At 60.1% G+C, this 57671-nt stretch carries 48 protein-coding genes and 1 pseudogene (1 of these 49 running past the window's edge); 22 read left to right on the plus strand and 27 right to left on the minus strand.

What is annotated here, in order from left to right:
* Positions 1–110 precede the first annotated feature (110 nt).
* From WM94_RS30545 to WM94_RS24125, 3 genes are all read right to left on the minus strand, one after another.
* Positions 111–248 carry a hypothetical protein gene (locus WM94_RS30545; protein ID WP_177342429.1) on the minus strand — a complete coding sequence of 46 codons (138 nt, stop codon included), beginning with the start codon at positions 246–248 and terminating at the stop codon, positions 111–113.
* Positions 249–310: 62 nt separating this feature from the next.
* Entirely contained in the window at positions 311–541 is a 231-nt protein-coding gene (locus WM94_RS24120) for a hypothetical protein (RefSeq protein ID WP_061552277.1), read from the minus strand.
* A 218-nt stretch (positions 542–759) separates the two neighbouring features.
* Positions 760–1128 (minus strand): histone-like nucleoid-structuring protein, MvaT/MvaU family, encoded by a 369-nt coding sequence (locus WM94_RS24125; RefSeq protein WP_061552278.1) that lies wholly within the window; start codon positions 1126–1128, stop codon positions 760–762.
* 704 nt (positions 1129–1832) lie between these two features.
* Here WM94_RS24125 and WM94_RS24130 point away from each other — a divergent pair.
* The 3 genes from WM94_RS24130 (at position 1833) to WM94_RS30285 (ending at position 4025) form a co-directional block, all read left to right on the plus strand.
* On the plus strand, positions 1833–2504 hold the full coding sequence (locus tag WM94_RS24130) for a hypothetical protein (RefSeq protein WP_156486002.1): 672 nt from the start codon (positions 1833–1835) through the stop codon (positions 2502–2504).
* Positions 2505–2638: 134 nt separating this feature from the next.
* Positions 2639–3205: a hypothetical protein gene (locus tag WM94_RS30280; RefSeq protein WP_156486003.1), complete on the plus strand. Its 567-nt coding sequence runs from the start codon at positions 2639–2641 to the stop codon at positions 3203–3205.
* A gap of 85 nt (positions 3206–3290) precedes the next feature.
* Complete coding sequence (locus tag WM94_RS30285) at positions 3291–4025, plus strand: hypothetical protein (protein WP_156486004.1); 735 nt, start codon at positions 3291–3293, stop codon at positions 4023–4025.
* A gap of 29 nt (positions 4026–4054) precedes the next feature.
* On the opposite strand, the pseudogene WM94_RS24135 reads toward WM94_RS30285, so the two are convergent.
* A pseudogene (locus WM94_RS24135) lies at positions 4055–4303 on the minus strand (DUF4113 domain-containing protein); the annotation flags it as partial.
* A gap of 134 nt (positions 4304–4437) precedes the next feature.
* Here WM94_RS24135 and WM94_RS24140 point away from each other — a divergent pair.
* Positions 4438–5676, plus strand: a complete 1239-nt coding sequence (locus tag WM94_RS24140; RefSeq protein ID WP_061552281.1) for an SH3 domain-containing protein — start codon at positions 4438–4440, stop codon at positions 5674–5676.
* Positions 5677–5784: 108 nt separating this feature from the next.
* Here WM94_RS24140 and WM94_RS24145 read toward each other — a convergent pair whose 3' ends face one another.
* From WM94_RS24145 to WM94_RS24155, 3 genes are all read right to left on the minus strand, one after another.
* Positions 5785–7449, minus strand: coding sequence for a UvrD-helicase domain-containing protein (locus tag WM94_RS24145; protein WP_061552282.1), 1665 nt, complete (start codon positions 7447–7449; stop codon positions 5785–5787).
* Entirely contained in the window at positions 7446–9362 is a 1917-nt protein-coding gene (locus WM94_RS24150) for an ATP-dependent endonuclease (RefSeq protein WP_061552283.1), read from the minus strand. The genes WM94_RS24145 and WM94_RS24150 overlap by 4 nt, the downstream gene beginning before the upstream one ends.
* Before the next feature lie 187 nt (positions 9363–9549).
* The gene (locus tag WM94_RS24155) at positions 9550–10848 is read right to left on the minus strand and encodes a ParA family protein (protein ID WP_082810637.1); all 1299 of its coding nucleotides are present in this window, start codon (positions 10846–10848) and stop codon (positions 9550–9552) included.
* Here WM94_RS24155 and WM94_RS30290 point away from each other — a divergent pair.
* Together WM94_RS30290 and WM94_RS24160 are read left to right on the plus strand one after the other, a co-directional pair.
* Positions 10832–11542 carry a hypothetical protein gene (locus WM94_RS30290; RefSeq protein ID WP_156486005.1) on the plus strand — a complete coding sequence of 237 codons (711 nt, stop codon included), beginning with the start codon at positions 10832–10834 and terminating at the stop codon, positions 11540–11542. The genes WM94_RS24155 and WM94_RS30290 overlap by 17 nt on opposite strands.
* 317 nt (positions 11543–11859) lie before the next feature.
* Entirely contained in the window at positions 11860–12639 is a 780-nt protein-coding gene (locus tag WM94_RS24160; RefSeq protein WP_061552285.1) for an MltR family transcriptional regulator, read from the plus strand.
* Positions 12640–12920: 281 nt separating this feature from the next.
* Here the strand turns inward: WM94_RS24160 and WM94_RS24165 are convergent, their stop codons facing one another.
* From WM94_RS24165 to WM94_RS24180, 4 genes are all read right to left on the minus strand, one after another.
* A complete protein-coding gene (locus WM94_RS24165; protein WP_061552286.1) occupies positions 12921–13502 on the minus strand; it encodes a hypothetical protein in 582 nt (193 codons plus the stop codon).
* Positions 13503–13601: 99 nt separating this feature from the next.
* On the minus strand, positions 13602–13976 hold the full coding sequence (locus WM94_RS24170; RefSeq protein WP_061552287.1) for a hypothetical protein: 375 nt from the start codon (positions 13974–13976) through the stop codon (positions 13602–13604).
* A gap of 1 nt (position 13977) precedes the next feature.
* A complete protein-coding gene (locus WM94_RS24175) occupies positions 13978–14448 on the minus strand; it encodes a hypothetical protein (RefSeq protein ID WP_061552288.1) in 471 nt (156 codons plus the stop codon).
* 42 nt (positions 14449–14490) lie between these two features.
* Positions 14491–14886, minus strand: coding sequence for a hypothetical protein (locus tag WM94_RS24180; RefSeq protein WP_061552289.1), 396 nt, complete (start codon positions 14884–14886; stop codon positions 14491–14493).
* A 128-nt stretch (positions 14887–15014) separates the two neighbouring features.
* Between WM94_RS24180 and WM94_RS24185 the strand changes: the two genes are divergently transcribed.
* Complete coding sequence (locus WM94_RS24185; protein WP_061552400.1) at positions 15015–15482, plus strand: helix-turn-helix domain-containing protein; 468 nt, start codon at positions 15015–15017, stop codon at positions 15480–15482.
* 128 nt (positions 15483–15610) lie between these two features.
* On the opposite strand, the gene WM94_RS30550 is transcribed toward WM94_RS24185, so the two are convergent.
* Entirely contained in the window at positions 15611–15805 is a 195-nt protein-coding gene (locus WM94_RS30550; protein ID WP_177342430.1) for a hypothetical protein, read from the minus strand.
* Positions 15806–15812: 7 nt separating this feature from the next.
* Between WM94_RS30550 and WM94_RS24195 the strand changes: the two genes are divergently transcribed.
* The 4 genes from WM94_RS24195 to dacB all read left to right on the plus strand — a co-directional run bounded on the left by WM94_RS24195 (position 15813) and on the right by dacB (position 22128).
* The gene (locus tag WM94_RS24195; protein WP_061552290.1) at positions 15813–16457 is read left to right on the plus strand and encodes a response regulator transcription factor; all 645 of its coding nucleotides are present in this window, start codon (positions 15813–15815) and stop codon (positions 16455–16457) included.
* Positions 16458–16465: 8 nt separating this feature from the next.
* Positions 16466–20098, plus strand: coding sequence for an ATP-binding protein (locus WM94_RS24200; RefSeq protein ID WP_061552291.1), 3633 nt, complete (start codon positions 16466–16468; stop codon positions 20096–20098).
* Positions 20099–20139: 41 nt separating this feature from the next.
* Complete coding sequence (locus tag WM94_RS24205) at positions 20140–20484, plus strand: YggL family protein (protein WP_061552292.1); 345 nt, start codon at positions 20140–20142, stop codon at positions 20482–20484.
* 186 nt (positions 20485–20670) lie between these two features.
* Complete coding sequence (dacB, locus tag WM94_RS24210) at positions 20671–22128, plus strand: D-alanyl-D-alanine carboxypeptidase/D-alanyl-D-alanine-endopeptidase (RefSeq protein ID WP_013971678.1); 1458 nt, start codon at positions 20671–20673, stop codon at positions 22126–22128.
* A 130-nt stretch (positions 22129–22258) separates the two neighbouring features.
* Here the strand turns inward: dacB and WM94_RS24215 are convergent, their stop codons facing one another.
* Both WM94_RS24215 and rlmKL read right to left on the minus strand, forming a co-directional pair.
* Positions 22259–24649 (minus strand): diguanylate cyclase, encoded by a 2391-nt coding sequence (locus tag WM94_RS24215; RefSeq protein ID WP_061552293.1) that lies wholly within the window; start codon positions 24647–24649, stop codon positions 22259–22261.
* Positions 24650–24743: 94 nt separating this feature from the next.
* Positions 24744–26936: a bifunctional 23S rRNA (guanine(2069)-N(7))-methyltransferase RlmK/23S rRNA (guanine(2445)-N(2))-methyltransferase RlmL gene (gene rlmKL, locus WM94_RS24220; RefSeq protein ID WP_061552294.1), complete on the minus strand. Its 2193-nt coding sequence runs from the start codon at positions 26934–26936 to the stop codon at positions 24744–24746.
* Between the two features lie 562 nt (positions 26937–27498).
* Between rlmKL and rmf the strand changes: the two genes are divergently transcribed.
* Positions 27499–27714 (plus strand): ribosome modulation factor, encoded by a 216-nt coding sequence (rmf, locus tag WM94_RS29765; RefSeq protein WP_003248687.1) that lies wholly within the window; start codon positions 27499–27501, stop codon positions 27712–27714.
* Between the two features lie 94 nt (positions 27715–27808).
* Here the strand turns inward: rmf and WM94_RS24225 are convergent, their stop codons facing one another.
* Positions 27809–28834, minus strand: coding sequence for a quinone-dependent dihydroorotate dehydrogenase (locus tag WM94_RS24225; RefSeq protein ID WP_061552295.1), 1026 nt, complete (start codon positions 28832–28834; stop codon positions 27809–27811).
* 144 nt (positions 28835–28978) lie between these two features.
* Between WM94_RS24225 and WM94_RS24230 the strand changes: the two genes are divergently transcribed.
* From WM94_RS24230 to cobA, 5 genes are all read left to right on the plus strand, one after another.
* A complete protein-coding gene (locus WM94_RS24230) occupies positions 28979–30193 on the plus strand; it encodes a CmpA/NrtA family ABC transporter substrate-binding protein (protein WP_039614903.1) in 1215 nt (404 codons plus the stop codon).
* A gap of 12 nt (positions 30194–30205) precedes the next feature.
* Entirely contained in the window at positions 30206–30781 is a 576-nt protein-coding gene (locus WM94_RS24235; protein WP_013971673.1) for an ANTAR domain-containing response regulator, read from the plus strand.
* A 309-nt stretch (positions 30782–31090) separates the two neighbouring features.
* Positions 31091–32302, plus strand: a complete 1212-nt coding sequence (locus tag WM94_RS24240) for a NarK/NasA family nitrate transporter (protein ID WP_061552296.1) — start codon at positions 31091–31093, stop codon at positions 32300–32302.
* Positions 32303–32311: 9 nt separating this feature from the next.
* Positions 32312–33982, plus strand: a complete 1671-nt coding sequence (locus WM94_RS24245; RefSeq protein WP_039614901.1) for a bifunctional protein-serine/threonine kinase/phosphatase — start codon at positions 32312–32314, stop codon at positions 33980–33982.
* A gap of 27 nt (positions 33983–34009) precedes the next feature.
* Entirely contained in the window at positions 34010–34750 is a 741-nt protein-coding gene (gene cobA / locus WM94_RS24250; protein WP_061552297.1) for a uroporphyrinogen-III C-methyltransferase, read from the plus strand.
* Between the two features lie 189 nt (positions 34751–34939).
* Here cobA and WM94_RS24255 read toward each other — a convergent pair whose 3' ends face one another.
* The 8 genes from WM94_RS24255 to ppsA all read right to left on the minus strand — a co-directional run bounded on the left by WM94_RS24255 (position 34940) and on the right by ppsA (position 43277).
* The gene (locus tag WM94_RS24255) at positions 34940–35977 is read right to left on the minus strand and encodes an OmpA family protein (protein WP_004376136.1); all 1038 of its coding nucleotides are present in this window, start codon (positions 35975–35977) and stop codon (positions 34940–34942) included.
* Between the two features lie 111 nt (positions 35978–36088).
* Positions 36089–36655 (minus strand): RNA polymerase sigma factor SigX, encoded by a 567-nt coding sequence (sigX, locus tag WM94_RS24260; RefSeq protein WP_003248665.1) that lies wholly within the window; start codon positions 36653–36655, stop codon positions 36089–36091.
* A gap of 112 nt (positions 36656–36767) precedes the next feature.
* Positions 36768–37592, minus strand: a complete 825-nt coding sequence (locus tag WM94_RS24265; protein ID WP_004376138.1) for a mechanosensitive ion channel domain-containing protein — start codon at positions 37590–37592, stop codon at positions 36768–36770.
* A 2-nt stretch (positions 37593–37594) separates the two neighbouring features.
* Positions 37595–37867 carry a hypothetical protein gene (locus tag WM94_RS24270; protein WP_004376140.1) on the minus strand — a complete coding sequence of 91 codons (273 nt, stop codon included), beginning with the start codon at positions 37865–37867 and terminating at the stop codon, positions 37595–37597.
* 205 nt (positions 37868–38072) lie between these two features.
* A complete protein-coding gene (locus WM94_RS24275) occupies positions 38073–39068 on the minus strand; it encodes a zinc transporter ZntB (RefSeq protein ID WP_013971669.1) in 996 nt (331 codons plus the stop codon).
* A 27-nt stretch (positions 39069–39095) separates the two neighbouring features.
* Entirely contained in the window at positions 39096–39587 is a 492-nt protein-coding gene (gene rraA / locus WM94_RS24280; protein WP_013971668.1) for a ribonuclease E activity regulator RraA, read from the minus strand.
* Between the two features lie 219 nt (positions 39588–39806).
* Positions 39807–40799 (minus strand): alpha/beta fold hydrolase, encoded by a 993-nt coding sequence (locus tag WM94_RS24285; protein ID WP_024086558.1) that lies wholly within the window; start codon positions 40797–40799, stop codon positions 39807–39809.
* A gap of 102 nt (positions 40800–40901) precedes the next feature.
* Entirely contained in the window at positions 40902–43277 is a 2376-nt protein-coding gene (gene ppsA, locus WM94_RS24290; RefSeq protein WP_015269493.1) for a phosphoenolpyruvate synthase, read from the minus strand.
* A 177-nt stretch (positions 43278–43454) separates the two neighbouring features.
* On the opposite strand from ppsA, the gene WM94_RS24295 reads away from it, so the two are divergent.
* Positions 43455–44273, plus strand: coding sequence for a pyruvate, water dikinase regulatory protein (locus tag WM94_RS24295; protein WP_009684026.1), 819 nt, complete (start codon positions 43455–43457; stop codon positions 44271–44273).
* Between the two features lie 130 nt (positions 44274–44403).
* Here the strand turns inward: WM94_RS24295 and WM94_RS24300 are convergent, their stop codons facing one another.
* Positions 44404–49269, minus strand: a complete 4866-nt coding sequence (locus tag WM94_RS24300) for an NAD-glutamate dehydrogenase (RefSeq protein WP_013971665.1) — start codon at positions 49267–49269, stop codon at positions 44404–44406.
* Positions 49270–49543: 274 nt separating this feature from the next.
* Here WM94_RS24300 and WM94_RS24305 point away from each other — a divergent pair, with 274 nt between their 5' ends.
* Positions 49544–49897 carry a hypothetical protein gene (locus WM94_RS24305; RefSeq protein WP_031324624.1) on the plus strand — a complete coding sequence of 118 codons (354 nt, stop codon included), beginning with the start codon at positions 49544–49546 and terminating at the stop codon, positions 49895–49897.
* Positions 49898–50056: 159 nt separating this feature from the next.
* On the opposite strand, the gene WM94_RS24310 is transcribed toward WM94_RS24305, so the two are convergent.
* On the minus strand, positions 50057–50962 hold the full coding sequence (locus tag WM94_RS24310; protein WP_061552298.1) for a LysR family transcriptional regulator: 906 nt from the start codon (positions 50960–50962) through the stop codon (positions 50057–50059).
* 124 nt (positions 50963–51086) lie between these two features.
* Between WM94_RS24310 and lysA the strand changes: the two genes are divergently transcribed.
* The 3 genes from lysA (at position 51087) to WM94_RS24325 (ending at position 53906) form a co-directional block, all read left to right on the plus strand.
* A complete protein-coding gene (lysA, locus tag WM94_RS24315; RefSeq protein ID WP_061552299.1) occupies positions 51087–52319 on the plus strand; it encodes a diaminopimelate decarboxylase in 1233 nt (410 codons plus the stop codon).
* A gap of 346 nt (positions 52320–52665) precedes the next feature.
* Positions 52666–53109 (plus strand): acetyltransferase, encoded by a 444-nt coding sequence (locus WM94_RS24320; RefSeq protein WP_061552300.1) that lies wholly within the window; start codon positions 52666–52668, stop codon positions 53107–53109.
* 59 nt (positions 53110–53168) lie between these two features.
* Positions 53169–53906 (plus strand): GntR family transcriptional regulator, encoded by a 738-nt coding sequence (locus WM94_RS24325; RefSeq protein WP_061552301.1) that lies wholly within the window; start codon positions 53169–53171, stop codon positions 53904–53906.
* A gap of 199 nt (positions 53907–54105) precedes the next feature.
* On the opposite strand, the gene WM94_RS24330 is transcribed toward WM94_RS24325, so the two are convergent.
* Both WM94_RS24330 and WM94_RS24335 read right to left on the minus strand, forming a co-directional pair.
* The gene (locus WM94_RS24330; RefSeq protein ID WP_061552302.1) at positions 54106–57186 is read right to left on the minus strand and encodes a MexW/MexI family multidrug efflux RND transporter permease subunit; all 3081 of its coding nucleotides are present in this window, start codon (positions 57184–57186) and stop codon (positions 54106–54108) included.
* Positions 57183–57671, minus strand: the end of a protein-coding gene (locus WM94_RS24335; protein ID WP_061552303.1) for an efflux RND transporter periplasmic adaptor subunit. It continues 609 nt past the right edge of the window; 489 of the gene's 1098 nt are visible here — the last part of the coding sequence; its start codon lies off the right edge, out of view; it ends in the stop codon at positions 57183–57185. Before WM94_RS24335 ends, WM94_RS24330 begins: the two co-directional genes overlap by 4 nt.

The raw sequence follows: 57671 nt of genomic DNA on the forward strand, positions 1-57671 counted from the left end.
GCAAGAACTCTGATTTCCACGGTTTGCTCCTGGGTCAACATCGACGGCCTCGAAAAGGCCGCCAAACTAGCCCAAGTGGATCAGTTTTACTTCGCTGGGGTGGGTCAGTTTTACACTGCTGCTAACAGCTCCAGCTCCGCTCCAATTACCCCTTCGGCCTGGGCTTGATGGTAGATCTTCAGAGCTTCCACAGCCTCGGCGTACAGAGGGTGGTCGGGCATGAGCACCTTGCTCAGATCTCTCTTCACGATACCTCCTTTTCGCCATAGCGATCCCACACGACGCGATGCCATGAAGGCTTGTGTTTAGCCTACCACTGCTGATCAGCCTGGACGGAGTGGGCGTACATCAATGCTTCGTCGGCGAGCTCCAGCATGTCAGCCAAGGTTCCTGAGTCTACGGTATGCGTATCACGTAGCGCATATGCGTGATGCAGAAGCTCCCTGTGATGTTTCTTAGGTGCGAGAAGCAGGGCCTCGGTGTCGTTGAGTAGCTGCCGCCACTCTTGGATCGACATTACGGGCAGATTGGTGCCTGTCATGGCGGCACTCCCTATTGCTGTATAGGCATACAGTATTCAGAAAATGTCTGGCTGCATAGGTACTGCGGACGAAATGCGCCTGCGATGAGACCAGATCAGTTGCTGGAACGAGGCAGGCCTTCGCTGGGGGTGATGAGTCGCTCAGGTGTATCACCTGACAGCATCACAATAGAAAAAGCCCCCGTGAGGGGGCTTTAGCAAACCATCGGTGGAGCGTGTTACTGGGCGAGCCAGCCTTCCACCACATCAGAGCCGTACTCGGCTTTCCACTCCTTAAGCAGCTTGTGATTGCCACCCTTGGTCTCGATGATTTCGCCGTTGTGTGGGTTCTTATATTGCTTAACCTGGCGCGCACGACGCGGGGCCTTTTCAGCTACTGCTGGGGCGGCGGCGCGACGGTTTGCTTGAGGATCCAGGATGTTGATAATGTCGCGCAGGCTGTAGCCGTACTCAGCTAGCAAGTCGCGCAGTTTGGTCTCAAATTCGATCTCTTTCTGTAGCTCTGAAGAGCCTTTCAACGCTTCCAGTTCAGCCAACTGGGCAGCCAACTTTTGTTCAAGTTGACGGAACTCGGCTAGGCGAGACATAGACCTTCCTCATGTTCAGACAGGATTAACAGTGCCGGTATGGTAAAGCATTCCGGGCTCCCTTGTCTCCTTTGATGCCTGCCACAAGCAGCCGCTCACCACCGTTAACCACAGTAACTCTCAGGCAAATTCTAGCACTGACCTGCACGTGACTCCGTGATAAATTACTTCAGCATTTGCGCTCGTATTTCTTGAAATCCTTCAACTACTTATTCACTCTACTGCAGACCATATGCTGCCCCCGTGATCACCATTGAGCTCACCCTCTTGGCTACTAGCAAATTCGACATCCAATCACATCACTTACAAATCAAGGCCGGCAAGCTGAAACGATCAAGCAATAGATTATGTCCAAGAAGTATTCCTACCCTCCAGATCAGCCGATAGCCGAATAAGAAATATACTTGCATAATGTCAAAAAATCCGCATCGGCAGGTTTTCAAAAAAGTAGACATTCAATGCACCCTGGCAATCACCAACAGTGGGAACACAAAAAAACAATATTTAATTATAACACTGCCACACCCAACATTCTAAACAGTATCGCGAATCCGAGATTGCCATAAATATTATTTAGAAACTCATAACGACAACCCAGCTAATAAAACTTTAACCCTTCTCGTCGACCTTGAAAAAAAAAGCAATTCCTGACAAACTGCCAGTAAAACACCGCAGCAAAGCCAAGACACGTCAACGGACACACCATGAGTAATTTTGTGTTTAAAGTAACCCCCCAGAACCCAGAATTGGGATCCGTTATCCCGTATACAATCAAGGCTAAATGCAGCTACCTACGCCGCCACTTCGATAGGATCGAAAAGGTATTTAAGGAAGAATCTGACGAGCTATGGGCTTATTGCCAAGCCGAACAAGAGCGAACAAAAGACCACGAAGACGATAGCGAGCATAATTATTCATTTTCGGATGACATGAGAGAAATTGAATTCACCTCCCTCAGGATGCACAGGTATTCGTCTCTCCTCACAAGTTACGCCTATCTCGAAAACAGCATGGATAAACTATGCAAAAAATATTTCGACTCCATGGATCTCCCGCTGAAACCGAGTGACCTTACAGGTGACGGCATAGTAAAATTCAAGCTCTACCTTGAAAAACTAGCAAAGATAGATTTCGCACCAGCCAACAAGCAGTGGTCACACCTTTCAAGCCTAAACCTAATTAGAAACTGCATCATCCATGCAGATGGCGATGCAAATCAAGTCAAACAGCCCAAAAGAATAATAACACTTGTTAACAGCACAAAAGACTTAAGCTTTATTGAAGAGCACCTAGTCATGATGGAAGCATCCTACGTCCATACAACCATCGACACCATTGAAAGCTTCCTGCACCACATATTCGAGGCTGGTCGCTGACCATAGCTTTTCTAAGCCCCAGAACCGCATCGCCTGGGGGCTACCATCAGTATAACCTTTGCTCGCCTTGATCCAGGCGAACAAAGGGAAACACTAATTGTGATCATCTCTAGACCAAGGAGGAAATTAATTTCATGGAACAGCTTACGGAACTATTTGAAGTTTTAGAAAGAAATATTACCTTATCATCTGCTGGGGCTGCGATGACGAGCGCTGCGGCAGCGATCTTGGCCTTGATCGTATCTGTTGCTGCTGTTGTAGTAGCCATCACATCAAGCCGACAGCAACGCACCCACAATATCTTAACAGTCAAACCAATCCCAGAAATAACACTAGCCAATTACGAGAATTTATTGCGAGTGAAGCTAAGAAATCATGGCTCCGGCCCGTTACTAATCGAAAAACTAACTGCAAACTTTCTAGACAAACAATACGATTCACTAATAGAGTGCATGCCTAAAAACAAAGATATTCAATGGGCAAATTTTGCAGGAAAAGTTAATGATCGAGCTTTGCTTCCTGGGGGTGAGATAGTCCTAATTGAGCTCAAACAAAATCCGAATGACACGAACTTTAATATTTCTCGAGACCTTGTTCGACATGCCTTATCATACTCTGACGTGATCATTAAATATACTGATATCTACAATACAAAATTCCCTATTTACAAAAAAACCCTAGAATGGTTTCAGCAAACCTAGAATAAATCAGTCGCGGAAAAATACCCTCGGCACGCCCGTGAGGCAAGCCCTCCTTTAGCGAAATCTCACATAGCGACACAAAAAGATGTTAAGTCTTAATGCATTAGCTTTTGCAATCGCCATTTACGCAACCATAACGTACATTTTCAAGCTTGCGGCATTCAGGAAATTAGGTTTAAAAACCAAAATTAACCTCGAACACTCAACACGGAGAAATCTATTTTTTATCATTAGTCCAGACCTATGGTGGGCAACTAAATTTAAAGACCGCATTTACTACGCCGCCCCGGACGCCAGCAAATCAAACCGCAGAAAATTCGTAATAGAGAACAACCATTTAAACTTGTGGGTTAGTTTTGCATTCTGTGCGCTAACGCTATCAACCGCTTATTTCCATCCTACCTCATATTGCCTAGAGCTAATGCTGAGCATCGCTGTGATACGTTTCATATCTAGATGCATTGAAATTCTCTATGCCTTTGTGAAGGATGCTTTTCAACCATCAAACGCTCCAACAGCAACAAACCTAGCAAGCAACGAACGAATAAAACTTGCTGCAAAAAGTTATGTTGAGACTTATTTCCTTTCAGCGCCACCATACCTAATTTTAACAACGCTCCTAGACCCTTTTGCAGCCATGAGCCTATCTCTCAATGTAGGAACGTTGACCAACGTAGGGCTTGCGTTTGCAGACCCTAGCAAGGCACTTGAAGCAAATATTGTATTTATACAAGTATTTACGACCTTAAGCCTTGTTGTATTTAGTTTTGCAATGTACTTAGCACGACCTCAAATAGATCAAAAACAGGACGACAACTGACTTTATGGCCCGAGGCACTGGCAATAGCTTCACTTACAGTAAACAGTCCAAAGTTCATCGATTTTGGTGGTGAAGCTTTGGCTCATCATTTCCCGCCGCATGCCCCATGAGGGATCAACAGGGACACTCGCTAATCGCATCGTCCCCCTACCCCATCGTCCATTCACTGCATCAAGCACGCCCATGAGCTTTTCACTAGCGACCGGCTGGGCAACAGCAAACAGATCACCTGTGATCTCGTTACGCTGGCTGAGGTCGAGGAGCAACACCTCCGCCTTCAGGGTCGCCGCACTGCAACATAAGCTACCTCTCAACACCTGCCCTCGGGTGGCTCCGCTTGGGCCTGCTGATCGCCCAAGCGAAAGCGGAACGGGTATGCTCTTGGTCTAGGCGGAGAACTTGGAGTGGGGCGGTGTCGAATCAAGACGATCAACTTCAGCAGGTAGCTGATTACATAGAAACCATCAGGCAGGCTGAAGCAAAGAGAACGCCTCAAGAGCTGGAAGCGCTCCAAAGGTTGGCAAATGAGACACTCTTTCCTCTGCCTCCTATTGACAGCTCATCCATCGAGGCCATCAAAGGCTTCCAGGCAAGCTATGCGGGCACCCAGACACTATTGGAAGAGGCCCGAGTGACTAGATCACTGCTTAATGACTCCTTCGGTGACTCGCTCAGGCGAATTCAGGAACTCACGGACAAGGCCATGGCACCTGCGGCTTTAGCAATGCGTGCGATGGACAGCCTCATTCCGAAAACAGGATATGAGGCGATGGCTCGGCTAGCTTCCAGCCAAATATTCCAGCCCCTTGCCGGCATTTCAGAATTGCGGCTCCCCAGCTTTGAGAGCGCGGCGACACGAGCCATGGAGAAAATCTCAGGCCAGATCCGAGCACTAGATGGGCTGAAGTCATTCCGCAGTATCTGGGCAGAAAATGAAGCCGCTCAAGCCCAATTGGCAAGCTTCGCACAGGTGCACAGCTTCACTGAAGGGTTAGCAAAGCTTCACGTTACGCCGAACTACAGTGAAATGATGAAGCAGGTAGCCGTCCTTGCAGAGTCTCCGTTATTCGAGGCACTCGAGCGCACGTCTGCAAGCAAGCTGGCCAAACTGATTGAAGAATATGAAATCGTCGATCAGACAGCTTTGGTTCGGGAGCCGGCAGCTCACTATGACGTCAAGCCCGTCCAGGAAGCTTCGCTACAGACAGAGATTATCGATGCACTTGAAGGCAGGGAGAATCGCAAGCCGCTCTCACCTGCCGCATTCCTTTTGCTCTGGTGCATTCTAACCTACCTCTCAGCCGCCATGGCACATGTAAGTCAGTGGAAGGATTTCCGGGAAGGTCTGTGTGAGCTGAATGACGTAGTGTTTCAATCGGAATCTCTCGCGCAGGCTCAGAAGTGGATTCGATCTTCGATGTGCCACATGCCGAAAAGCGCCAAAGCACGCGTGAGGCTCGTCGCGAGGGACAACGTGAACCTGCGCTACTCGCCAAGTATGAAGGCCGAGGTGATCATGCCTTTGAAGCAATATGCTGTGCTGGAGGTTGTAGACTCGAGTGACAAAACCTGGCTGGAGGTCATTTACAAGCACGAGGGCATTGAGATCCAGGGGTGGGTATCTAGGAGCATGGTGAAGACCATCCAGTAAGCTAAAAAAACGCCGCGACGAAATCGGCGTTTTTATTTGCTGGCCTAGGGCGATGCTGGAGAAGAGGTGTTGTTGATTCGCACCCAATGGACAGTCTGCGCTCGCGCATCACGTGGAGAGGAACGGGACGACGTACCCCATGAACTCGGCATGCTGACTACGTGGCTCACTCCACCTTGCTGGGTTAGTGGGCGGTGTAAAGCGCCTTTCGCAGTTCGTCAGCAGCAACCGATCCTTCGCTCGAGAAACCCCGACAAAGAACGAGCATCTCTCCTCGTAGGGTTTTCCCCAGAACGTCTGCGTTTCAATCGCTGGCATGATGACCGAGTGGAACTCCAACCCCTTGCTTTTGTGAACGGTAAGCAGCCTGATTGCCTGATCATTGGAGAACCGATCCAATGCACTCAAAAGATCGGAACCTTGCTCGTAGAGCATATTGAGCTGTTGGTGGGTCTGATCCACGACTTCTCCAAGCCTTGCTTTTGCTTCGTAGTCTGGCGACAGTGACGTCAACAAGGGCAACCCCACTTGCTCAAGGAATTCTTGGGCCATATCCCACCAGGAATCATACGGCTGAGCAGACCGAGCTACCGCCTTGACGCGCTTCCGATGAGCTCCGTAGATCAATTCAAAGATTGTCTGCACAGTTGATTCGTTGTCTTCTGAATCGACTACGGAGAACTGTTCCATCAATCGCATCCAACCCTTAGGCTCTCTCGGTCTGTAAAGGCAAGCGAGGTAGTCGATGATCAGTCGTGCTACAGGTTCATTGACCAGATCCTGAGATAGGTGCTCATTACGATATGGAATGCCAGCTGCATCTAAGCCTTCCATTATGAATGTCCCGTAGTCGCTAATTTGCCGGGAGAACAGGATGGCGATCTCATGTAGAGGGATCTGGTCAACCGTGACCCACTGTCGAATCGTATTCACGATGTAAGCAGCTTCTCGTTCAGAGTTATCAAAGTGGTAAGCAATGATCTCCCCTTCGTCGCCGGCGATAAGCTCCCCGGCCATGACGGCATCAGGATCGAGGGCTCGAATCACCTCGTTTTGCATACGTAGCAAGCGAGGCTTCGACCTGAAGTTTCTGAAGAGATGAAGGGGCTTCGCTCCAAAGTCATCGACAAATCGAGCAAAGATGCCGTCCATTGCCCCCGCCCATCCCATGATCTTTTGCTTCACATCACCCACAGCCGTCAGGCGTATAGGCTTACCCAGAAAAATTAGGTGCAGCAGCTCGTATTGCTCAGTGGTGCAATCCTGGAATTCATCTAGGAAGACATCGCTGTAGGTTTGGCAGAGAGCGTTGCGAGCCATCGCAGAAGAGGACAGTATCTTGATGGCCAGCGGAATTAATTGGTCGAACTTGATCTGCTTCCCACGAACGTATTGGGTACCAATCTTGTAGCCAGGCTCCAGGTAGTCCGCTCCCTCCAATACCGGTCTAAACCGGTCGACAATGCGCTTTGCAAAGCCATGGAAGGTGTGGCTATCGAAGCGTGATGCGAGCTCGAAACCACACCTCTTCTGGACACGCTGCTTCAGGTTCTTGCTCGCATCGACCTTGAATGAGATGGCCAGAATTCGCTTGGGGTATCGAGACTCGCCAGTTCTGAGCAAGAAGTCGGCACGCTGCGCTAACACCTCCGTCTTACCGGCTCCTGGCCCCGCCGTCAAAGACAGTGATTGCTCCAGCTCCTTGACCGCGAGCAACGCATTCTTCTCAAGTGTTAACCCGTCAGCGGGCAACCAAGCTTCCACGGCGGTCATTCCGGCAACCCTTCTAGGGCAGCAATCACTGCATCAGCAAGCCTGTTGAATGAGGCCGGTAGATTCTTTAGAAGGTCTTCGTCAGACAGCTCGGCGAGCGCTGCGATATGAGCTGCGGGCTTGCTACCGAGCTTGAACTTGGAATGATAAGAGGCGAATAGCTCTTGCTCCTCTTCAGAATACTGCTCTGGCTCATGCCTTTTTTTACCCAATACGGCCTTGAGGGTATCCTCATCCGGCGCCGCACGCTCTACTCCATAGGCGGTTGGATAGGCCTTGATCATTGAGAAGTCGAGATCCATCGGAGAAGAGAAAAACACTCCGCGATTTTCAAGCTCTGTCGAAAGCTTGAGATCGCCGAAGCGGGAGTTTTTTCTGATTGGCATGCCCACGGCATTCCACTTTTGTAACGGCCACTCGGGAGGTAGCTGCTGCGCCGGGCAGTAAAGCTTCAATTGCTTGTTAACGTAGTGAATCCGGCCCCAGCCCCCTTGATACCGGGCAATATCCAAATCTAGCAGTGTTAGATACGGAGTGCCCAAACCCTCAAGGAGTCGCCAGAAATGGTTAACATGGCGACCTCCGAGTGGCGCAATGGTGACCGCAGACTCGTCGACGGGCGCTCCCTTAGCTTTGAGGATTCGTGGAAGAACGATTTCCTCGCTGTCACCCTCCCCCAGCACCACTAAGCGAGAGAAATATATCTCTGGAAACGCCTGGACGGCTTCCCTGACAAACTTGCGGGCATCTCCATCATCCTCGGGCAACTGGATCGTCGACACCTTGGTGACACGATTTTCATTGAGCCGGAGGTACCGAATATGCTCCGGTTCTACACGCCGCAACATCGAGGGCGCGTGGGTGGCAATCAACGCTTGGGAGTCTGCTCCGCCAATCGAGCTGTTCAAAGCGTTGACTATCCTCCCCAGGTAGTGAGGAGAAAGGCTGTTCTCAGGCTCTTCGATTGCAATCAGGGTGAACGATGGTGGCTTGAGCCGCTGTACGTCGAATGCCTTCGACTCCCCTTTCAGCACTGCGCGACCTATTGCATGAGATGACAGAACCAAAGAGAGGTACAGCATCGATTTCTGCCCATCAGACAGTCGAGAGAAATCCACTAGATTCTCGTCGTGGCCAGGTGTGAATGACACCGACATATGACGGAGCAGAGACTCAATTTCCGACGTGATGAAAGTCAGCTTCGGGTCAGAGAAGAAGGTGCCACGGTGTAGCCCCTTCCACGTGGTGCTCAGGATTTCGCTGAATGCCTTGATGGATACGTTGGAGGATAGCGACTCGCTGATCTTATCAGTGAGTTCTTGAACAACTCCTCGATCCAACTCCCAATCCACCGCTCGGAGCAAACGGCCAAGCAACGCATTGGCCCCATAGGTTATGTGATCAGCCGGATCACGCCTTGCAGGTAGGTAATGCATCTGGATGGCATTGCGATGATGTCGGGTCACTGGTGTAGTGCCGAGCGCAACACCTTCATCGCTGGCATCCAATACGTATAAAAGCGACTCCTCGATATCGCCGGCAATCCCCATCGTGGCCTCCAGCCGATATCTGACACGAGGAATGCCATCTGGAAAGTCCATGCGCATGTGGGCGAAGTGAGGTGCTACGGTTGCGTTGTCTTCCTCTTCCAGCAGTTCAGGGAAGAGAAAGTCGGCTTCAAGCCAAAGAGAGCGCTCTTCAGGGGCCTCCACCTCATCGAAAGGAACGAAGAAATCGGAGCGTCGGATTCGACGAAGAGACGGGTCGAAGCAAAACATTCGGCATAAAGCCTGTAGGACGGCGGTCTTGCCAGCTCCATTCGGGCCGATCAGAAAGGTGGAATCCTCAAATGAAATCGAGGTTGGCTCCCCGAAGGATTGAAAATTACTCAGTCGAACACTGTGCAGTTTCATTACCTTTCTCCGTCCGTGATGTGCTGGCATTCACCAGTCAGGTTAGGTGGAGAATAAGCTGAAACGGGGCGATGATGGTAGAGGGCCATCACCGACATAGGTCTATATTGGAGCAGACCCGTTTAGTGCTTCCCTGCACAACACTCCAAGCTAACGTTATGGGGCTTTATCGTTTTAGCAGCATGAGTTAACCATACCCAGACAAGCAAGCAACACCTACGTATTCCTTTTTGGTGCAGTCGATCAGTTCGTCTGTCAATCGACGCACTTCATCACTAGCCAAAGAATTTGGAGCAAAATTAACTACAGAATCAAAATAGCAATATCCATCCCAAAAACCTCTAATGCTGTTGTATCTAGCGATTTCCATGGAGTGAGCCTTAGTCATGAACGTGCGCAGCATTGGCACCTTCAGCTTTCGTGCTTCGAGATAAACCTCGGACTGATGCTCATAGGACTCAATCACCTCCCTGCAAACCTGCTCTGCATTTCCTGCATCGGGTATATATTCCAGATATTCTGTACCATCCCCGCATGGAGCATGATTGGTGATCAGCGAATACAAGTGAGAAACCGGACGACCGCCATTCAGCGCCAAGATGTCCTCGCAATACTGCTCAGCACTCCAGATTGAAGACAGGCATCGATTATCCAAAACAAGAACTACTACATTAGAAAGCAAAAGTGTCCTGTAGAGATCTCTGTTCAAATCCAGCAAAATATAATCATACTCTTCGACCAACCTAGACAACGCATGGCACGCCGCCCTTTTCCGTTTTATTCGCTCGACTTGATAACCATAGCAAAAACGAATTTCGCTAGGCTCAATAATATTTGCCCCTGCTAAGTCTTCTGCAAGCTTTCGCTCTAAATCATGGAGCTCTGCGTGATAAAGGATCACATCAGACTCATCAAAATACATCACTGGGCTGTTTTGAATCTTCAGTCGGCGATGTTCTCGCATATCGTCACGCATGCTGCATCTATAGACCACATCCCCCGTGATGATAGCCACACGGTTTCCACGCCGTGCTAGCTCCGTGGCCACGTCGACTGTGATGGGGGACTTCCCTACTCCGCCTTTGTAGGCCGTAATGCTGATGATCTTGCATCCCACGGACAACAACCTACCGTCGTTTGAAGTCGGCGGATAAGGCACACCGTGGCGCTCACAAAAGACACGAAGGCTTCGCTCGGGGATCGTCCTGTGTGATTTGCAATCCGTCGAGGTCTCATAGCTACGCCAGGCCCTAGCCTTTACATCGATTGAAATTGCCGCCTGCTCACAGGTGAGCTTTAAGGATCGCCTAAGGCTTTTGAGGTCGCTGGGACTGATAAGGGACATAGGGGTTCGCCTCCGTAGATACCAGAAGAGTAGCGAGCACCTCTCGAAGGAGACAATGTGCACAGCGTGCCAACCCGTCCCTGCAGAGGAGGCCAATCCATGAAGAATGCCCCTAGGCGCGGCCATGCAAAGGCATTTCATGATTTCAATTGGCCATCATCATGATAAAATGCCATTCCAATTCTCTGCCCGGTGTATTACAGGTATGTTTGACCCAGATAAAATTGACCCAGACTACGTTTCATTCGTATCGGGTTCTTATACTTTCCGAAGTGAGCCATCTGCAGAAGATTATCTAGATTTCGCAAGAGAGGAACTCGTAAACGGCCACTCAGAACGAACTCTAATAAACGCACTTTCACATGCCAAGCGGGCCCTACACTTAAGAATGGAAGATGTATGCCAAGCGTTCGGCGGAACATCTCTTACCAAGAACAAGCCATTCCCGGTACTAGCAAATTATTTAAAACAATGCGGACTTCCGTCTCTCGGCGCCCTTGAAAAATTAAACAACGCAAGAAACACAGTCGAACACAAATATACTGTACCCGCACCCGAAATGGTTGAAATCTACATTGACGTAGCACATTTCTTCATTTTTGCTACGGACAGGTGGGCTGGCAGACGTCCTTGCGACATCGAAACCAGTGAGAAAGATGAAGTAAATGACAGGCACTTACGGATTGTTAGCTTCAACTGGGAACAAGGAAGCGTTAAACTTAAGATCCGTGACAAAAGTTGCAAAGCATACGAATTCCCACACAGCATCACATACACCAACAAAGACCCGGAATTTTATAAGTGGGTAGTCTTCGCCACGAAACACAGCACCTAATCTCCCTAAAAAAAAAATAATAGCGACTTAGATGCAGTGCACATTCTAGATACAGTGAGCCAGGACGACTACAGGGCACTCCCAAAGTTTAATCTTCGTCGTTCTGGCCACAGCGGGCCATGCTTTCAACCCAGTTCCAGTTTCATAAAAATCTAGTGACGCAGCCCCATTTATTTGCCACCCCCTGAACGTACCATATAACACCTATGGCCGGCTGATCGCCAATGAACCGACGCTCCGGGTCAAGCGACATGCCCGGCGCCCTTAGTTTTTAGCTTATTCAGTATAACTATCACAAAAATTTCAAGGATACACGCATGAAGAAGGAAGATATGGAATCATCCGAGCCGCAAGGCTTCATTAACTTCAATGAGATCGCCCGAACACTCAAAGATCTCGACGAAAGGGCTCTTGTATTAACCCTCGCGGCTTTCGCAGAAGACTCACTGGGCGACCTACTTACGGCCTTTATGATTCCCTCAGCCGCATCTCGTAGTCTCGTAACAGGATTCAACGCCCCACTTGGAAACTTTTCCTCTCGCATTAAAGCAGCATATGCTTTTGGCTTAATAAATAAAGGGCAATTTGACGACCTGCAGCACCTTCGAGAAGTTCGTAATAAATTCTCACACACCTGGAAACCTATATCTTTTACAGACCCATCGATAGAAGGACACATAAAGGCAATTCGCTACAGCAGAAGAACAAGCAACTTCCCAAAAACTCTTCAGCAAAAGCTTACAACTTCATTTCAAAACTTACTTATTGAGTTACAGGTTGGAGTTATTTCTTTTGGAAAGGATGGCAAGCAAGCCAAATGCTTAGCTACTCAGCTGATTTCTGGCTTTTCTGGCAACACCCCAATCGAACAACTGGAACGCGCCACTAAAGAAGCAGCCCAAGCTGAATCCAAACATGGAATTGCAGTAGGCGAAGAAAAACTTTACTACGACATGGTATTGAGAGAGCTACTCATTAGAGTTAAAAGATTCCTGGGCACCGATGACACCCAGATTAGTTCGGGGGTTGCAGACTTAATTGAACGTCTGACTAAAACGCTCGCTGACAGACCAGAACCGACCGAGATCTTCCGCTGATTAGCATATTTCACTATGACACGTTCCAATGCTATTGGCATGACCTGCAGCATCCAGTTTCTTCAAGTGTACGACCTTTAACATTGAATAACTTGGCCCTTCGCCCTGACGGTCTCAGTGCAGGATAAGCATGTAACCATCATTCAAGATGGCTCAGCTGTTCTAAGCAAGCGGAGCGCGCAGGCCACGATGGCCGGAGAGGTGAGGATGGAAGCCCGCAGGGACAAGCCCAGTTAAACTGGGCTTGGTTTACGACAGCCGTACCCGGAGGGTCACCCAAATCAGCGGTGCATTTTACTGAATCGTTCGACCAATCTGCCTGGGGTAATCGACTTCCAGGTATCGAGCACAGTAGTTTTGTAGAATAGGTTAATCCCCATCCCTACAAAGAATGCCGCGATCAGACACGCAACAATGAATGAGCAGCGCGTTACATCTCCAGCATACTCTGCAAAACCGTTGACAGAGCTGTAATGATAGCCATCGACAACCGAACCCAAGCCGAAGAAGAACGCAATCCAGAGCACGACAAAAGCGACAGCTGAAATCACCGCCCCATTGGCCCAGATACCCAATTGCGAAGTATATCGGAGGCTCGGCACTTCAATCATTTTACCTTCGGCAGATTTTACAGCATACACAACGCCCGTATTCTTAGTTTTAATCTTCGAGTTCTGCACCAGGGCGTAAAATTCGTAATGCTCGCCCTTGTCAAGCTCTTCAAAAATTCTTGTAGGCATTCGAAAATTTGGAATCAGAACATCATCTAGCTTCAGGATGACTTGAACATTATCAGAAAAGCTCTGAAACACCCGGATATCATCGAGACGGCCAGAGAACTTTAGATATTCAAACTTAATCACGCGTACAGCTCCTTGCTTGGATGCCTATCGCAGGCACAGTAAAGCCTGGGCATGATCAAACCACACCCATCGCTAAGGTATTAAAATCTGGGCTAGCAGCTATATGTTGGGATAGCGATTACCAACCAAACGCTGAAACTCCTTGAAGCTTTGGCGTCCTGTGCCGCGTCGGAATGTTGCGACCACATACTTTGAATTGATGGTAGTAATCACCCAGAACCGCCCCTCCTTCCTCGCTAGCAGGATGTCTGAGGTTTTGATCAAGTGGCCATCAGCATACCGACCATTCGGCTCTTTCTTGGTATGACCAAAAACGACCCCAACAGCACTTGAGCCATGTATCTGGACGCTCGTTAGGTAAGCAGTTATGTCGTCTTCGAATTCCTGACCAGAAGCCCGAGCAATCCGCAGCAAATCGAAATCCGACAAACGCTTTCCGTGAAACTCAATTTCCACTGCGTTGGTAGCTGACATGCTAAATTCCCCTCGACTTAGGGACTGGCTCATAGTTACAGGGACGGCTGCGGTACAACTCTTTTACGTCGGTAAGGGACTCGACGCTGACACCGGGCTCATGGCTATCAATGTAGACTTCGCCACCCTCCACCTTCAATATGCAAATTGCAACTTTTGCCTTGTTGTAACCAATGGACAGAGAAATCAGCCTCTGCATTTTCCAATCTGTGGCTTTGTTCATCCAGGATGGAGTGACGACCCTGACTTCCGCCACCTTTACTGACTCATCTTGGCCTCGTAGAGCCTCAACTAGCCGGGCTTCATCATTCAGCATTTCTTCACTGTTGACGAACCTACCCTCGACCATGCGCTTAACGGTTAAGTGATACCAGTGAGTTGATAGAGCGCGAGACACTCCATGCCAATGGGTCACCCCATCACCAAACATTCCAGGAACACCTGCGATATCACTTTGGTGGGTACGAAACATAAGAGTGCCTCAAGAGCCAGCATCACAGCGAAGCGTTGATATTTAGAAGATGGAGAAGATGGCCTGGATTGAAGAAGGCTTGCGATGTCCTGGCCCCTTCAACACATAGACAGTGTTCCGTGTGACGAACAAGTAGCCCTCTTCGAACCGAGTGCCTATAGAAGAACGTACCCAGTTGCCGGGCTCGAAGCGCCTCTGCTCGTCATGCAGCACCTTGTGAGCAAACAGAAACATCGGCTGGCATCCAGCTGCGGTTACTTTGGCCCGCTCGTCTTCCGTGACTATCGCATCGAGGATCACCCACTCTTCAACTACGCAGATAGGAAACCACTTGAACCGCTGTCGGGCCGCAGCAATGACATTTTCGAGAGACAGCTCGGAGCCAATCAGGGCAACCCCATCTTCGCCCAGCAGCCCATCTTCGAGCCCACTTACCATCAGCTGTTTCCCCGCCAATAATTACACATAAATTGAGGATCTAAGCCTTGACCGCCATAAATATAACTATAGCTCTTTGCGTGGCGGTAGGCAAACGCGGCATACCGTTCGCTTTTGGGGAGCTTACGATGTCGCTGCGTTATTCCTTTGCAGCATCCCTCCAGTTGCTACGCACTCGAAAAGGACTGCTCCAGGAGGACATCGCCAACGTCGGCGGTTCGGTCTCCCAGCCCTATGTGAGCAAGCTAGAACTCGGAAAGAGTGTGGTGAGCCTCGACACGAGCTATCAGCTAGCAGTCGCATTGAAGGTGGAACCGATCACCCTCCTAGCCCTAACGGTTGCCTCTCATGACAAAAAAACAGCTAGGGAAATGCTGCTGGCTGCGCTTGCGGAACTGGATGCATTGGAGCTGGCAGACGCGAGCCTTCCGTCGGAGCCAGCGGAATTAGCCCGCCATGGGGCAGATGGTGCCAGGAAGAAATGGGAGGCCGTTCAGGACTTGAAGAAGAGAGGCTTCACCCAAGCTCAGGCGAAGAAAGAGCTGGGCATTCCTGAGTCGACTTTGCGTCGGTTGTGGCACCAGCAATTCAAATGAGCAATCCGTTGTGAAAAGCTACCGAGGGGCATGACCGCAATGGTTGCAGGCTTATCACAGAGCTTGTGAGGTGTATCGCTCCCTAACCCTCTCTTCCTGACTCACTATCAGTTCAGGCTCACTCCCCATCACAATCCCACCGAATCTAAAGATTTCACGTCAAAGGCATCAAAGCCTTTTGGGCTTTGATCAAGGGCAAGGGCAAGGGCAAGGGCAAGGGCAAGGGCAAGGGCAATGGCAAGGGCAAGGGCAAGGGCAAGGGCAAGGGCAAGGGCAAGGGCAAGGGCAAGGGCAAGGGCAAGGGCAAGGGCAAGGGCAATCAAAGCCTAGATGTTTTTGACACTAAGCCCAGTGTGTCCACAAAATATTGGTATCGTCGACGACCATCCCGTCATCCGCCTGGCCGTTCGTATGTTGCTGGAAAACCAGAATTACAAGATTGTCGGCGAGTCGGACAACGGCGTGGACGCCATGCAGATGATTCGCGAAGCCGCTCCAGACCTGGTCATCCTCGACATCAGCATCCCCAAACTGGACGGGCTGGAGGTGCTTGCCCGGTTCCAGGCCATGGCCTTGCCCCTGAAGGTACTGGTACTGACCGCGCAATCTCCCGCATTGTTTGCCGTACGCTGCATGCACTCGGGTGCTGCAGGCTATGTGTGCAAGCAGGAGGACCTGAGCGAACTGCTCAGTGCAGTAAAGGCCGTGCTGGCTGGTTACAACTATTTCCCCAGCCAGGCAATCAAGCATAACCAGGCGGTAGATGCCGACCTGCAACTTTTCCGTCAGGTTAATGACCGCGAACTGATGGTGCTGCAACTATTCGCCCAGGGCCGCAGCAACAAGGAAATTGCCAAGGGCATGTTCCTCAGCAGCAAGACCGTCAGTACCTACAAGAAGCGCCTCATGCACAAACTTCAGGTCAATACGCTGGTCGATCTGATTGAAATGGCCAAACGCAACGCGCTGGTCTGAGGGTAGTCATGGCGCACAGTATCGCTCGCCTACTGCTCACCCTGCTCCTGTTCAGCGGCGTGGCACAGGCTACCCATCACGAGGCTTCATCCTATACCTTGCTGGCACGCTCATCGGCCAGGCCGGCATTACCAGCGCTCACGGACGAACAACGGCAATGGCTCGAAGGCCGTCAGGAACTGGTGCTGGGTACCTCGGCACCAGACTACCCGCCGTTCGACATCACCAGTGGGGGCCGCGACTACCAGGGCCTTACCGCCGAGTACGCAAGCCTGATCGGCAAGGCCCTGCAGTTGCCCGTGCGGGTGCTGCGCTTTTCCAGCCGGCAAGCGGCGGTCGAGGCGCTCCGGCAGGGCGATATCGACCTCCTTGGGAGCTCCAACGGCTACGAAGCGGCCAGCGATGGCCTGGCCCTGTCGTCCCCCTATGCCATCGACCAACCGGTGCTGGTAACGCGCGAGGACGAAAGCCGGGCGCTGGACACAGGCCTGGGCGGCATGCGCCTGGGCATGCTCTACCATTACCTGCCCCGGCAGGAGGTGAACAGCGCCTACCCCAAGGCCGAGCTTCTGGCCTTCGGCTCGTCCAGCCAGGCCCTGAGTGCCGTGGCGTTCGGCCAGGCCGACGTGTTCATCGGTGATACCATTTCCACCCACTACCAGCTCAATCGCGGCCACCTGCCGCGCCTGCGCATGGCCAGTTTCGGCAAGCACGAGGCCATCGGCTTCGGTTTTGCCCTGCGCCGCGAGGACCGGGTCCTGATGGATCTGGTGAACGCCACCCTGGACAGACAGACCTCGGCCATACGCGCCAGCATCTTCAAGCGCTGGAGCGCTGGTAGCGACCTGCTGCTGACCGACCGCAAGCTGCAACTGACCGACACCGAAGAACAATGGCTGAAAGACCACCCGGTGATGCGCGTTGCAATCGATGACACCGCTGCACCGGTCTCCTATTTCGACGGCTCGGGGCATTTTCGCGGCATCACCGCCGACCTGCTCGAGCTCCTTCGCCTGCGCACCGGCTTGCGTTTCGAAGTGCAGCGCGCCAGCGGCCTTGCCGACATGATTGCCCGCCTCAAGGATGGCCGCGCCGATGTCATTGCTGCACTGGCCAGCGGCGGGATGAACGAAGACGACCTGCAAATCAGCCAACCCTACCTGGAAAGCGCCTATGTGCTGGTCAGCCGCAAGGACAAACAACCCTTCACCTCGCTGGAACAGCTGCAGGGTCATCGCATCGCCATTACCCGCTACAGTGCCATGGACGCCATGCTGTCGCGGCACTATCCGCAAATCGGCTGGGTCGAGACCGAAAGCTCGTTCTATTCCATGGCGTTGCTCAACAGTGGTGCCGTCGATGCGGTGATCACCACCTTGATCGACGCCAACCACGCCCTGGCTGGCAATCCCGAACTGGTCATCCGGGCCACCGTCGGCAGCGAACCCGCCACCTTCGCCATGGCCACCAGCGCCCCGTCACAAGCGCTGGTGTCGATCCTCGACAAGGCGCTGCTGAGCATCTCGCCGGAAGAACTCGGGGTCATCAACAACCGTTGGCGCGGCTTCAGCCTGCACGAGGATGGCAACGACCACGGCTACCGCCGGCTGGCGATACAGGTGGTACTGGGCACCGCCGTGCTGTTGCTGCTGGCCTTGTTGTGGAATGCCCGCCTGCGCCTGCAGATTCGCCAGCGGCAACGCGCCGAACGGGCGCTGAACGACCAGTTGGCGTTCATGCGCGCCCTCCTCAACGGTACGCCCCACCCCATGTACGTGCGAGATCGCGAGGGCCGACTGCAAAGCTGCAACTACAGTTACCTGGAAGCCGTGCAGGCCCGCTCCGAGGAGGTCATCGGCAAAAACCTGGAGGGGAGCCTGTTCGCCGATTACGAGCAGACCCGGCAGATCCACGCCGATTATCTTAAGGTGATGGCCGAAGGCTCGCCGCTGATCATGGACCGGCCACTTCGGATCCAGGGCCGGGAGATGACCATCTACCACTGGATTCTGCCGTACCGCGACTCACTGGGTGAGGTGCAGGGCATCATCGGTGGCTGGATCGACATCAGCGAGCGCCGCCATCTGGTCATGGAGCTGCGCCAGGCCAAGCAGCAGGCCGATGATGCGAACCGCGCCAAAAGCACGTTCCTGGCCACCATCAGCCACGAAATCCGCACCCCGATGAATGCCGTCATCGGCATGCTTGAGCTGGCAGTCAAGCGCGCCGACCAAGGCCGTGTAGACCGCTGTGCGCTGGAGCTGGCCCACCATTCGGCCAAGGACCTGCTGGGCCTGATCGGCGATATCCTCGACATTGTGCGCATCGAGTCCGGGCATTTGTCCCTCGCCCCGGAGGCCGTCGACCTGGCGGCCCTGGTCGAGTCGGTGGGGCGCATTTTCGAGGGCCAGGCCCGGCAGAAAGGCCTGGCCCTGGAGGTGATCATCGCACCGGCCGCCCGCTGCCATGCCATGCTCGACCCCCTGCGTTTCAAGCAAGTACTGTCCAACCTGGTAAGCAACGCCATCAAGTTCACCGAGCATGGCCAGGTGCGCATATGCGTCGGCCTGGTGGACGACGGCAGCACTACCCCCGCAGTGCTGGAGCTGGAAGTGCGCGACAGTGGCATCGGTATCCACGCCGACGACCTGCAGCGCCTGTTCAACCCGTTCATCCAGGCCAACCCGCATAGCCAGAGCGCCCGTGCAGGTACCGGGCTGGGCCTGGCCATCTGTCGCAACCTGTGCGAGATGATGGGCGGCAGCCTGACCATAAAGAGCCTGGAGGATGTCGGCACCCAGGTGCGCCTGAAGATGCCGCTGCAGCGGGTTGACGCAGCAGCGCAGCCGGCCCCGCTGATCGAAAACCTCGACGTGCCCGACCCACGGCTGAGCGTGCTGGTGATCGACGACCACCCGGCCAACCTGCAACTGATGGCACAGCAGCTTGGCTACCTGGGGCTTGAGCACACCAGCGCCCAAGACGGTCGCGAAGGCCTGGCTACCTGGCGGGCGGGCGACTTCGATGTGCTGGTGCTCGACTGCAACATGCCGCACATGAACGGTTACCAGCTGGCCACTGCCGTACGTACCGAGGAACGCCATGGCAAGCGGCAGCGCTGCACCATTCTCGGCTACACCGCCAACGCACAACCGGAGGTACGCCGCAAGTGCCTGAGCGCCGGCATGGACGACTGCCTGCTCAAGCCCATCAGCCTGGGCACGCTCAGCCAGCGTCTTGCCAATATCCGCCCACGCTGCCAGCAGAAACCGCGCCGCAAGCTCTACCACCTGGACGGCCTGGCCACGGTGGTCGGGCATGACCCGAACGATCGCCAGCGTTTCCTGCAGGCGTTGCAGCAGAGCCTGCAGGCCGACCTGGCCACCTTGATGGCATTGCATCCGCAGCATGACAGCGATGCCATTGCCGAACAGGCGCACAAGGTGCTCAGTGCCGCGCGGATGCTGGAAGCCCCCGAGCTGATGAAAGCTTGCGAAGCCCTCGAGGCAAGCGGCTTGCCTACCACCCAGTTACGCCTGCGGCGCCAGGCACTGGCGCGGCATATGTGCCGGGTAGAACGTGCCCTGGCCAGGGAACTGGCCACAGGTACCTGCACACAGGCAGGCAGCCAGGCGTGTTAACTGGTAGACTGCGCGGCGTTATTACCTAAGAGGATTGTTTCATGGCCACAAACCGCTCCCGTCGTCTGCGCAAGAAGCTGTGTGTCGACGAGTTTCAGGAATTGGGCTTCGAGCTGAACCTGGAATTCAAGGAAGATCTGGATGACCAGGCAATCGATGCTTTCCTCGACGCGTTCCTGGCAGAAGCCATGGACGCCAATGGCCTGGACTATGTAGGCGGTGACGATTTCGGCCTGGTGTGCTCGATCAAACGCGGCTCGGTCAGCGAAGAACAGCGTGCAGCCGTTGAAGCCTGGCTCAAAGGCCGTAGCGAACTGACCAAGATCGAGGTCAGCCCGCTGCTGGACGCCTGGTACCCGGAAAAGCCGATCAACAAGGCCGAGTAATACCGGCCCGGCTCGATCGCTGAAAAGGCCACCCTCAGGGGTGGCCTTTTTTATTGGGGGTGCTTTTCCGTCGAACGTGGCGCATCGTCGCTGCGCTTGGGGCATAATGCGTATTCTTTCACCCTGGGGCCATCATTCCTTACAGCCCCAATGCCCTTTTCCCTCGCCGTAGGGTATTTATCGATCATGATCAAAACGCTTCGTCCCCTCGTTCTTGCCGGCCTGCTGTTGCCACTCGCCCTGCCCAGCCAGGCCGCCGCCGTCAACACCACGCTGCCTGCCAAGGTGCAGCAGGCCCTCAAGGCCAACAAGCTGCAGGATTCTGCCCTGTCGCTGGTGATGCTGCCGCTGGACGGCCCCGGCACACCGACCGTGTTCAATGCCGATGTCTCGGTCAACCCGGCCTCGACCATGAAACTGGTCACCACCTACGCCGCCCTCGAACTGCTCGGCCCGACCTTCCAGTGGAAAACCGAGTTCTACACCGACGGCACCCTGAGCAACGGTGTACTCAACGGTAACCTGTACCTCAAAGGTGGCGGCGACCCGAAACTGAACATGGAAAAGCTGTGGCTGCTGATGCGTGACCTGCGCGCCAATGGCGTGCGCACCATCACCGGCGACCTGGTGCTGGACCGCAGCCATTTCGTGCAGCCCAACCTGCCGCAGTTCAACGACGACGGCGGCGATGAGAACAAGCCGTTCCTGGTCAAGCCCGACTCGCTGCTGGTCAACCTCAAGGCCCTGCGTTTCGTGGCCCGCAACGATGGCGGCAAGGTAACCATCGCAGTCGAACCGCCGATTGCCAGCATCCGCATCGACAACCAGGTCAAGGCAGTAGCCTCCAGACAGTGCTCGGGTGACGTGCGCTACAACCCGGTGCAGCAGGCCGATGGCATCAGCGTAACGGTCAGTGGCCAGCTGGGTGACGGCTGCAACTCCCAGACCTATCTGTCGCTGCTCGACCACCAGACCTACGCCGCCGGTGCCGTGCGCGCGATCTGGAACGAGCTGGGTGGCAGCATCCAGGGTGGCGACCGCTTCGAGAACGTGCCCAAGGGCGCTCGCCTGCTGGCCCGAGCCTTCTCGCCAGACCTGGTGGAAGTGATCCGCGACATCAACAAGTACAGCAACAACACCATGGCCCAGCAGCTGTTCCTGAGCCTTGGCGCGCAGTTCCGCACCGATGCCGACGGTGACGACGCCCGCGCCGCCCAGCGTGTGGTGCGCCAGTGGCTGGCGAAGAAGGGCATTACCGCGCCGCACCTGGTAATGGAAAACGGTTCCGGCCTGTCGCGTGCCGAACGGGTCAGCACCCGGGAGATGGCCGCGATGCTGCAGGCTGCCTGGAAGAGCCCTTATGCTGCCGAGTTCATGAGCTCGATGCCGCTGGTGGGTATGGATGGCACCATGCGCAAGCGCCTGAAGCGTACCGCCATGACCGGCGAAGGGCACATCAAGACTGGCACGCTGAATACCGTGCGGGCAATTGCCGGCTTCAGCCGCGACAGCAACGGCCATACCTGGGCGGTGGCGGCGATCCTCAACGATCCGAAACCGTGGGGCGCCTCGCAGGTGCTCGACCAGGTGCTGCTGGACCTGTACCGCCAGCCGAAACTGGCCGGCAGTACTGCGGCCAACTGATCGTTAGCCGGTACCGGCCTCTTCGCGGCTAAAGCCGCTCCTACATGTACAGTGCAGGGTTCAAGACCTGTGATGTCTCTGTGGGAGCGGCTTTAGCCGCGAACGGGCCGGCATTGGCAACTGAAAGCTGTCAGGCCAACTCCCCCTCCACCCGGTCCCGCCCGGCCTGCTTGGCCGCATACACGCCTGCATCAGCCCGCAACAGCAAGGCATCGGCCCCTTCCCCCGGTCGCCAGCCCGCCACACCAAAACTCGCGGTCACCCTGCCCACGCCTTCCACCGGCACATTGCGCACCCCATGCCACAGCTCCAGCGCCAGCAGCCGCGCCTGCTCGGCATCGCTGCCCGGGCACAGCACCATGAATTCCTCGCCGCCCAACCGGCAGAAAACATCGGTACGGCGCAAACGCTGGCTGATACGCAGGCACAGGCTGCGCAGCACGCGATCGCCGACTGCGTGGCCAAAATGGTCGTTGATGCGCTTGAAGTGATCGATATCGAGCATGATGACCGCCAGTGCCTGGCCATCGCGCTGGGCCCGTTCCAGCTCGAGCTTGAGCCGCTCCTGGAAGTAACGGCGATTATGGATGCCGGTCAGCGAATCGGTCACCGACAGCGCACGCAACTCTTCCTCCACACCCTTGAGGTCGGAGATATCGGTCAGGTAGCCATGCCACAACGTGCAGCCCTGCTCGCCCACCTCCGGTGTCGCCTCGCCACGCACCCAACGCAGCCCGGCAAGCGGCAGGCAGACCCGATATTCTTCACGCCAGGGCGACAGGTGTTCGGCCGAGTAACGCACCGAGCGGCGCACGCGCTCGAGGTCATCCGGGTGGATGCGCTCGAACACCGCCGTGGCATCCTCGCGCAATTGCTGCAGATCGACTTCGTAGATGTCGTACAGGCCCTTGCTGGCGTACGGAAAACAGGAATGGCCGTTGCCATCCAGGCGGTACTGGTAGATGCCACCCGGCACCTCGGCACTGAGTTTTTCCAGAAGGCGGTCACGCGCCGCCAGCGCCTCATGCACCCGACGCCGTTCAGTGACATCGATGCAGATCGCCAGGTAACCGATCCATAACCCCTGTTCATCGAGCATGGCGGTGACCAGCATGTTGGCCACCAGTTGGCTACCATCGGCGCGCAACAAGGTCCACTCCCCCGGCTCGGCTCCATGCCCCTGCACCGTTTCGGCAAACATGGCCTGGCCACCTGCAATCGGCCGGCCGAAACGCAGGCTCAAGGCATGGGCACGCAGGCTCAACTCCTCGGGCAACACCAGGTCCTCCAGGCGCAGCTTGCCGATCGCCTCGCAGGCCGGGTAACCGAGCAAGCGCTCGGCACCGGCGTTGAAGGTGCTGACCACGCCCTTGAGGTTGGTGGCGATGATCGCCACCTGGGTTGCGGCATCCAGCACGCTGCGCAGCTGGTTGTGGGTACCACGCAGTGACTGCTCGCTGACCCGCAGCTCGGCGGTACGCTGCTCTACCAGGGCCAAGGCGCGCTGGCGCTGGCTGAACAGGCTGTAGAGCAACACACTGAGCAGCAGGCTCAACAAGCCGCCCAGCAGGCTTACCGCCAGCACCGCGGAGGAGCGGTTGGCGCGCACGAAGGCCAGGCTCGGCCGGATACTCAGCTGGAAGTGGTGGTCAGCCAGGTGCAACAACTGGTTGATGGCCAGCGGCAGAGGTGCAACCGGGTTCTGCGAATCGAACATCACCTCGGGGCCATGCAGCCCGGTGGGGTCGACGATACGCACCACCAGGTTATCGTCTGCCGTAACCGGGCGCCCGTCACTGACCAGTTCCCGCATGCTCAGCAGGGCCATCACATAGCCCATTGCCGCGCCGCGGGGGTTGGCATCGGAAAACACTGGCGCCACCATCAGCAGGCCACGCGCATCCGAGCTGGTATCGAACATGGGTAGTGGCTCGGACACCGCCATGCTGCCGGGCCCCAGCGCCCGCGCCAGTGCCGCCAAGGGCACTTCCTGGCCGGCGAGGTCCAGACCATGGGGCAGCCCGGGCAATTCACCCGACTGGGTATAGAGTACCGGGAAGTAATGGTCGCGCTGGGGGGATGGGTGCCACTGGCCTTGTTCATCCTGGTCGCGGATCACATAGCCCGGGCCGAAATGCACACTGGCCTGGCGCTCGAACTCGGCGCGTTGCGCGGCCTCGACACGCGGCGCCCAGGCGTAGGCCAGGGTCCGCTGCAGCAATGGCCGGGCGTAGCCGTCGAACTCGTGTGGGGTGATTTCGTTGGAAAAGCTGAAAAACCGCCGCAGCCCGTCCAGGCGCTGCTGCTGTTCGTCAAACCGCTCGGCGATCCGGCTGAAACGCTCGCTGGCCAGCAGCTCGAAGCGCTGGCGCAGTTGCTGCTTGTAGAAGGTTTGCGTGGCTAACGCCAGGACGGCCGTCAACAGGCCACCCACGACCAGGGCGACCAGGGCCACCGCCCAGGCGGACATTGCCTCTGTGCACAGGCCAAGCAACCGCGCACGCACGCCACCCTTTGACATACACCCATCTCGTCACGTCAGCGTCCTGCGGATTATCTTGCCCTGCCCTCAGTTATAGCCATTGGCCATTAGCCGCGCAATGTACCTCGTCGCCTCAACGAAGCTGCAGACGCCAGGCGCGATGGATACGGTTATTGCGCGCGAAGTCCGGGTCCAGGGTCTGGGCCGTGATCTCCTCCACCGCATAACGCGCCATCAGGTGCTCGTCCAACTGGAACTTGCGGAAGTTGTTGGAGAAATACAGCACGCCACCCGGCGCCAGGCGGGCCATGGCCAGGTCCAGCAGTTGCACGTGGTCACGCTGCACATCGAACACGCCTTCCATGCGCTTGGAGTTGGAGAAGGTCGGCGGGTCGATGAAGATCAGGTCATAGCTGTCGCGGTTGCCTTCCAGCCAGGCCATCACATCGCCTTGCTCCAGGCGGTTGCGCTCGGAGAAGCCATTGAGTGCCAGGTTGCGTCGCGCCCAGTCCAGGTAGGTTTTCGACAGGTCGACGCTGGTGGTGCTGCGCGCGCCGCCCTTGGCCGCGTGCACGGTGGCCGTGGCGGTGTAGCAGAACAGGTTGAGGAAGCGCTTGCCGGCTGCTTCGCGCTGGATGCGCATGCGCATCGGGCGATGGTCCAGGAACAGGCCCGTGTCGAGGTAGTCGGTGAGGTTGACCAGCAGCTTTACGCCGCCTTCGTTCACTTCCTGGAAGCGGCCTTCGGTCGCCTGGCGCTCGTACTGGCGCGTGCCGCTCTGCCGCTCGCGACGCTTGAGCACCACACGCTGCGGCGAAATGCCCAGGGCCTGCGGGATGGCTGCCAGCGCGTCGAGCAGGCGTGCCTGGGCCTTGTCCGGGTCGACCGAACGTGGCGCGGCGTATTCCTGCACGTGCACCCAATCCTGGTACAGGTCGACCGCCAGGGCATATTCGGGCATGTCGGCATCGTACAGGCGGTAGCAATCGACCTGCTCGCGGCGGGCCCACTTGCCCAGTTGCTTGAGGTTTTTCTGCAGGCGGTTGGCGAACATCTGCGCCCCTTCCGACAGGCGCGCCGGCTCGCTGGCCGGTGCTGCCTGCTGGCGGGTTTCCGCGCCTTCAGGCTGCGCTTCGCGGCGCTCGCCGGTAACGAACTGGTCGGGCTGCACCTTGAACAGCAGCAGCTTGCACGGCAAGGCGCCGTTCCAGAACGCGTACTGCTTGTGGCTGCGAATGCCCATGCGCTTGCCCAGCTGCGGCGCGCCGGTGAACACCGCCGCCTCCCAGCCCATGCAGGCCTGGCGCAGGCGCTCGCCGAGGTTCTGGTAGAGGTACAGCAGGCTGGCTTCGTCACCCAGGCGCTCGCCATAAGGCGGGTTGCTGATGACCAGGCCTTTCTGGTTCTGGTCCGGGCGCGGCTCGAAGGTGCTGACTTCGCCCTGGTAGATCTTCACCCAGTCGCCCAAGCCGGCACGCTCGACGTTGTTGCGGCCTGGCTGGATCAGCCGCGGGTCGGCCTCGTAGCCACGAATCCACAGTGGTGGCTTGGCCAGGCCGGCCTGTGCCCGCGCCTGCGCCTCGTCATGCACCTTGCGCCACAACGCCGGTACATGGCCGAGCCAGGCACTGAAGCCCCAGCGCTCACGCTTGAGGTTGGGCGCGATATCGGCGGCGATCATCGCCGCTTCGACCAGGAAGGTACCCACACCGCACATCGGGTCGGCCAGCGCACCACCTTCGGCGGCAATGCGCGGCCAGCCGGCGCGGATGAGTACCGCCGCCGCCAGGTTTTCCTTCAGCGGCGCGGCACCTTGCTGCAGGCGGTAGCCACGCTGGTGCAGGCTGTGCCCGGAAAGGTCGAGGGAGAGAATGGCTTCGCCACGGTCCAGACGCAGGTGCACGCGCACATCAGGGTCGATCTTTTCCACTGACGGGCGCAGGCCTTCGCGGTTGCGCAGCTTGTCGACGATCGCGTCCTTGACCTTCAGCGCACCAAAGTGGGTGTTGTCGATGCCCGAGCCATGGCCGCTGAACTCCACCGCCAGGGTGCCGTCGGCTGCCAGATGATCGGCCCAGTCGACCGCGTGCACGCCGTCGTAGAGGTCGTCGGCGTTCTTCATGGAGAAGCGCTTGAGTACCAGCAGCACCCGGTTGGCCAAGCGTGACCAAAGGCACAGGCGGTAGGCGGTTTCCATGTCGGCGGCGCCGCGAATGGCCGAAGTGTGCTCGCGCACATCATCCAGGCCGAGGCTCCGCGCCTCTTCGGCAAGCAGGCCTTCCAGGCCTTTGGGGCAGGTGAGGTAAAGTTCGAAACGGTCCGACATGAGTAATCCAGCGCCTTGGGCTATTTGACTGACGGGGCGACGCATCGCCCCGCGATGTTTGCCCGCACTCCTTTCCAGCAGACGTGCGGGTGGCCCTTCCCGGCACGCGAACGTGCAATGAAAGGCCGGGCCGCCTGACCGATCTGTGCTTGGCCCAGTGGCAAAGACAGCTTAGATCATCAGGCAGTATGAAAAATTTTTTGCGATACCAGGGCCGATATGACCCTTCGTCGCATTTCAAATTATTTCTGTCATCCGCAAGCAACGCTGGCGAAATGACGTCAATGATCGGCAAACCCTGATCATAGCGGGCTCAACGCTAAACAAGGTTGAGTCGCATTTATTTACTTATCCCCTCACCCTTGGAAAGGTTACGTGCTTATGACAAATCGATCATTCACACCGTGACTCGCATTCGATAGAACTGGTCTCAGGCCGCTTCGCAACGAGGTGGCACTTTCAGCTCGCCACGCCGGCAGCGAGCGCACACCGGCAGAAAGACTCTGCCCGGCCTCGGAGAGGCCGACGGGACATTACAGTCAACAAGTGAGGGCAACACCCTATGAGAAGACTTAAGCGTGATCCGTTGGAAAGAGCATATTCACGTGGCTACCAATACGGGGTCACCGGCAAATCCCGCGAACTTTGCCCCTTCAATCTTCCTTCTGTTCGCCAAGCCTGGATCAACGGCTGGCGTGAAGGTCGCGGTGATAACTGGGACGGAATGACTGGCACCGCTGGCATCCATAGACTCAACGAAAATCACGCCGTTGGCTGAACGAGGACACTGAATTCGATTCACCATGCACGCCCTATCCGGGCGGCGGGCGAAGGCCCAGGGGCCCCTTGATGGGGCCCTTTTTTATTGCCGATCAAACCCGTGGCATTGCCGCGATAGCGTCCACCGCCTCGCGAATCAGCGCCGGCCCTTTATAGATGAAGCCGGAGTAGATCTGCACCAGGCTCGCCCCGGCAGCGATCTTCTCGGCGGCATGGCGGCCTTCGGTAATGCCGCCAGCGGCAATGATCGGCAGCTTGCCGCCCAGCTCGCCCGCCAGCACCTTGACGATATGGGTGCTCTTTTCCAGCACCGGCGCACCCGACAGGCCACCCGCCTCGTCACCGTACGGCAGGCCTTCGACACCTTCACGCCCCAGCGTGGTGTTGGTGGCGATCACCGCATCCATGCCCGACTCCATCAGCGCGGCGGCGACCAGGGCGGTTTCTTCGTCGCTCATGTCCGGGGCAATCTTGATTGCCAGAGGTACGCGCTTGCCATGCGTGCCGGCCAGTTGCTCGCGGCGCACGGCCAGGGCATCGAGCAGCTGCTTGAGCGAATCGCCGAACTGCAGGCTGCGCAGGCCCGGGGTGTTGGGCGAACTGACGTTGACCGTGATGTAACTGGCCTCGGTGTACACCTTGTCCAGGCAGATCAGGTAGTCATCGACGGCACGCTCCACCGGGGTGTCGAAATTCTTGCCGATGTTGATGCCCAGCACACCGTTGTAACGCGCAGCCCGTACCCGGCCGAGCAGGTGATCAACGCCCAGGTTGTTGAAGCCCATGCGGTTGATGATGGCCGTTGCCTCCGGCAGGCGGAACAGCCGTGGCTTGGGGTTGCCCGGCTGCGGGCGCGGGGTGACGGTGCCGATTTCGACGAAGCCGAAGCCCAGCTGGGCGAAACCGTCGATGGCCGCACCGTTCTTGTCCAGGCCGGCCGCCAGGCCCACCGGGTTGGCGAAGTTCAAGCCCATGACCGTAACCGGCAAAGCCGCCGGCTGCTTGCACAGCATGCCGTTGAGGCCGAGACGGCCACCGGCACCGATCAGGTCCAGGGACAGGTCATGGGAGGTTTCCGGGGAAAGCTTGAACAGCAGCTGGCGGGCCAGGGTATACATGGGCGGGCAAGGCTCGGGGTGAATGAGGGGGCGATTATAGCCAGCGTGGGGCCGGCATGACAGCAAATCGTGGGGCTGCTGTCAGATGGCACATCGGTTGCACCGGAAAAGCCCACAGCCTTATCAGTACGGGCGAGGACCCTTGTGAACACTGCACCCCGAGCAACGCCCCTGGCCTGGGTCAACGGCAGCGACGCGCCGGAAAAGCCCAGCCTGAACATCGGCTACATGGCCCTGACCGACTGCGCCTCGGTGGTAGTCGCCGCCACCCAGGGCTTCGCCCAGCAGCACGGCCTTACCCTCAACCTCAAGCGCCAAGGCTCCTGGGCCGGGCTGCGCGACAAGCTGGTCAGCGGCGAACTGGATGCGGCGCACTGCCTGTATGGCCTGGTGTACGCCGTGCACCTGGGCATCGGCGGTGTACCGGCCAGCGCCATGGCCGTGCTCATGGGGCTGAACCAGAACGCCCAGGCCATAAACCTGTCCCCGGCCCTGCAGCGCAAAGGCGTGACCAACCCTGAAGCACTGGCGCGCCTGGTGCACCAGCATGGCGCACGCCTCACCTTCGCCCAAACCTTCCCCACCGGCACCCACGCCATGTGGCTGTATTACTGGCTGGCCAGCCAGGGCATCCACCCATTGCGCGACGTCGACAGCGTGGTGGTACCACCGGCGCAAATGGCTGCGCATATCCAGGCCGGGCGCATCGACGGTTTCTGCGTGGGCGAACCCTGGGCTGCCGATGCAGTGGCCACGGGCCAGGGCTTCACCCTGGCCACCAGCCAGTCGATCTGGCCGGACCACCCGGAAAAGGTCCTGGCCTGCGCCCGCGCCTTTGCCGAGCAATACCCCAACAGCGCCCGCGCGCTGATCAAGGCGGTACTCGCCGCCAGCCGCTTCATCGAGCAAAGCCCGGAAAACCGCCGCAGCACTGCGCAACTGCTCAGCAGCAGCGCCTACCTGGACACTCCGCTGGCAAGTATCGAGCCGCGACTGCTCGGCAGCTACCACGATGGCCTGGGTAACCACTGGCAAGACCCGCACGCCCTGCGCCTGCACGATCACGGGCGGGCCAACCTGCCGTACCTGTCCGACGGCATGTGGTTCATGACCCAGTTCCGCCGCTGGGGCTTGCTGCGCGATGACCCCGACTACCTCGGCGTGGCCCGCCAGGTCCAGCAGCTGGCACTGTATGGCGAGGCGGCCCAAAGCCTAGGCGTGGCCTGCCCCGAGCAGCCGATGCGCAGCAGCCTGCTGATCGATGGCAGCCGCTGGGACGGCAGCGACCCCTACGGCTATGCCCGCAGCTTCAGCCTGCATGCCCTGGGCGACCTGCCCGATGCCCGTGTCGGCGCGTGAGGGGGACCATTCATGTTGCGCATCCTGCTGATCGACGACACCCAGAGCAAACTCGGCCGCCTCAAGGCGGCCTTGAGCGAGGCCGGCTTCGAGGTCATCGAAGCCCCAGGCCTGACCATCGACCTGCCCGCCTGCGTCGAAACGGTGCGCCCGGACGTGGTGCTTATCGATACCGACTCACCGGACCGCGATGTGATGGAACAGGTGGTCCTGGTCAGCCGTGACCAGCCACGGCCAATCGTGCTGTTCACCGACGAGCATGATCCCGGGGTGATGCGCCAGGCGATCCAGGCAGGGGTCAGCGCCTACATCGTCGAAGGCATCCATGCCGCGCGGCTGCAACCGATCCTGGATGTGGCCATGGCCCGCTTCGAAAGTGACCAGGCGCTGAAGGCGCAGCTGCTCGCACGGGACCAGCAACTGGCTGAACGCAAGCGCATCGAGCAGGCCAAGGGTTTGCTGATGAAGATGAAGGACTGTAACGAAGAACAGGCCTACACCCTGATGCGCCGCCAGGCCATGAGCCGGCAGCAGAAGCTGATCCAGGTGGCCGAGCAGATCATTGCCATGCACGAGATGCTGGGCTAGCAACCTGCTTCACGCGGTCCCCTGTAGGAGCGGCCTTGTGTCGCGATGGGCTGCGCAGCAGCCCCGGTAATCTCTGCCGCGAAGCTGAGATCCTGGGGCTGCTGCGCAGCCCATCGCGACACAAGGCCGCTCCTACAAGGGGACTGCAACTTCTCAGAGTTGGCCCATCTCTTGCTCAACAAATATCACCGGTAGCCAACGGCGGTTGCCCCACTTAATCCCCGACAAAGACGTCGCTCTCCCCTCCACGCACGTGGAGCGGGTAGCGGCGTCTTTTTCGTTCCGTTGCATTGCCGAGTGAGGTGTTCGATGAGTACCAGCTTCTGGAAATCCGGGCATGTGCCCACGCTGTTCGCCGCGTTCCTGTACTTCGACCTCAGCTTCATGGTCTGGTACCTGCTTGGCCCATTGGCGGTGCAGATTGCCGCCGATCTGCAGCTGAGTGCACAACAACGGGGCCTGATGGTGGCCACGCCGATCCTGGCCGGGGCGATCCTGCGCTTCGCCATGGGCGTGCTGGTTGACCGCCTGTCACCCAAGACCGCGGGGCTGATCGGCCAAGTGGTGGTCATCGTCGCCCTCGCCGCTGCCTGGCACCTGGGCGTGCACAGCTATGAACAAGCGCTGCTGCTGGGCGTGTTCCTCGGCTTTGCCGGCGCTTCGTTCGCCGTGTCACTGCCGCTGGCCTCGCAATGGTACCCGCCACAGCACCAAGGCAAAGCCATGGGCATTGCAGGTGCCGGCAACTCCGGCACAGTGTTCGCCGCCCTGCTGGCCCCCGCGCTGGCTGCGGGCTTTGGCTGGAACAATGTGTTCGGCTTCGCACTGGTCCCGCTGTCGCTGGCCCTGTTGGTGTTCGCCCTGCTGGCACGCAATGCTCCGCAGCGGCCCAAGCCAAAAGCCATGGCCGATTACCTCAAGGCCCTGGGCGACCGTGACAGCTGGTGGTTCATGTTCTTCTACAGCGTCACCTTCGGCGGCTTCATCGGCCTGGCCAGCGCCCTGCCCGGCTATTTCAGTGACCAGTATGGCCTGAGCCCGGTCACCGCTGGCTACTACACCGCTGCCTGCGTGTTCGCCGGCAGCCTGATGCGCCCACTTGGCGGCGCCTTGGCTGACCGCTTCGGCGGCATCCGCACCCTGCTGGGCATGTATAGCGTGGCGGCCATCTGCATCGCCGCAGTCGGCTTCAACCTGCCTAGCGCCGCCGCCGCACTGGCCCTGTTCGTCAGCGCCATGCTCGGCCTGGGAGCCGGCAATGGCGCGGTGTTCCAACTGGTACCGCAACGCTTCCGCCAGGAGATCGGCGTGATGACCGGGCTGATCGGCATGGCCGGCGGCATCGGGGGCTTCCTGCTGGCCGCCGGGCTTGGCACCATCAAGCAGCACGCCGGTGACTACCAGCTGGGGCTGTGGCTGTTCGCCAGCCTGGGCTTGCTGGCCTGGTTCGGCCTGCACGGCGTGAAACAGCGCTGGCGCACCACCTGGGGCTCGGCTGCGGTTACCGCGGCACGGGTCTGAGGCACAGCCATGAGCCTGCAACTGAACTTTGCCCAGGCCAGCGCCACCGGGCCGCGCGAGGAAAACCAGGACGCCCTGCGCCTGGTTACCCCGGCGCCGGAGCTGGCCGCCAGCAAAGGCTACCTGTTCGCCCTCGCCGACGGCGTCAGCCAATGTGCCGATGGCGGCCTGGCAGCCCGTGCCAGCCTGCAGGCGCTGGCCCTGGACTATTACGCCACCCCCGCGACCTGGAGCGTGGCCCAGGCACTGGACCGCCTGCTGCTGGCGCAAAACCGCTGGCTGCGCGCCCAAGGCAGTGGCCAGCCACTGCTGACCACCCTCAGCGCGCTGGTGCTGCGCGGCCGACGCTTTACCCTGGCCCACGTAGGTGACTGTCGCGTGTACCGCTGGCACGCCGGGCGCCTGCAATGCCTGAGCGAAGACCATGTATGGGACCAGCCCGGCATGCAGCATGTACTGAAGCGCGCGCTGGGCCTGGACCAGCACCTGCTGGTGGATTATCTGGAAGGTGAGCTGCAGCCGGGCGAGAGTTTCCTGTTGTTGAGCGATGGCGTATGGGCCAGCCTGGGCGACCAGCACATCCAGGCGGTGCTGCGCGAGCAACCCGACCTGCAACTGGCCGTCGATACCCTGGTCGCCAGCGCGCACCTGAACGGCAGCCAGGACAACGCCAGTGCCTTGCTGGTGCAGGTCGAGCAATTGGGCACTGCCAACCTGGGTGACACCCTGGCGCAACTGCAGCAATGGCCGGTGCCCGGCCCATTGCGTGAAGGCCAGGTAATTGATGGCTGGCAAGCCGAAAAGCTGCTTTCGCAAAGCCGCCAGTCGCTGCTGTACCGGGTGCGCGATAGTCAGGGCCGAGCCTGGCTGCTGAAGACACTGCCACCCGCGCGCGAGCAGGAGCCCGGCGCGGCGCAAGGGCTGTTGCTGGAGGAATGGTTCCTGCGCCGGGTCGCTGGCCGGCACTTTCCCGAGCTGCACACCGCCAGCCAGCGCCAGCACCTGTACTACGTGATGCGCGAATACCCCGGCCAGAGCCTGGCGGCGCTGCTGGCCGAGCATGGCCCGCTGCCCATGCCGCAGTGGCTGGAGCTGGCCCGGCAACTGCTGCAGGCGGTCGGCGTATTGCACCGGCGCAACCTGCTGCACCGCGACATCAAGCCAGAGAACCTGCACCTGGGCAGCGATGGGCAGCTGCGCCTGCTGGACTTCGGCCTGGCCTACTGCCCGGGCTTGTCCGAAGACCCGCTGCACGAGTTGCCGGGCACACCGTCATACATTGCCCCGGAAGCGTTCGACGGCCAACCGCCCAGCCCACGCCAGGACCTGTATGCCGTGGGTGTGACGTTGTATCACCTGCTGACCGGGCATTACCCCTACGGCGAGGTGGAGGCCTTCCAGCGCCCACGCTTCGGCCAGCCGGTCAACGCCGCGCGCTACCGCCCTGACCTGCCGGAATGGCTGCAGCACAACCTGCAGCAGGCGCTGGCAGCCGACCCGGCGCAGCGCTTCGAAACCGCCGAACACTGGCTACTGCTGCTCGAACGTGGCGACCGCCAGGAGCTGCCCACCCGGCCACGGCCGTTGCTGGAGCGCGAACCGTTGAAGGTCTGGCGCACCCTGGCCCTGCTGTCCTTGCTGTTCAACCTGATTTTGCTGCTCACCCTGCTCAAGGGCTGAACGCACCTTGCCGATGAGGAAACCCTGATGAATGCGAAAGTCTGGCTGGTTGGTGCTGGTCCTGGTGATCCGGAGCTGCTCACCCTCAAGGCTGTACGCGCCTTGCGGCAAGCCGCTGTGGTGATGATCGACGACCTGGTCAACCCGGCGGTGCTGGAGCACTGCCCACAGGCCCGTGTGATTGCCGTGGGCAAGCGCGGCGGCTGCCGCTCCACGCCGCAGGCGTTCATCCAGCGCCTGATGCTGCGCCATGCGCGGCAAGGGCGCTGCGTGGTCCGGCTCAAGGGCGGCGACCCGTGCATCTTCGGCCGCGGCGGTGAAGAGGCGCTGTGGTTGCAGGGGCATGGTATCGAGGTGGAAGTGGTCAACGGCATCACCGCCGGCCTGGCTGGCGCCACGCAATGCGGGATTTCCCTGACCTCACGGGGTGTGAGCCGGGGCGTGACGCTGGTCACGGCCCATACCCAGGACGACAGCGAACTTAACTGGGCGGCCTTGGCCCAGGGCGGGACGACGCTGGTGGTGTACATGGGCGTGGCCAGGCTGGAGCAGGTGCGCCAAGGGTTGCTGGACGGGGGCATGGCACCGGCGACGCCGGTGGCGATGATCGAGAATGCCTCGTTGCCGCAGCAGCGGGAGTGCAGGAGCGATGTGCGGGGGATGGTCGAGGATGCGCGGGGGTTTGGCTTGCGTAGCCCGGCGATTTTGGTGATTGGGGAGGTGGTTGGGGAACAGCAGGCCCTGGGGCTGATCGCATTAGCGGGCTGAACGCCATCCCTGTAGGAGCAGCCTTGCGCTGCGAAGAGGCCGGTAAGGGCAATGGTATTCTGTTGCTGTAATGGCCTCTTCGCAGCGCAAGGCTGCTCCTACAGGCATTGTGCAGGCTTTGAGACCGGATAAATCCCAGGCAAAGAAAAACCCGGCCGAGGCCGGGTTTTTCATGAAGCTTCAAACCAATTACTTGGCCTGGGCTTCTACCTGAGCTTCAACGCGACGGTTGACAGCGCGGCCTTCTTCGGTGGCGTTGTCGGCAACCGGACGGGTTTCGCCGTAGCCAACCGAATCAACACGGCTGGATTCTACGCCGTACTGCTGGGTCAGGACCTGCTTGACAGCGTTGGCACGACGCTCGGACAGCTTCTGGTTGTAAGCGTCTGGGCCGACGGAGTCAGTGTGACCTTCCACGGTGGTGGTGGTCTGTGGGTACTGCTTCATGAAGTCAGCCAGGTTCTTGATGTCGCCGTAGCTGTTTGGCTTGACGACCGACTTGTCGAAGTCGAACTTGACGTCCAGCTCAACGCGAACGACTTCGGCAACAGCCGGGCAGCCATCAGCGTCAACGGTAACGTTAGCCGGGGTGTCAGGGCACTTGTCGACGTTGTCGCAAACGCCGTCGTTGTCGGAGTCGGAGCACACTTCGGCAACTGGGGCCGGAGCGACTTCAGCTTGCTTCGGGCTACCGCCGAAGTTCAGACCAACACCAACGGTCGGGCCCCACTCGGTGTTGCCGTTGTCGATGTTGTACATGGCTTCTACACCAGCACGGGCGAAGAACATGTCGGTGATGTACCACTTGGCGCCAGCGCCAACGTTGGCGAAGGTGGAGTGGTCGCGGCCGCTACGAGTGGCCTGGCCCAGGCTCTCGTGAGCGAAACCGGCGGAAACGTACGGACGCAGAGCGTCGCCAACGGTACCGAAGTGGTAGGTAGCGTCGAGCTTGGCCTTGGAACCTTTGATGTCTTTGTTGAAGACTTCACCACGAGCGTTGTGGGTCTCGTTGTAGCCGAGGTCCAGGGAAACGTCGTCGGTCAGGAAGTAGCCCAGGCGAACACCAGGATTGGTGCCGTCGTTCTTGAAGTTACGTTCGCTGTCGTAGTACTGCTTGGTAACGTTGCCTTCGATTTCCACAGCGCCTTGGCCTTGAGCCAGAACGCCGAACGAAGTAGCAGCGACGAGCGAGCCAATGGCCAAGCCCAAGGTGTTTTTCAATTTCATCCGTTAAATCCCCATCTGGTGATAGTTAAGCAGTCCCACCACAAACAAGGGGGACAACTCGACGGCAAGTCTAGCAGAACTCGCCGGTTCGTTAGAGATATTTGCACGCCACTAAGTTTCATCGAGGCCGGCAAATTTCTCCCGAAGCTTGTCTAGCGCGCGCTTGTAGCGCATTTTTGTCGCGCTCAGGCCCATGTGCATGATGTCGGCAATTTCCTGAAATTCCAGCTCTGCGACAAAACGCAGCACCAGGATTTCCCGGTCAATCGGGTTCACATGCACCAGCCACTTGTCCAGCCCGCCTTTTTCTTCCGGCTTCGGAGCCTTGTCTTCGGACGCCTCTTCGACAGGGTCCAGACTCAAGGCATCCATCAACCGACGTTTACGGCGCTCCTTGCGGTACTGGGTAATGCATTCGTTGTAGGTGATGCTGTAGAGCCAGGTCTTGAACTTGGACTTACCCTCGAAGTTCTTCAGCCCGTACAGCACTTTCAACATGACTTCCTGACAGACATCGTCCGCGTCACGGTCGTTCCCCAGATAACGTGCACAGACGTTGAACAGGGTCCGTTGGTAGCGCCGCATGAGCTCCTCATAGGCGCGGGTAACGTGGTACAGCTCTTCATGCGAACGCGCCACCAACTCTTCGTCGGTGAGCTCGCGGGGGTCATAACGCATGGGCGGCGAATGAACTTTATTCAAAACGGATCTGGCCGACAGTCAGGTCAATGTCGCCGCGCGACCCCGTGGGTCGATTTTCGCGGCGGCATACATTAACAGCTTTGTGCGGTTAGCGGCTATTGACTCGCTGCTCAAGCAACTCGCGGTTGGACAGCGACACCAGTTCGCCATCATCGGTCAGCAGCGTCGTCTTGACCGTGCCGATTTCCTCGATGTGCCCTTCGACCTCTCCAATTCGCACCTGCTGGCCCACCTGATACAGTTCGCGCACGTAAATGCCGGCCAGGATCTGCCCGGCGATTTCGCGGCTACCCAGGCCCATTGCCAGCGCAACGGCCAGACCAACGGTAATCAGCCCGATCACGATCACATGGTTCAGCAGGTCGGTTTTCACCTCCAGCTGGCTGATGGCCACCGAGATGCTGATGATGATCACCAGGCCCTGGGTGATACGCCCCAGGCCTGCCGAGTACTCCAGGCCGATGCCTTCGGCAGCGCCGCGTACCAGGCCGTTGGCCACCTGGGCCAGCAGCACGCCGGCCAGCAGCACCAGGGCTGCGCCGAACACCTTCGGCAGGTAAAGGGCAAGCATGTCGAGGGTTGCCGAAACCCGCTCCAGGCCCAGCGACTCTGCGGCCGAGACCAGGAAGATGAGCAGCACGAACCAGTAGACGATCTTGCCGATCAGGGTGGAGATGGGTACCTGGATGCCGACCCGGCCGAGCATCTTGGTCAGGCCGGTGCCGGCCATCAGGCGGTCCAGGCCGAACTTGGCCAGCAGTTTGGACAGCAGCGTGTCGAGCAGCTTGGCCACCACGAAACCGAGCAGCACCACGACCAGCGCGCCGAACAGGTTGGGGATGAAGTTCGCTACCTTGGTCCAAAGGGCAGTCATGGCGGTGACCAGGCTCTGGGTCCAGAGATCGAGTTCCATATTCAATCGGCCTTATCTGCTTTGCTGCCGTTGGCAGCGTTGCGGGAAGAGTGTCGACGCACCGGCGCAACATGCGCCGCGCCATTGTTCACGGCGATCAGCAGCGCCTGGCTCCAGCGGCCAAGCAGGCTGAACAGATCGCCCGCGCCAACCTGGCGATTGGCGGTTTTCAGCACGCGACCCAGGCAAGCGGCGTCGTCCCGGTCGTCCCGGTCATTGCCGGAGGGGGACGCCTTGAGCAGGTCGCGCAGGGATTCTTCAAACGGATCGTGCATGGGCACCTCGCGCAGTGTCAGTCAGAGACGAGATGGCCGGTCGATGGGTCACACATCGCATTGGGACGAGTGTTTCAAAATGAATGCGCGTCGGCTTCTTCGCGGGCACGCCCGCTCCCACAGGGATCCCACAGAACCTGAAGGCTGTGGTGTCCCTGTGGGAGCGGGCGTGCCCGCGAAGAGGCCAGAGCAGGTCAATCGACATCTATACCCACCGCAACCGCCGAAACAGCCACCACTGCCCCACCGCCAGCCCCAGCACGACGATGCAGGCGAACAGGAAACCATAGGGGTTTTCCGCCCCGGGGATGCCGCCGACATTGATGCCCAGCAGCCCGGTGATGAAGCTCATGGGCAGGAAGATGCAGGTGATGATGCCGAAGCGGTACATGGTGCGGTTCATGCGCTCGCTACGCCGGCGATCCTGGCTTTCCAGCACCAGCGCGGCACGTTCGCGGGTCAGTTCCAGCTCTTCGAGGTAGCGGATGAGGCTGTTGTTCAGCTCGTTCCAGTAATCGGCGTCGGCATCGGCGAACCAGCTCCATTTGCTACGCGACAACTGGGCGTAGATTTCCCGCTGCGGGGCAAGAAAACGCCGCAGACCGGCGGCACGCCGGCGGATCTGCTGCAGGCTGCCGTTCTCCGGGGTATACCGTTCGTCGGATTCAACCTTTTCTTCCTCAATGTCGGCCAGTTCGGACAGGTCGCTGACCAGACCCTGAACCTTTTCGGTGAGCAGTTCGCCCATCAGCAGCAACAGCTCGGAAGCCGATTTCGGGCCCCTGCCCTCTTCGAGCTGCTGGAGAATCTCGTCACTGGCGCGCAACGGCCGCAGGCGCAGCGAGATGACCCGCTGCGCCTCGGCAAAGATACGCACCGAGACCATGTCTTCCGGCTCTGCACCCGGGTTGAGGTTGACCCCACGCAGGAACAGCAACAACTGTTCATCGGCCATGGGCAGCAGGCGCGGCCGGGTGTTTTCTTCCAGCAGCAGCTCGCAGGCGAACGCGCTCAGGCCGCTGTCATGCAGCAGCCAGGTGCGGGTTTGCGGATGGCTGCGATCCCAGTGCAGCCACAGGCTTTGCTCGGGTTGCAGCTGCAGGTCGTCCAGCTCGGTACGGGCAATCGAGCGCGCGCCACCTTTGCCATCGAGCACCAGGGCGTGCACCAGCCCCCACTGCGCGTTGTCTTCCTCGAACATCAAAGCTCCATCAGCGCGGGCGGCGCCTTACTCAGGCATTTTCAACGGGCTTGGCGACACCAGCACGCCATTGTTGTCGGCATACACATACTCGCCCGGGCGGAAGGTCACCCCGGCGAAGGTCACTGGCACGTTGAGGTCGCCGATGCCGCGCTTGTCGGTCTTCATCGGGTGGCTGGCCAGGGCCTGCACGCCGACGTCGGTCTGGATCAGCACGTCGACGTCGCGCACGCAGCCGTAGATCACCAGGCCTTCCCAACCGTTCCTGGCGGCCTTCTCGGCGAGCATGTCGCCGAGCAGTGCGCGGCGCAGCGAGCCGCCACCATCGACGACCAGGACCTTGCCCTTGCCATCGAGCTCGACCTGCTCCTTGACCAGCGAGTTGTCTTCGAAGCACTTGATGGTGACGATCTGGCCGCCGAACGAATCGCGGCCGCCGAAATTGCTGAACATCGGTTCCAGCACCTGCACCAGGTCCGGGTAGGCATCACACAGGTCGGGCGTAACGTAATGCTGCATGGGAAGCTCCTGTCAGTCACAACGAAAGCGGGTATCGGCCAAGGCTACACCGTAGAGCCCATTGCAGTCATCCGGGACCAAGCAGTCAGTTGTGTTTTGCCTGTACCGGCCCTTTCGCGGGCACGCCCGCTCCCACAGGGTTTTCACTGCACCCGAGCCCTGTGCAATTCCTGTGGGAGCGGGTTTACCCGCGAAGAGGCCAGCACAGGCGCAACCCATTCAACCGACGGGCACAGGCTCCGCCACCACCGTGGATTCATGCACCGGCACCAGCGGATCCCGCAGCCAACGCTCCACCAGCGGCCACACCTGCACCTGCGCGGCCTTGCTCACCAGCATGTCGACATGCCCGAAAGCGTCGAAGCCTTCCTCGAGCCCCAGCCGCAGAAACTGCTTGCGCTCACCGCCGAATTGCTCGAACAGCTTGCGGCAGGCCCACACCGGGTCCTGGAAGTCCCCCGCACCAGCCACGGCCAGCAGCGGCACATCCACCTTGGCCAGCCCCGCCCACCAGTCGCTCTGTTTATCGCCAAAGCGCCCGAACAGGCCATGCCAGCGCATGCTTTCCAGGGCCAGGCCGATCGGCTCATCCTCCGGCCCACGTTTGAAACGAGGCCCGGAAATCTGCCCCCAGCGCTTGAGCAGCAGCTTGGCCCCCCAGGCCAGCGGTGGCACCTTCAGCGGCCAGTACACGCGGCTGATCTGGGTACCGAACAGCGCCACGCTGGCCACCTGTTCGGCAGCCAGAAAACCACCGCCCAGCGCTGCCGCCAGGGTCGTGCCGCCCAGGGAATGGCCGACCCAGTGCGGCGTCTGGCCCGACTGCTCGCGCACGAACGCGGCAATCAGCGGCAGGTCATCGCGGGCATAGGCGGCAACGCTGTTGTGCTTCCAGTCATGGTTGCGCGGCGACAGGCCATGGCCGCGCATTTCCGGGATCCACACATCGAAGCCGGCGCGGGCGAGATAGGCGCCCAGGCCAACCCCTTTGGGGGAATACCAGAAGCGGCGGTTGGAGAAGCTGCCGTGCAAGAGAATGACCGGTACGCCCTGGGCCTGCCCCTGATCGGCCAGCCCCAGGCGGGTGACAGCCAGCTCGACGCTGGGGTCAGGGCTGTTGCCGGCCTTGATCCGATATACGTCTTCGCTGAGGTCGCCGCGGCGTTCGGCACTGAGCAGGGCCACGGGGAATAGAGTGCTGCTGCTTTGCATAAGGTTGCTTGGTGCACAAAAAAGGGCGGGATCCATTGCTGGAGCTCGCCCTGGAAAAAACCAGGCGGGGGTACGCCAGACGTACCCCCGCGTTTTACTGCATCAGACCGCGCCCTGGCCTTCCGCCAGGTAGAACCAGGTTTCGAGTACCGAATCCGGGTTCAGCGACACGCTGTCGATACCCTGCTCCATCAGCCACTTGGCCAGGTCCGGGTGGTCCGACGGGCCCTGGCCGCAGATGCCGATGTACTTGCCAGCCTTGTTGCACGCGGCAATGGCGTTGGCCAGCAGCTTCTTCACCGCAGGGTTACGCTCGTCGAACAGGTGGGCGATGATGCCCGAGTCACGGTCCAGGCCCAGGGTCAGCTGGGTCAGGTCGTTGGAGCCGATCGAGAAGCCGTCGAAGTACTCCAGGAACTCTTCGGCGAGGATGGCGTTGGACGGCAGTTCGCACATCATGATCACGCGCAGGCCGTTGTCGCCACGTGCCAGGCCGTTTTCGGCGAGCAGGTCGACAACCTGGCTGGCTTCACCCAGGGTACGCACGAACGGCACCATGATCTCGACGTTGGTCAGGCCCATCTCGTTGCGCACGCGCTTGAGCGCACGGCACTCGAGCTCGAAGCAGTCACGGAACGATTCGCTGATGTAACGCGAAGCGCCACGGAAGCCGAGCATCGGGTTCTCTTCTTCCGGCTCGTACAGCTTGCCGCCGATCAGGTTGGCGTACTCGTTGGACTTGAAGTCCGACAGGCGCACGATGACCTTTTTCGGGTAGAAGGCCGCAGCCAGGGTGCTGATGCCCTCGACCAGCTTCTCGACATAGAAGCCTACCGGGTCGTTGTAGCCGGCGATGCGCTTGTCGACGCTGTCCTTCAGGTCGGCTGGCAGGCCGGCGTAGTTCAGCAGCGCCTTGGGGTGCACGCCGATCATGCGGTTGATGATGAACTCCAGGCGCGCCAGGCCGACACCGGCGTTGGGCAGCTGGGCGAAATCGAAGGCACGGTCCGGGTTGCCGACGTTCATCATGATCTTGAATGGCAGGTCGGGCATGGCGTCGACCGAGTTCTGCTTCACATCGAAGCCCAGCTCGCCCTCGAAGATGAAGCCGGTATCGCCTTCGGCACAGGACACAGTCACACCCTGGCCGTCTTTCAGCACCTGGGTGGCGTTGCCGCAACCGACCACGGCCGGAATGCCCAGCTCACGGGCGATGATCGCCGCGTGGCAGGTACGCCCGCCACGGTTGGTGACGATGGCGCTGGCGCGCTTCATCACCGGTTCCCAGTCCGGGTCGGTCATGTCGGAGACCAGCACGTCGCCCGGCTGGACCTTGTCCATTTCCGATACGTCGTTGATCACGCGGACCTTGCCGGCGCCGATGCGCTGGCCAATGGCGCGGCCTTCGACCAGAACGGTGCCCTTCTCTTTCAGCAGGTAGCGTTCCATGACGTTGGCGCTGGAGCGGCTCTTCACCGTCTCGGGGCGCGCCTGGACGATGTACAGCTTGCCGTCGTCACCGTCCTTGGCCCATTCGATGTCCATCGGGCGCTGGTAGTGCTGCTCGATGATCATGGCCTGCTTGGCCAGCTCGCTGACCTCGGCATCGGTCAGGCAGAAGCGCGCGCGCTCGGCGCGGTCCACTTCGACGGTCTTGACCGAGCGGCCGGCCTTGGCTTCTTCGCCATAGACCATCTTGATTGCCTTGCTGCCCAGGTTGCGGCGCAGGATGGCCGGGCGGCCTGCCTGCAGAGTGTTCTTGTGCACGTAGAATTCGTCAGGGTTGACCGCACCCTGCACCACGGTTTCGCCCAGGCCGTAGGCGCCGGTGATGAACACCACGTCGCGGAAGCCCGACTCGGTGTCGAGGGTGAACATGACGCCGGCGGTGCCGGTTTCGGAGCGGACCATGCGCTGCACGCCGGCGGACAGGGCCACCAGCTTGTGGTCGAAGCCCTGGTGCACGCGGTAGGCGATGGCACGGTCGTTGAACAGCGAGGCGAACACTTCCTTGGCCGCGCGGATCACGTTGTCGACGCCGCGGATGTTGAGGAAGGTTTCCTGCTGGCCGGCGAACGAGGCGTCCGGCAGGTCTTCGGCGGTGGCAGAGGAACGCACGGCAACGGCCATGTTGTCGTTGCCGGCAGCCATTTCGGCGAAGGCCGTACGGATTTCCGAATCCAGACGTGCCGGGAAGTCGGCTTCCATGACCCACTGGCGAATCTGCGCGCCGGTCTTGGTCAGGGCGTTGATGTCATCCACATCGAGTGCGTCGAGCGCGGCATGGATACGGTCGTTGAGACCACTCTGTTCGAGAAAATCGCGGTACGCCTGCGCCGTAGTGGCAAAGCCGCCCGGCACCGATACACCAGCACCTGCGAGGTTGCTGATCATCTCGCCCAGGGATGCGTTCTTGCCCCCCACATGCTCCACATCATGGACGCCGAGCTTATCGAGGGAAACTACGTACTCTACCAAGGTGATCTCTCCACTAACTGTGTTGGAAAAGCTCAAGGGCGCCCGCCTGCCTTCGTTGACTTGGCCGGACGCTTGTGGCCTGTACCTGGAAAATAAGTGAGAATGCCGACAGCCGCATTCGGCAAACCGAACTTATCATATCCAAGAAACGTCATCAGCTTAAGGCCCAGATCGCAAATGAAACGAACCGCGTTCTTCATCTCCGACGGCACCGGCATCACCGCCGAAACCCTGGGCCAGAGTCTGCTCGCTCAATTCGAGAGCATTCCGTTCAATAAATTCACCCGTCCCTACATCGATTCGCCGGAAAAGGCGCGGACCATGGTCCAGCAAATCAACGCTGCGGCCGAGCGCGATGGTGTACGCCCGATCATCTTCGATACCATCGTCAATCAGGACATCCGTGAGATCCTGGCTACCTCGAATGGCTTCATGATCGACATCTTTTCTTCGTTTTTGTCCCCACTTGAACAGGAATTGACTGCCCATTCGTCGTATTCCGTCGGCAAGTCGCACTCCATTGGCGGCAATTCCAACTACATGGAACGCATCGAGGCGGTGAATTTCGCCCTGGACAATGACGATGGCGCACGCACCCACTACTACGACAAGGCCGACCTGATCCTGGTAGGCGTATCGCGCTGCGGCAAGACCCCCACCTGCCTGTACATGGCCATGCAGTTCGGCATCCGCGCCGCCAACTACCCGCTGACCGAGGACGACATGGAGCGCCTGCAGCTGCCGGCGGTGCTGAAAAAGCACCACAACAAGCTGTTCGGCCTGACCATCGACCCCGACCGCCTCACCGCCATCCGCCACGAGCGCAAACCCAACAGCCGCTATTCCAGCTTTGCCCAGTGCGAGTTCGAAGTGCGAGAAGTGGAGAGCCTGTTCCGCCGGGAGAACATTCCCAACATCAATTCCACGCATTTTTCGGTGGAAGAGATTTCGGCGAAGATCCTGGTGGAGAAAGGGGTGGAGCGCAGGTTCAAGTAAGCCTGTACCGGCCTCTTCGCGGGTAAACCCGCTCCTACAGGGGCCTCACTACACTCAAGCCTTGTGATAGCAGCACTGGAATAAAAAAGCCCCGGCATCACTGCCGGGGCTTTTCATTTCAGCTCATGGCTCAGGACGGCACCACCGCCGCCTGCCCGCTCATGGCCAGGTCGACCAGCTCGCGGTTGGCCACCGCGTACATCGCATAATCGGTACCCGTTGCATTGCGCAGGTCATCCAGCATGGCGCGCCAGCGCTCCACCATCCCCCGGTGCTGCTCGGCCCACAGCGCCACGCGGGCGTCCATGTCTTCCGGTGCATCGGCCATCTGCAGTACCGAGATGGTGATCGCCCGCTGCTGCAGGTCGATGTCGTCGCGGAACGCCTCGCGGGCCAGCGCCTGCCAGTTGTTCTCCACCGGCAGGTTGCTGATTTCCTGCAGGTACCAGGTCAGGTCCAGTGCGCTGCCCACGGCGAAGAACGCCTTGGCCACCTGCGCCGGGTCATGGCCGGTAACATCCGACGCCTCGATGATCGGCAACAGGGTGTACAGGTGGGTAGTGCCAGCCACCATGCGCGCCAGCAACTCCGGCACACCAGCCTCAACGAAGCCCTGGTAGCGCACCATCCAGCGCTCGCGGGTCGGGCCTTCGAGCAACTCGTCGAGCTTGAGCCCCAGTTGCGCGATCTTCGGCCCGAAGTGCGCGGTGTCGCGCCCGGCGTCCTGCTCGTTGCGGCGGCTGCGCAGGAACCAGCGGGTGGCACGACGGCCCAGGCGCATCAGCTCGTCCATCAGGGTCAGCTGGATTTCCGCCGGCACCTGGTAGTCCAGAGCCTCGATCTGACGGAACCAGTGCGGCAGGTGGAAGATGTCGCGCACGATCACGTAGGCCCCGGCCACGTTGGCCGGGCTCATGCCGGTCGACTCCTTCAGGCGCTGGACGAAGGTGATGCCCATGTTGTTGACCAGGTCGTTGGCGATCTGGGTGCTGACGATCTCGCGCTTCAGGCGGTGGCGGCGCATGGACTCGGCGAACTTGCTGACCAGCGACGGCGGGAAGGCGGTTTCCATGTCGCGGGTCAGGTAGTCATCGTCCGGCACCAGCGACTTGAGCAGCTGTTCCTTGAGGTCGATCTTGCTGTACGAGATCAGCACCGACAGCTCGGCGCGGGTCAGGCCCTGACCGGCGGCCAGGCGCTCGGCCAACTGCTCTTCGGACGGCAGGAACTCGATGGCACGGTCCAGCTTGCCTCGGGCCTCCAAGTCAGCCATCAGGCGCTTGTACTCGGCAATCCGCTCGCGGGCGCGGCGGGCCGCCAGCGACAGCGCCTGGGTCTGCTTGTAGTTGTTGCCCAGCACCAGCCCGGCCACTTCGTCGGTCATGCTGCCCAGCAGCTGGTTGCGCTGCTTCTCGGTCATGTCGCCACCCTGCACCACTTCGTTGAGCAGGATCTTGATGTTGACCTCGTGGTCGGAGCAGTCCACGCCGCCGGCGTTGTCGATGAAGTCGGTGTTGGTGGCGCCGCCATGCAGGCCGAACTCGACCCGGCCAAGCTGGGTCATGCCCAGGTTGCCGCCCTCGCCCACCACCTTGCAGCGCAGCTCGTTGCCATTGACCCGCAGCGCGTCGTTGGCCTTGTCGCCGACATCGGCGTGGCTCTCGGTGCTGGCCTTGACGTAGGTACCGATGCCACCGTTCCACAGCAGGTCTACCGGTGCCTTGAGCAGCGCATTGAGCAGCTCGGTCGGGGTCAGGCGATCGGCTTCGATGGCGAAGCGCTCTTTCATCTGCGGGCTGATGGCGATGCTCTTGGCACTGCGCGGGAAGATACCGCCGCCTTCGGACATGATGCTGGTGTCGTAGTCGCTCCAGGCCGAGCGCGGCAGGTCGAACAGGCGCTTGCGCTCGGCAAAGCTGGAAGCAGGCTCCGGGTTCGGGTCGATGAAGATGTGCAGGTGGTTGAACGCCGCCACCAATTGCAGCTTGTCGGACATCAGCAGGCCGTTGCCGAACACGTCGCCGGCCATGTCGCCGACGCCAATGACGGTGATCGGGTCTTCCTGCACATTGATGCCGCGCTCGCGGAAGTGGCGCTGCACGCCCACCCAGGCGCCGCGCGCGGTAATGCCCATCTTCTTGTGGTCGTAACCGGCCGAGCCGCCCGAGGCGAAGGCGTCGCCCAGCCAGAAGCCGTAGTCGATGGCGATGCCGTTGGCGATGTCCGAGAAGGTCGCGGTGCCCTTGTCGGCCGCCACCACCAGGTACGGGTCGTCATCGTCATGGCGTACCACGTTGGCCGGCGGCACCACGCCACCGTCCTTGAGGTTGTCGGTGATGTCGAGCAGGCCGGAAATGAAGATGCGGTAGCACGCCACGCCTTCGGCGGCGATCTCGTCACGGCTGCCGCCCAGCGGCAGGCGGCGCGGCAGGAAGCCGCCCTTGGCGCCGACCGGCACGATGACCGAGTTCTTGACCTGCTGGGCTTTCACCAGGCCCAGCACTTCGGTGCGGAAGTCTTCCTCGCGGTCGGACCAGCGCAGGCCGCCGCGGGCGACGTTGCCAAAGCGCAGGTGCACGCCTTCGACCCGTGGCGAGTAGACGAAGATCTCGAACTTGGGCACTGGTTTAGGCAGTTCGGGGATCAGCTTGGGGTTGAACTTGAAGCTGAAGTACGACTTGTTGTGGCCGTTGGCGTCCGGCTGGTAGAAGTTGGTGCGCAGGGTGGCCTTGATCAGGTCCAGGTAGCGACGCAGGATGCGGTCTTCGTTGAGCACCTGCACGTCGTCCAGCGCGGTCAGGATGGCTTGCTCCAGGCGCAGTTGCTTGTCATCCAGGTCTTCCTGGGTGAGTTTGCGCGCCAGGTAGAAGCGGGTCTTGAACAACCGGGTCAGCTCGCGGGCGATGTCGGTGTGGTTGTTCAGGGTACTGGCGATGTAGCCCAGGTCGAAGCCCAGGCGAATCTGCTTCAGGTAACGGGCGTAGGCGCGCAGCAACGCCACGTCGCGCCATGGCAGGCCGGCGGTCAGCACCAGGCGGTTGAAGGCGTCGTTCTCGGCATCGCCGCGGACGATGTGGATGAAGGCATCCTGCAGGGTGTCGTTGAGCTGCTGGATGTCCAGGCTCAGGCCTTCGCTGTAGGTGAAGGCGAAGTCGTGGATCCAGTAGCCGCGGCCACTGGCATGGCGCAGGCGGTACGGGAACTCGCCGAGTACGCGCAGGCCAAGGTTCTCCAGGATCGGCAGCACGTCGGACAGCGCCAGCGGCGTGTCGGCGTGGTACAGCTTGCAGTGCAGGGTGCGTTCCCCGACCTGGGTCAATGGCTGGTAGAAGCTCATCGCCAGCGGCTTGCTTTCCGACAGGTTCAGCACGTGCTGCAGGTCGACCACCGCCGAGTGCGCGGCGAAGCGCTCGCGGTAGCCGGCCGGGAAACCTTTGGGGAAGTCGGCGAGGATGTTGGTGCCCTGGGCTTCGCCGAAGTTCTCGATCACCAGCGCCGAGTAGTCGTCATGCCACGAGCGGCAGGCCTGGATCACTTCGCGTTCCAGCTGCTGCGGGTCGATGTCGATGCGGTTTTTCGGGTCTACCCGCAAAATCAGCTGCACACGGGCCAGCACCGATTCGGAGAAGAAGGTCCAGAACTCGCAGTCGCTGGCCTTCAGGCGCTCCATCAGCACCTGCTGGATCTTCTGCCGCACTTCGGTGGAGTAGATTTCCCGCGGTACATAGGCCAGGCAGTAGCAGAAGCGGCCGTATGGGTCCTTGCGCAGGAACACGCGGATCTTGTTGCGTTCCTGGATCTGCACGATCGACATGACGGTGCTGAACAGCTCGTCGACCGGGGTCTGGAACAGGTCGTCGCGCGGCAGTACTTCCAGTACCTGGGCCAGTTCCTTGCCCAGGTGGGCCTTGGGATCGAAGCCCGAGCGGCGCTCGACTTCGGTGACCTTCTGCCGGATATAAGGGATGGCATGCACGCTTTCGCCGTACACCGACGAGGTGTACAGGCCCATGAAGCGGTGCTCCTTGATCACCTTGCCATTGGCGTCCAGCTGGCGGATCGACACGTAGTCCGGGTAGGCCGGGCGGTGTACGCGGCTTGGCAGCGCGGCCTTGGCGAACGACAGCAGCAGCGGTTCGTTGAGGTAGGCCACGGCGTAGTCTTCGATGCGCAGCTCGTCGCTCGTCAGGCCCACGCGCAGGCGGCGCGGCAGGCCGAGGAACGACTGCTCGTCGTAGACCATCTGGCCGCCATCGGCGTCGCCCTTGACGGTGAATTCTTCATAGCCCAGGAAGGTGAAGTGGTTGTCCAGCAGCCACTCGAGGAAAGCCTTGACCTCGCCCTTTTCGTTCTGCGCCGGGCCAAAGGCGGTCTGCTCCACCTCCGCAACCACTTCACGCAGCTTGGCCTTCATCGGTTCGAAGTCGGCCACCACCACCCGCACCTCGGCCAGCACCTGCTCGATCTCGCGGGCCAGTACCGTCAGCTCGGCGGCGTTGGCGCAACGGTCGATCTCCAGGTACATCAGCGACTCATGGCGTACGCCCTCGCCCTGGGTGCCCTTGGGTAGCAGTTCAAGCAGCTCGCCCTTGGCGCCGCGGCGCACGCTGAGCACGGTGGTCTGCAGGGTGTGGATGCTGTAGCCGCGGCGGTTGAGCTCGGTGCGTACCGAGTCGACCAGGAACGGCAGGTCGTGGTGCAGCACTTCGACCACGCTGTGGGTCGATTGCCAGCCATTACGCTCGTAATCGGGGTTGTACACCCGTACTTGCGGGTATTCGGGGTCGAAACGCTCGATGATGCGCCAGGCTGACAGGGTGCAGCCGGCCAGGTCGGAAAGCCTGCGTTGGGTGAGTTCGTCCAGAGAGATGATGCCGAAGAACTGCTCGGCGAACAGCGCGACTTGTGGTAGGGACTGTTCGCTGATGTGCTGCGCCAGGGCCGCTTGCAGTTGATGCTGGAAGTCGGCTTTGCTGGCTGCGGTGAAGAACGCCATCTGTGGTACTCCGCTTGGGCTTTGTAATAATTGAAGCGTCGCTGCGTGCGCCGTGTACGGATCAACGATAGCCAACCCGTGGCAAGGCGGACGGTAAAACCAGGCGTTGAACGTGCGCAGGCACGCCCAGGGCTCGCCGAAGCTTAACGACTGATCGGTCATCAAGGCTTGCAGCGCTGCGACAATTTCGGTCAAGGGGCGGTAACTTTACGTTTATGCCTGTCGGCAAGACTGTCAGAATTCCCTTCCGTTTCCTTTGAACCGAGCCTTGTCCATGCAAATCAATACTGCCCTGCTGTTCGCCACCCCTTGCGATGACGAGGAAGACAACATGGCGACCCTGTGCTGCCACAGCGACAAGGGTCAGATGTTCCTGCTGACCCGCTACCCGGACGAAGACACCGTCGACCTTACCCTGGATGACGAGCCGTCGACGCTGGATGGCCTGAAAGTGACCCTGAGCGCCAAGCGCCTGCTGATCGAAGTGGCGGCCGGCGACCGGGATGCGCTGAAGGGGGATGAGGTGCTGGAGATCAACCTGACCAGCGAGTTGAGTGACATGGATGAAGTGAAGCAAACCCTGGAGAACATCCTGGCCGGGACCGGCACCTTTGTCTGCGAGCTATGACACGCTTCATCGAAGCGCTGCGCAGGATCTGCAGGAGCAGCCTTGTGCTGCGAAGAGGCCAGTGCAGTCAGCCAATTTCTTGAAATCCTGCACTGACCTCTTCGCAGCACAAGGCTGCTCCTACAGGAGTCTGCGCAAGGCCCGAAATGGGGAATCGGGTCAGGCCAGTGCCGCCTGCATTTCTTGGGCCTGTTGCCGCAACGCCTGGCAAAACGGCTCCACCGCCGCCGACGCCGGCCGGTGGTCCGGCCTGATCAGCATCACCTGATACGGCACCGACACCCGCAACCGCCGGATCGGCAACCCGCCCTGCGCCGCCTCCAGGCCGCTCAGCGGGTTGATGATCGCCACCCCCAGGCCTTGCCTGACCATGGCGCACACCGAGGCAGCACTGGTGGTCTCGATGACCGTGCGGCGGTTCACCCCTGCCGCGCGAAAGTGCTGGTCCAGGCGCTGCCGGTAAGTGTCCAGGCTGGCCAGGTTGATGAAGTCGACCTCGTGGAAATCGCTCAGCTCCAGCTCGGCCCTGGCCTGCAACGGGTGCCCGTCGGGCAGCACGCACACCATGTTGGCGCTGAACAGCAATTCGCCGTAGGCGCCACGCGGTATCTGTTCTACCTCGGTCAGGCCCAGGTCATGCTGCTGGGCAACCAGCGACTCCTCCAGCAACGGCGACTCCTGCGCCAGGATACTCACGCTCACGCCCCGGTGCTGCTGGTGAAAGCGCTGGCAAGCCTTGGGCAGCAAGGTCTGGGAAAACAGCGGCAGGCAGGTAATGGCCAGCCGGCCCTGCTCGAAATTGCGGATGGCCTGGGCAAAGCGGTCGATGCGCTCCAGCCCTACGTAGGCCCGTTCAACCTCCTCGATCAACAGCAGCGCCTGGGCCGTCGCCACCAGGCGGCCACCTTCGCGCTCGAACAGGTTCAGCCCGGTTACCTGCTCCAGCCGCGCCAGTTCGCGGCTGACGGTGGGCTGCGAGGTGAACAGCAGGCGCGCCGCACCGGTGACGCTGCCAGCGGCCATGATGGCGCGGAACACTTCGATATGGCGGACGGACAGTTTCACGGGCAACACCTGGCAAGTCGGTAATGGTCATATCAGATATGAATGGCTGACAGAAAAATAGCTATTTTTCTGAATTCCTGCTTTGGCTCATTCTCGTGGCCTTCCTTTTATGAGTAGCGCCACCATGACTGCACCCTTCACTCTTCTGGCCGAGGCTGTCCGCCAGCACGGCTCGCCGCTGTGGGCCTACGACGCCGGCACCATCGCCGAGCGTGTCGAACAGCTGAAGGTGTTCGAAACCGTGCGCTTCGCCCAGAAGGCCAACCCCAACCTGCATGTGCTGCGCCTGATGCGCGCCCACGGCCTGGTGCTGGACGCAGTGTCGCTGGGCGAAATGGAGCGGGCCTTTGCCGCGGGCGCCAGCGTGGATGGCGACCCTGCCGGCGTGGTGCTGACCTGCGACGCGCTGGACCGACCGACCCTGGAGCGGGTGGTGGCCTCGAAGATCGAAGTCAACGCCGGCTCCATCGACATGCTGCGCCAACTGGGTGAACGCTCGCCCGGCCATCGCGTGTGGATCCGCATCAACCCCGGCTTCGGCCATGGCCACAGCCGCAAGACCAACACCGGCGGCGAGAACAGCAAGCACGGCATCTGGCACGAAGAGCTGGGCGAAGCGCTGGCCTGCGTGAAAACCCATGGCCTGCACCTGGTAGGGGTGCACATGCACATCGGCTCGGGGGTGGATTACCAGCACCTGGAGCAAGTGGCCCGCTCGATGATCGAGCTGATCGGCCGCCTGGGCGTGGACATCGAGGCGTTCTCCATTGGCGGCGGGCTTTCCACCCCGTACCGCAGCAGCGACAAGCCGGTCGACCTGCAACGCTACGCCCGGACCTGGGCCGTGGCCCGCAAGGAAATCGAAGCGATGCTGGGCCACCCCGTGCGCATGGAGATCGAGCCAGGGCGCTTCCTGGTGGCGGAATCGGGCTACCTGGTGGCCGAGGTACGCGCCGTGAAGCAGGTGGGCCGCAATACCTTCGTCATGATCGACGCCGGTTTCAACGACCTGATGCGCCCAGCGATGTACGGGGCCTACCACCGCATGACCCTGCTCGACGCCGACGGCCAGCCGGTTGACCGCCCACGGCAGCCGACCGTGGTGGCCGGGCCGCTGTGCGAGTCGGGTGATGTGTTCACCCAGGATGACCAGGAACTGACCCCGCACGACCTGCCCCAGGCGCAGGTGGGTGACCTGCTGGTGATCCACGACGCCGGGGCCTATGGCGCGTCGATGTCATCGAACTACAACAGCCGGCCGTTGCTGCCGGAGTTCCTGATCGAGGATGGAGCGCTACGGATGATTCGCCGCAGGCAGACGGTGCAGGACTTGCTGGGCCTGGAGGCGGGCATCTAGATACCGTTTTTCAGGCAGATTGCCCAGCGCGTTGGGCTGCGCTGCCGCGTAGAGAACTGAATTCGCAAGCGGTACGCGTACCCTGTGGGAGCGGCTTTAGCCGCGAAGAATCCAACGCGGTACATGGCACCGGCTATGCCGGTGTTCGCGGCTAAAGCCTCCCACAGGTACGGCGCCGGGCTCGAGGGCAGTGCCTACTTGTGGGGGTTTACCCGCGAAAGGGCCGGCCCGGGCAACACATCAGCTGGTGACCTGCCCCACCATCCATTGCCCTGCCCCACACAATCCGGGTACCCTTTTTCTTCCTCCCGGCCTCCCCGGCCATACACCGCCCAGGCATGACTCCATGATCATTCGCCAAAGTATCGCTGCAGACCACCCGCAACTGCTCGATATCTGGCTGCGCGCCGTGCGCGCCACGCACCACTTTCTGCAAGCGTCCGATATCGACGCACTGCTGCCGCAATTGCGCGACGTCTACTTCCAGGCCGTCGAGCTCTGGGTCGCGGTTGACACCGAAGACCGCCCGCTGGGCTTCATCGGTTTCAATGGCAACCACGTGGAAATGCTCTTCGTCGCCCCCGAGCGCCACGGCCAGGGCATAGGCCGCGCGCTGCTTGATTTCGGCCGCCAGAAGCGCAGCGCGATGAGCGTCGATGTCAACGAGCAGAACCCGCAGGCAGTGGGGTTCTACCGGCATTACGGCTTCATCCAGACCGGCCGCTCACCGCTGGATGGCGAAGGCCGGCCGTTCCCCTTGCTGCATATGAGCTTGCCTGCTCAGGCTTGATTTTCGGGACGACTTTGCGCCCCTGCTGCTGATACAAATTCGCGAGACAGACCAAAGGTATGAACCCGACGCGTTATACCACCGTGGCAAAGGACTTGATGGAAGGCATCGCCAGCGGCCGCTACCCGGTGGGCAGCCTGCTGCCGACCGAGTTCGAGCTGTGCGACCTGTACGATGTGAGCCGACACACGGTGCGCGCGGCGATCAACCAGTTGCTCAACCAAGGGCTGGTATCGCGGCGCAAGCGCGTAGGCACCCGGGTGGAGGCCAGCAGCCCGCGCGGTGGCTACTCGCAGTCACTGGCCAGCGTGGCGGACCTGGCGCACCTGGCGGAAACGCAGCAACGGGAAATCCAGGACGTGCGCCACTTCGTCGCCGACCTGAGCGAGGCGGCGCGGCTGGGGCTGGTACCGGGCGAGCACTACTTCTGCGTGTCGAGCATCCGTGTCGACCGCGTGCACAACGCGGCGCCGCTGTGCTGGACCGATGTGTACGCGCAGCGCGACCATGCCGAGGTCATCGAGATGGCCCGCGAGCACCCCGACCAGCTGATTGCGGGGCTGATCGAGCAGCACTATGGCCGCGCGATCGCGGTGGTCGACCAGCAGGTGCGGGCAGTGTTGCTGAGCGCGGAAATGGCCCGGGTGCTGAAGGCCGAGGCAGGCTCACCGGGGCTGAAGATCATTCGCCATTACCGCGAGGAAAACGGCGACCTGATGGCGGTGTCCGAGACGGTGCACCCGGATGACCGCTTTACCCTGGTTAGCCAGATGCGCCGCGACCGGTCGCCTGGCTGATCAAACCAGCGCCATGCTCGATATCCCAAAACTTGCGCGATCCCTGTAGGAGCGGCCTTGTGTCGCGAAAGGGCTGCGCAGCAGCCCCGGCAATTTATGCACCTGCGCGGAAATCCTGGGGCTGCTGCGCAGCCCTTTCGCGACACAAGGCCGCTCCTACAGGGATCGCGCATGCCTGTAAGCAGTGGCCAGGTTTACCTCACATGTCCAGCACCCGCTCAGCCTCCACCAACTGCTGCCCCCGCACCGTGGTCACCCGATGGTCTCGCGCCAGCAAGGCATAGATCGTCGGCAGCACAAACAGGGTAAACAAGGTCCCCACCAGCATCCCGCACACGATCACTACCCCCAGGCCAAAGCGGCTGTTGGCCCCGGCACCGCTGGCGAACAGCAGTGGCAGCACGCCGAAGGTCATCGCCGCCGTGGTCATCAGCACCGGCCGCAGGCGTATCTGCGCGGCGCGGACGATGGCGGCGGCACGGTCGAGGTTGTCACGCACCTGGATCTCGTTGGCGAACTCCACCATCAGGATGCCGTGCTTGCTGATCAGGCCGATCAGGGTCACCAGGCCGATCTGCGTGTAGATGTTCAGCGTGGCCCAGCCCAGCGCCAGCGGCAGCAGCGCACCGCAGATCGACAGCGGCACGGTCACCAGGATGATCAGCGGGTCCACCAGGCTTTCGTACTGCGCGGCCAGCACCAGGTAGATCACCACCAGGGCGGCGAGAAACGCCCACATCAGGGCAAAGCCCTCCTGCACGTACTGGCGCGACTCCGATTGCCAGTCATGGCTGAAGCCAGGTGGCAGTTCGGCGGCAAGCTGTTCGAGAAATGCCACGGCATTACCCATCGACACACCGGGCGCCGGGATCGCCTGCAGGGTACTGGCGTTCTGCTGGTCGAACTGCAGCAAGCGGTTGGGCGCCACTTCGATGTCCAGGTGCACCACCGTGGCCAGCGGCACCAGGGTGCCGTTTTCGGCGCGCACGTACTGGCGGTTCAGCGCTGCCGGCGTCAGGCGCTGGTCCTGGATGCTTTGCGGGATCACGTCGTAGGAGCGCCCGAACAGGGCGAAGCGGTTGAGGTACTGTTCACCCACCAGCACACCCAGCGACTCGCCGATGGCCTGCATGCTGATGCCCAGGCTGGCCGCCTTGGCGCGGTCGATGCGCACCTTGACCACCGGGTTGTTGTAGTCGAGGTCGCTGTCCACCACGCTGAACAGGCCGCTGTCGCGGGCGCGCTGCTTGATCATTTCCATGGTCTGGTACAGCTCGGGGTAGTCCTGTGCGCTGCGCAACACCATCTGCACCGGCAAGCCACCGCTGGAACCCGGCAGCGAGGCCACCTGGAAGACGAAGATGCTGCTGCCCTCGATGTCCGCCACGGCCTGCTGCAACTGCGCCTGCACCTGCGCGGCGGAACGCTCGCGGGCCTGCCAGGCGCTGAGGTTGATGCCGCCGAAACTGGCGGCCGGGCCGTCGGTACCGTTGATGATCCAGGTGTCGGTGGTTTCGGCGAGGGACTTCATCACCTGGTCCAGCTTCAGGGCAAAGCGCTCCACATAATCCAGGCTGGCATGCTGCGGCGACTTGATGGCCGTCAGTACCGCCGCCTGGTCCTCGGGCGTGGCCAGTTCGCGCTGCGGCAGCAGGTACAGCCAAGGCAGGCTCAGGCACACCACAAGCGCCACACCACCACTGATCCAGCGATGCGACAGGGTGTAGGCGAGTACTCGCCCATAGGCCCCGGTCAGCATGCCGAACAGGCGGTCGGCCATGTTGGCCATGGCGCCATGCTGCTGGCCGGGTTGCAACAACAGCGAACTCATCACCGGCGACAGGGTGAGCGCGACGATGCCCGACACGATCACCGCCCCCGCCAGGGTCAGGGCAAACTCACGGAACAGCGTGCCGGTCAGCCCGCCCATCAAGCCGATCGGCGCGTATACGGCGGCCAGGGTCAGGGTCATGGCGATCACCGGCCCGGCGATTTCCCGCGCCCCGGCCAGCGCCGCGGCAATCGGCGACTTGCCCTCTTCGATATGACGGTGCACGTTCTCCACCACCACGATGGCATCGTCCACCACCAGGCCGATGGCCAGCACCATCGCCAGCAAGGTCAGCAGGTTCAGGCTGAAGCCGAACAGCAGCATCAGGCCCGCCGCACCGAGCATCGACAGCGGGATGGCCACCACCGCGATCACCACGCTGCGTAGTGAGCCCAGGCACAGCCAGATGACCAGCACCACGATCACCATGGCCTCCACCAGCGTGCGCAGCACCTCGTCGATCGAGGCGTCGATGAAGCGTGCGGTCTCGTAGGCCAGCGCCACCTCCACCCCGGGTGGCAGGGTCTGGCAGATCTGCGGCAGCAGCTGGCGAATACCCTCGACGATCACCAGCGGGTTGCCGGTCGGGGTGGGGAACAGCCCCAGGTGCACGGCGGGCTTGCCGTCCATGGTGGCGCTGGTCTGGGTGGCCGCCGCGCTCAGCTCGACGGTGCCGACATCGCGCAAGCGCACCAGGTCGGTGCCATCGTTGCGGATGATCAGCTCGCGGAAGTCCTCGACCCGGGTCAGGTCGGTGTCCACCTGGATATCGGCCAGCACGTACTGCCCACGCACCTGCCCCGGCGTCGCCTGGTAGTTGTTGGCACGCACCGCCTGTGCCACGTCGGCAGCCGTCACCCCGCGCCCGGCCATCTGTTCGCTGTCCAGCCAAAGGCGCATGGCCAGGCGCTGCCCGCCGAACGACTGCACCTTGGCCACACCGTCGATGCCGGAGAACTGCGGTTCCACCACCCGCGACAGGTAATCGCTCAGTTCGGGTATCGACAAGGTTTCGCTGGCAAAGCCCACGTAGGCCACCGCCGTGGAGTCACCTGCCGACAGCTCCACCACCGGGTCGTAGGCCTTTTCCGGCAGGCGATAGCGCACCTGGTTGACCTTGGCCATGGTCTCGGCAAGCGCCTGGGTCGAATCGCGGTTGAGCACCATGCGCAAGGTGATCAGGCTGCGCCCCTGCTGCGACGACGAGGACAGGTAGTCGATGCCTTCGACCGACGACACCGCCTGGGTGATCGGCTGGGTCACGAAGCCTTGCATCAGCTCGGCAGAGGCGCCCGGGTACTCGGTGCTGATGGTGATGGTGGAAGTTTCCAGCAGCGGGTACTGGCGGATCGGCAGCTTGCCCATGGCAAACAACCCCAACAGGATGATCAGGCTGCTGACCACCAGCGCCAGCACCGGGCGGCGGACAAAGAGGTCGGTGAACTTCACGATTGCCGCCCTCCCTGGCTGGCCTGCAGGCTGTCCTGAGCCACTGGCTCGACCGGCATGCCGTCGCTCAGTTTCAACTGGCCGGAAACCACCACCTGGTCACCGGGTGCCAGGCCTGAGGTGATCTCCACCCGCCTCTGCCAGCGCTCACCGGTAGTCACCCGCACCCGGCTGACCCGGGTGCCCTGTTCAGGGTCCCGGGTAGCGACGAACACCGTCTGCCCGTAGGCGGTGTAGGTGATCGCGGTTTCCGGCACGGCCAGCACGCTTGACGGCTGCGCGGCATCCAGGCGCACGCCGGCGTACATACCCGGCTGCAACTGCCCGCCCGGGTTCGGCAAGGCCGCCTGCACCTGCACCAGGCGCGCCTTGCTCACCACCGGGTCCACCGCGACCACCCGGGCCTGGAAGTCCTGCCCGCGCACCGCATCCACCGTCAGCGCCAGCAGTTGCCCCACGTGCACTTCGGGGGCGGCTTGTTCGCC

Origin of the sequence: Pseudomonas sp. ABFPK, assembly GCF_001586765.1 — a bacterium.
Classification (GTDB): Bacteria; Pseudomonadota; Gammaproteobacteria; order Pseudomonadales; family Pseudomonadaceae; genus Aquipseudomonas; species Aquipseudomonas asiatica.

Excerpts from the sequence above, each read along its gene's own strand:
- WM94_RS24325 (WP_061552301.1), top strand. The coding sequence starts at position 53,169 with ATGAACCCGACGCGTTATACCACCGTGGCAAAGGACTTGATGGAAGGC.
- WM94_RS24320 (WP_061552300.1), top strand. The coding sequence starts at position 52,666 with ATGATCATTCGCCAAAGTATCGCTGCAGACCACCCGCAACTGCTCGAT.
- WM94_RS24300 (WP_013971665.1), bottom strand. The coding sequence starts at position 49,269 with ATGGCGTTCTTCACCGCAGCCAGCAAAGCCGACTTCCAGCATCAACTG.
- WM94_RS24150 (WP_061552283.1), bottom strand. The coding sequence starts at position 9,362 with ATGAAACTGCACAGTGTTCGACTGAGTAATTTTCAATCCTTCGGGGAG.
- WM94_RS24275 (WP_013971669.1), bottom strand. The coding sequence starts at position 39,068 with ATGTTCGAGGAAGACAACGCGCAGTGGGGGCTGGTGCACGCCCTGGTG.
- dacB (WP_013971678.1), top strand. The coding sequence starts at position 20,671 with ATGATCAAAACGCTTCGTCCCCTCGTTCTTGCCGGCCTGCTGTTGCCA.
- WM94_RS24200 (WP_061552291.1), top strand. The coding sequence starts at position 16,466 with ATGGCGCACAGTATCGCTCGCCTACTGCTCACCCTGCTCCTGTTCAGC.
- cobA (WP_061552297.1), top strand. The coding sequence starts at position 34,010 with ATGAATGCGAAAGTCTGGCTGGTTGGTGCTGGTCCTGGTGATCCGGAG.
- rraA (WP_013971668.1), bottom strand. The coding sequence starts at position 39,587 with ATGCAGCATTACGTTACGCCCGACCTGTGTGATGCCTACCCGGACCTG.
- WM94_RS24180 (WP_061552289.1), bottom strand. The coding sequence starts at position 14,886 with ATGGTAAGTGGGCTCGAAGATGGGCTGCTGGGCGAAGATGGGGTTGCC.
- WM94_RS24195 (WP_061552290.1), top strand. The coding sequence starts at position 15,813 with ATGTTTTTGACACTAAGCCCAGTGTGTCCACAAAATATTGGTATCGTC.
- WM94_RS24305 (WP_031324624.1), top strand. The coding sequence starts at position 49,544 with ATGCAAATCAATACTGCCCTGCTGTTCGCCACCCCTTGCGATGACGAG.
- sigX (WP_003248665.1), bottom strand. The coding sequence starts at position 36,655 with ATGCGTTATGACCCCCGCGAGCTCACCGACGAAGAGTTGGTGGCGCGT.
- WM94_RS24255 (WP_004376136.1), bottom strand. The coding sequence starts at position 35,977 with ATGAAATTGAAAAACACCTTGGGCTTGGCCATTGGCTCGCTCGTCGCT.
- WM94_RS30290 (WP_156486005.1), top strand. The coding sequence starts at position 10,832 with ATGCAAAGGCATTTCATGATTTCAATTGGCCATCATCATGATAAAATG.
- WM94_RS24265 (WP_004376138.1), bottom strand. The coding sequence starts at position 37,592 with ATGGAACTCGATCTCTGGACCCAGAGCCTGGTCACCGCCATGACTGCC.
- rlmKL (WP_061552294.1), bottom strand. The coding sequence starts at position 26,936 with ATGTCGGACCGTTTCGAACTTTACCTCACCTGCCCCAAAGGCCTGGAA.
- WM94_RS24245 (WP_039614901.1), top strand. The coding sequence starts at position 32,312 with ATGAGCCTGCAACTGAACTTTGCCCAGGCCAGCGCCACCGGGCCGCGC.
- WM94_RS24125 (WP_061552278.1), bottom strand. The coding sequence starts at position 1,128 with ATGTCTCGCCTAGCCGAGTTCCGTCAACTTGAACAAAAGTTGGCTGCC.
- WM94_RS24120 (WP_061552277.1), bottom strand. The coding sequence starts at position 541 with ATGACAGGCACCAATCTGCCCGTAATGTCGATCCAAGAGTGGCGGCAG.
- WM94_RS24225 (WP_061552295.1), bottom strand. The coding sequence starts at position 28,834 with ATGTATACCCTGGCCCGCCAGCTGCTGTTCAAGCTTTCCCCGGAAACC.
- WM94_RS24205 (WP_061552292.1), top strand. The coding sequence starts at position 20,140 with ATGGCCACAAACCGCTCCCGTCGTCTGCGCAAGAAGCTGTGTGTCGAC.
- WM94_RS24215 (WP_061552293.1), bottom strand. The coding sequence starts at position 24,649 with ATGTCAAAGGGTGGCGTGCGTGCGCGGTTGCTTGGCCTGTGCACAGAG.
- WM94_RS24145 (WP_061552282.1), bottom strand. The coding sequence starts at position 7,449 with ATGACCGCCGTGGAAGCTTGGTTGCCCGCTGACGGGTTAACACTTGAG.
- WM94_RS24175 (WP_061552288.1), bottom strand. The coding sequence starts at position 14,448 with ATGTTTCGTACCCACCAAAGTGATATCGCAGGTGTTCCTGGAATGTTT.
- lysA (WP_061552299.1), top strand. The coding sequence starts at position 51,087 with ATGACTGCACCCTTCACTCTTCTGGCCGAGGCTGTCCGCCAGCACGGC.
- WM94_RS24185 (WP_061552400.1), top strand. The coding sequence starts at position 15,015 with ATGTCGCTGCGTTATTCCTTTGCAGCATCCCTCCAGTTGCTACGCACT.
- WM94_RS24235 (WP_013971673.1), top strand. The coding sequence starts at position 30,206 with ATGTTGCGCATCCTGCTGATCGACGACACCCAGAGCAAACTCGGCCGC.
- WM94_RS24270 (WP_004376140.1), bottom strand. The coding sequence starts at position 37,867 with ATGCACGATCCGTTTGAAGAATCCCTGCGCGACCTGCTCAAGGCGTCC.
- WM94_RS24295 (WP_009684026.1), top strand. The coding sequence starts at position 43,455 with ATGAAACGAACCGCGTTCTTCATCTCCGACGGCACCGGCATCACCGCC.
- WM94_RS30285 (WP_156486004.1), top strand. The coding sequence starts at position 3,291 with ATGTTAAGTCTTAATGCATTAGCTTTTGCAATCGCCATTTACGCAACC.
- WM94_RS24170 (WP_061552287.1), bottom strand. The coding sequence starts at position 13,976 with ATGTCAGCTACCAACGCAGTGGAAATTGAGTTTCACGGAAAGCGTTTG.
- WM94_RS30280 (WP_156486003.1), top strand. The coding sequence starts at position 2,639 with ATGGAACAGCTTACGGAACTATTTGAAGTTTTAGAAAGAAATATTACC.
- WM94_RS24285 (WP_024086558.1), bottom strand. The coding sequence starts at position 40,799 with ATGCAAAGCAGCAGCACTCTATTCCCCGTGGCCCTGCTCAGTGCCGAA.
- rmf (WP_003248687.1), top strand. The coding sequence starts at position 27,499 with ATGAGAAGACTTAAGCGTGATCCGTTGGAAAGAGCATATTCACGTGGC.
- WM94_RS24160 (WP_061552285.1), top strand. The coding sequence starts at position 11,860 with ATGAAGAAGGAAGATATGGAATCATCCGAGCCGCAAGGCTTCATTAAC.
- WM94_RS24240 (WP_061552296.1), top strand. The coding sequence starts at position 31,091 with ATGAGTACCAGCTTCTGGAAATCCGGGCATGTGCCCACGCTGTTCGCC.
- WM94_RS24130 (WP_156486002.1), top strand. The coding sequence starts at position 1,833 with ATGAGTAATTTTGTGTTTAAAGTAACCCCCCAGAACCCAGAATTGGGA.
- WM94_RS24155 (WP_082810637.1), bottom strand. The coding sequence starts at position 10,848 with ATGAAATGCCTTTGCATGGCCGCGCCTAGGGGCATTCTTCATGGATTG.